Annotated in this window: 47 protein-coding genes, 4 tRNA genes and 2 pseudogenes; 39 read left to right on the top strand and 14 right to left on the bottom strand. The window is 68.7% G+C overall.

Going from position 1 to position 52,242, the window contains the following annotated elements:
• The 13 genes and pseudogenes from AOK03_RS43400 to AOK03_RS08290 form a co-directional block, all read left to right on the top strand.
• Nucleotides 1-213: pseudogene (locus AOK03_RS43400) on the top strand (hypothetical protein); the annotation flags it as partial.
• Nucleotides 210-1,178, top strand: coding sequence for a complex I subunit 1/NuoH family protein (locus tag AOK03_RS08235; RefSeq protein ID WP_055564515.1), 969 nt, complete (start codon nt 210-212; stop codon nt 1,176-1,178). The pseudogene AOK03_RS43400 and the gene AOK03_RS08235, both read left to right, overlap by 4 nt.
• Nucleotides 1,178-1,759, top strand: a complete 582-nt coding sequence (locus AOK03_RS08240) for a NuoI/complex I 23 kDa subunit family protein (protein WP_055564516.1) — start codon at nt 1,178-1,180, stop codon at nt 1,757-1,759. Before AOK03_RS08235 ends, AOK03_RS08240 begins: the two co-directional genes overlap by 1 nt.
• Complete coding sequence (locus AOK03_RS08245) at nt 1,756-2,316, top strand: NADH-quinone oxidoreductase subunit J family protein (protein WP_055564517.1); 561 nt, start codon at nt 1,756-1,758, stop codon at nt 2,314-2,316. Before AOK03_RS08240 ends, AOK03_RS08245 begins: the two co-directional genes overlap by 4 nt.
• Complete coding sequence (gene nuoK / locus AOK03_RS08250; RefSeq protein ID WP_055564518.1) at nt 2,316-2,732, top strand: NADH-quinone oxidoreductase subunit NuoK; 417 nt, start codon at nt 2,316-2,318, stop codon at nt 2,730-2,732. The genes AOK03_RS08245 and nuoK overlap by 1 nt, the downstream gene beginning before the upstream one ends.
• Nucleotides 2,729-4,738 (top strand): NADH-quinone oxidoreductase subunit 5 family protein, encoded by a 2,010-nt coding sequence (locus AOK03_RS08255; RefSeq protein WP_055564519.1) that lies wholly within the window; start codon nt 2,729-2,731, stop codon nt 4,736-4,738. The genes nuoK and AOK03_RS08255 overlap by 4 nt, the downstream gene beginning before the upstream one ends.
• A gap of 6 nt (nt 4,739-4,744) precedes the next feature.
• A complete protein-coding gene (locus AOK03_RS08260) occupies nt 4,745-6,364 on the top strand; it encodes an NADH-quinone oxidoreductase subunit M (RefSeq protein ID WP_055564520.1) in 1,620 nt (539 codons plus the stop codon).
• A gap of 2 nt (nt 6,365-6,366) precedes the next feature.
• Nucleotides 6,367-7,902 carry an NADH-quinone oxidoreductase subunit N gene (locus AOK03_RS08265; RefSeq protein WP_055564554.1) on the top strand — a complete coding sequence of 512 codons (1,536 nt, stop codon included), beginning with the start codon at nt 6,367-6,369 and terminating at the stop codon, nt 7,900-7,902.
• A gap of 184 nt (nt 7,903-8,086) precedes the next feature.
• The gene (gene htpX, locus AOK03_RS08270; protein WP_055564521.1) at nt 8,087-8,950 is read left to right on the top strand and encodes a zinc metalloprotease HtpX; all 864 of its coding nucleotides are present in this window, start codon (nt 8,087-8,089) and stop codon (nt 8,948-8,950) included.
• Nucleotides 8,947-9,342 (top strand): YccF domain-containing protein, encoded by a 396-nt coding sequence (locus tag AOK03_RS08275; RefSeq protein ID WP_055564522.1) that lies wholly within the window; start codon nt 8,947-8,949, stop codon nt 9,340-9,342. The genes htpX and AOK03_RS08275 overlap by 4 nt, the downstream gene beginning before the upstream one ends.
• 16 nt (nt 9,343-9,358) lie before the next feature.
• Nucleotides 9,359-10,207 carry a barstar family protein gene (locus AOK03_RS08280; RefSeq protein WP_055564523.1) on the top strand — a complete coding sequence of 283 codons (849 nt, stop codon included), beginning with the start codon at nt 9,359-9,361 and terminating at the stop codon, nt 10,205-10,207.
• 125 nt (nt 10,208-10,332) lie between these two features.
• Entirely contained in the window at nt 10,333-10,869 is a 537-nt protein-coding gene (locus AOK03_RS08285) for an SMI1/KNR4 family protein (protein WP_055564524.1), read from the top strand.
• Between the two features lie 158 nt (nt 10,870-11,027).
• Nucleotides 11,028-11,294: a GlsB/YeaQ/YmgE family stress response membrane protein gene (locus AOK03_RS08290; protein ID WP_055564525.1), complete on the top strand. Its 267-nt coding sequence runs from the start codon at nt 11,028-11,030 to the stop codon at nt 11,292-11,294.
• Nucleotides 11,295-11,396: 102 nt separating this feature from the next.
• Here the strand turns inward: AOK03_RS08290 and AOK03_RS08295 are convergent, their stop codons facing one another.
• Entirely contained in the window at nt 11,397-11,885 is a 489-nt protein-coding gene (locus AOK03_RS08295; protein WP_055564526.1) for a YajQ family cyclic di-GMP-binding protein, read from the bottom strand.
• 195 nt (nt 11,886-12,080) lie between these two features.
• Here AOK03_RS08295 and AOK03_RS08300 point away from each other — a divergent pair.
• Nucleotides 12,081-12,162 (top strand) — tRNA-Tyr (locus tag AOK03_RS08300).
• Nucleotides 12,163-12,249: 87 nt separating this feature from the next.
• Here the strand turns inward: AOK03_RS08300 and AOK03_RS08305 are convergent.
• Nucleotides 12,250-14,958: an NACHT domain-containing protein gene (locus tag AOK03_RS08305; protein WP_244177526.1), complete on the bottom strand. Its 2,709-nt coding sequence runs from the start codon at nt 14,956-14,958 to the stop codon at nt 12,250-12,252.
• A gap of 243 nt (nt 14,959-15,201) precedes the next feature.
• Here AOK03_RS08305 and AOK03_RS08310 point away from each other — a divergent pair, with 243 nt between their 5' ends.
• Complete coding sequence (locus AOK03_RS08310; RefSeq protein WP_055564527.1) at nt 15,202-15,414, top strand: hypothetical protein; 213 nt, start codon at nt 15,202-15,204, stop codon at nt 15,412-15,414.
• Nucleotides 15,415-15,462: 48 nt separating this feature from the next.
• Here AOK03_RS08310 and AOK03_RS08315 read toward each other — a convergent pair whose 3' ends face one another.
• Nucleotides 15,463-16,119, bottom strand: coding sequence for an SDR family oxidoreductase (locus AOK03_RS08315; protein WP_055564528.1), 657 nt, complete (start codon nt 16,117-16,119; stop codon nt 15,463-15,465).
• Between the two features lie 228 nt (nt 16,120-16,347).
• Nucleotides 16,348-17,643: an amidohydrolase family protein gene (locus tag AOK03_RS08320; protein WP_055564529.1), complete on the bottom strand. Its 1,296-nt coding sequence runs from the start codon at nt 17,641-17,643 to the stop codon at nt 16,348-16,350.
• A 241-nt stretch (nt 17,644-17,884) separates the two neighbouring features.
• Here AOK03_RS08320 and AOK03_RS08325 point away from each other — a divergent pair.
• The 8 genes and pseudogenes from AOK03_RS08325 to AOK03_RS08360 all read left to right on the top strand — a co-directional run.
• Nucleotides 17,885-17,957, top strand: a tRNA-Thr gene (locus tag AOK03_RS08325).
• 47 nt (nt 17,958-18,004) lie between these two features.
• Nucleotides 18,005-18,077 (top strand) — tRNA-Met (locus AOK03_RS08330).
• Between the two features lie 88 nt (nt 18,078-18,165).
• Nucleotides 18,166-18,330, top strand: a complete 165-nt coding sequence (gene rpmG / locus AOK03_RS08335; RefSeq protein WP_004571794.1) for a 50S ribosomal protein L33 — start codon at nt 18,166-18,168, stop codon at nt 18,328-18,330.
• A 104-nt stretch (nt 18,331-18,434) separates the two neighbouring features.
• Complete coding sequence (locus tag AOK03_RS08340) at nt 18,435-18,899, top strand: MaoC family dehydratase N-terminal domain-containing protein (protein ID WP_055564530.1); 465 nt, start codon at nt 18,435-18,437, stop codon at nt 18,897-18,899.
• A 4-nt stretch (nt 18,900-18,903) separates the two neighbouring features.
• Nucleotides 18,904-19,332 carry a MaoC family dehydratase gene (locus AOK03_RS08345; protein ID WP_055564556.1) on the top strand — a complete coding sequence of 143 codons (429 nt, stop codon included), beginning with the start codon at nt 18,904-18,906 and terminating at the stop codon, nt 19,330-19,332.
• 141 nt (nt 19,333-19,473) lie between these two features.
• Entirely contained in the window at nt 19,474-20,031 is a 558-nt protein-coding gene (locus tag AOK03_RS08350; protein ID WP_107097952.1) for a TetR/AcrR family transcriptional regulator, read from the top strand.
• A 73-nt stretch (nt 20,032-20,104) separates the two neighbouring features.
• Nucleotides 20,105-21,571, top strand: coding sequence for an MFS transporter (locus AOK03_RS08355; RefSeq protein WP_055564531.1), 1,467 nt, complete (start codon nt 20,105-20,107; stop codon nt 21,569-21,571).
• 42 nt (nt 21,572-21,613) lie between these two features.
• Nucleotides 21,614-22,687: pseudogene (locus AOK03_RS08360) on the top strand (UDP-N-acetylmuramate dehydrogenase); the annotation flags it as partial.
• Nucleotides 22,688-22,712: 25 nt separating this feature from the next.
• Here AOK03_RS08360 and AOK03_RS08365 read toward each other — a convergent pair.
• Complete coding sequence (locus AOK03_RS08365) at nt 22,713-23,351, bottom strand: NAD(P)-dependent oxidoreductase (RefSeq protein ID WP_055564533.1); 639 nt, start codon at nt 23,349-23,351, stop codon at nt 22,713-22,715.
• An 87-nt stretch (nt 23,352-23,438) separates the two neighbouring features.
• On the opposite strand from AOK03_RS08365, the gene AOK03_RS08370 reads away from it, so the two are divergent.
• Nucleotides 23,439-24,035 carry a TetR/AcrR family transcriptional regulator gene (locus AOK03_RS08370; RefSeq protein WP_055564534.1) on the top strand — a complete coding sequence of 199 codons (597 nt, stop codon included), beginning with the start codon at nt 23,439-23,441 and terminating at the stop codon, nt 24,033-24,035.
• Here AOK03_RS08370 and AOK03_RS08375 read toward each other — a convergent pair.
• Both AOK03_RS08375 and AOK03_RS08380 read right to left on the bottom strand, forming a co-directional pair.
• A complete protein-coding gene (locus AOK03_RS08375) occupies nt 24,028-25,062 on the bottom strand; it encodes an adenosine deaminase (protein ID WP_055564535.1) in 1,035 nt (344 codons plus the stop codon). The genes AOK03_RS08370 and AOK03_RS08375 overlap by 8 nt on opposite strands.
• A 131-nt stretch (nt 25,063-25,193) precedes the next feature.
• Nucleotides 25,194-26,420 carry a pyridoxal phosphate-dependent aminotransferase gene (locus AOK03_RS08380; protein WP_055564536.1) on the bottom strand — a complete coding sequence of 409 codons (1,227 nt, stop codon included), beginning with the start codon at nt 26,418-26,420 and terminating at the stop codon, nt 25,194-25,196.
• 181 nt (nt 26,421-26,601) lie between these two features.
• Between AOK03_RS08380 and AOK03_RS08385 the strand changes: the two genes are divergently transcribed.
• The 11 genes from AOK03_RS08385 to AOK03_RS08435 all read left to right on the top strand — a co-directional run bounded on the left by AOK03_RS08385 (nt 26,602) and on the right by AOK03_RS08435 (nt 40,959).
• Nucleotides 26,602-26,674 (top strand) — tRNA-Trp (locus tag AOK03_RS08385).
• A 107-nt stretch (nt 26,675-26,781) separates the two neighbouring features.
• A complete protein-coding gene (gene secE, locus AOK03_RS08390; protein ID WP_055564537.1) occupies nt 26,782-27,069 on the top strand; it encodes a preprotein translocase subunit SecE in 288 nt (95 codons plus the stop codon).
• Nucleotides 27,070-27,146: 77 nt separating this feature from the next.
• A complete protein-coding gene (gene nusG / locus AOK03_RS08395; protein ID WP_055564538.1) occupies nt 27,147-28,043 on the top strand; it encodes a transcription termination/antitermination protein NusG in 897 nt (298 codons plus the stop codon).
• A gap of 167 nt (nt 28,044-28,210) precedes the next feature.
• The gene (rplK, locus tag AOK03_RS08400; protein ID WP_030782612.1) at nt 28,211-28,645 is read left to right on the top strand and encodes a 50S ribosomal protein L11; all 435 of its coding nucleotides are present in this window, start codon (nt 28,211-28,213) and stop codon (nt 28,643-28,645) included.
• Between the two features lie 88 nt (nt 28,646-28,733).
• A complete protein-coding gene (gene rplA / locus AOK03_RS08405) occupies nt 28,734-29,456 on the top strand; it encodes a 50S ribosomal protein L1 (protein ID WP_055564539.1) in 723 nt (240 codons plus the stop codon).
• A gap of 157 nt (nt 29,457-29,613) precedes the next feature.
• The gene (locus tag AOK03_RS08410) at nt 29,614-30,510 is read left to right on the top strand and encodes an SCO4651 family lipoprotein (RefSeq protein WP_055564540.1); all 897 of its coding nucleotides are present in this window, start codon (nt 29,614-29,616) and stop codon (nt 30,508-30,510) included.
• A gap of 97 nt (nt 30,511-30,607) precedes the next feature.
• The gene (locus AOK03_RS08415) at nt 30,608-31,597 is read left to right on the top strand and encodes an SCO4651 family lipoprotein (RefSeq protein WP_107097953.1); all 990 of its coding nucleotides are present in this window, start codon (nt 30,608-30,610) and stop codon (nt 31,595-31,597) included.
• Nucleotides 31,598-31,858: 261 nt separating this feature from the next.
• Nucleotides 31,859-32,389, top strand: coding sequence for a 50S ribosomal protein L10 (rplJ, locus tag AOK03_RS08420; protein WP_055564542.1), 531 nt, complete (start codon nt 31,859-31,861; stop codon nt 32,387-32,389).
• Nucleotides 32,390-32,500: 111 nt separating this feature from the next.
• Nucleotides 32,501-32,887, top strand: a complete 387-nt coding sequence (gene rplL, locus AOK03_RS08425) for a 50S ribosomal protein L7/L12 (protein ID WP_055564543.1) — start codon at nt 32,501-32,503, stop codon at nt 32,885-32,887.
• A gap of 575 nt (nt 32,888-33,462) precedes the next feature.
• The gene (gene rpoB, locus AOK03_RS08430) at nt 33,463-36,948 is read left to right on the top strand and encodes a DNA-directed RNA polymerase subunit beta (protein ID WP_055564544.1); all 3,486 of its coding nucleotides are present in this window, start codon (nt 33,463-33,465) and stop codon (nt 36,946-36,948) included.
• Between the two features lie 96 nt (nt 36,949-37,044).
• Nucleotides 37,045-40,959, top strand: a complete 3,915-nt coding sequence (locus AOK03_RS08435) for a DNA-directed RNA polymerase subunit beta' (protein ID WP_055564545.1) — start codon at nt 37,045-37,047, stop codon at nt 40,957-40,959.
• Between the two features lie 59 nt (nt 40,960-41,018).
• Here the strand turns inward: AOK03_RS08435 and AOK03_RS40625 are convergent, their stop codons facing one another.
• The 6 genes from AOK03_RS40625 to AOK03_RS08465 form a co-directional block, all read right to left on the bottom strand.
• Nucleotides 41,019-41,642, bottom strand: coding sequence for a M48 family metalloprotease (locus AOK03_RS40625; RefSeq protein ID WP_079074557.1), 624 nt, complete (start codon nt 41,640-41,642; stop codon nt 41,019-41,021).
• A gap of 24 nt (nt 41,643-41,666) precedes the next feature.
• Nucleotides 41,667-41,906 (bottom strand): hypothetical protein, encoded by a 240-nt coding sequence (locus tag AOK03_RS40630; RefSeq protein WP_055564547.1) that lies wholly within the window; start codon nt 41,904-41,906, stop codon nt 41,667-41,669.
• 173 nt (nt 41,907-42,079) lie between these two features.
• Nucleotides 42,080-43,108 carry a hypothetical protein gene (locus AOK03_RS08450; RefSeq protein WP_055564548.1) on the bottom strand — a complete coding sequence of 343 codons (1,029 nt, stop codon included), beginning with the start codon at nt 43,106-43,108 and terminating at the stop codon, nt 42,080-42,082.
• 13 nt (nt 43,109-43,121) lie between these two features.
• A complete protein-coding gene (locus AOK03_RS08455) occupies nt 43,122-45,257 on the bottom strand; it encodes a hypothetical protein (RefSeq protein ID WP_055564549.1) in 2,136 nt (711 codons plus the stop codon).
• Nucleotides 45,254-45,997, bottom strand: a complete 744-nt coding sequence (locus tag AOK03_RS08460; protein ID WP_055564550.1) for a hypothetical protein — start codon at nt 45,995-45,997, stop codon at nt 45,254-45,256. Before AOK03_RS08460 ends, AOK03_RS08455 begins: the two co-directional genes overlap by 4 nt.
• 116 nt (nt 45,998-46,113) lie before the next feature.
• Nucleotides 46,114-46,830, bottom strand: coding sequence for a Crp/Fnr family transcriptional regulator (locus AOK03_RS08465; protein ID WP_055564551.1), 717 nt, complete (start codon nt 46,828-46,830; stop codon nt 46,114-46,116).
• 386 nt (nt 46,831-47,216) lie between these two features.
• On the opposite strand from AOK03_RS08465, the gene rpsL reads away from it, so the two are divergent.
• From rpsL to tuf, 4 genes are all read left to right on the top strand, one after another.
• Nucleotides 47,217-47,588: a 30S ribosomal protein S12 gene (gene rpsL / locus AOK03_RS08470; protein WP_003948652.1), complete on the top strand. Its 372-nt coding sequence runs from the start codon at nt 47,217-47,219 to the stop codon at nt 47,586-47,588.
• A gap of 2 nt (nt 47,589-47,590) precedes the next feature.
• Nucleotides 47,591-48,061, top strand: coding sequence for a 30S ribosomal protein S7 (gene rpsG / locus AOK03_RS08475; protein ID WP_003974303.1), 471 nt, complete (start codon nt 47,591-47,593; stop codon nt 48,059-48,061).
• 39 nt (nt 48,062-48,100) lie between these two features.
• Nucleotides 48,101-50,227, top strand: coding sequence for an elongation factor G (gene fusA / locus AOK03_RS08480; RefSeq protein WP_055564552.1), 2,127 nt, complete (start codon nt 48,101-48,103; stop codon nt 50,225-50,227).
• 144 nt (nt 50,228-50,371) lie between these two features.
• Nucleotides 50,372-51,565 (top strand): elongation factor Tu, encoded by a 1,194-nt coding sequence (gene tuf, locus AOK03_RS08485; RefSeq protein WP_055564553.1) that lies wholly within the window; start codon nt 50,372-50,374, stop codon nt 51,563-51,565.
• Between the two features lie 129 nt (nt 51,566-51,694).
• Here the strand turns inward: tuf and AOK03_RS08490 are convergent.
• Nucleotides 51,695-52,242 (bottom strand): ADP-ribosylglycohydrolase family protein (locus AOK03_RS08490; RefSeq protein ID WP_208609516.1); only part of this gene is annotated, 548 nt, incomplete at its 5' end.

Consider the following 52,242-nt stretch of genomic DNA (forward strand, 5'->3'; position numbering starts at 1 on the left):
GAGTCCTCGCCCCCGGAGTCCGCGACCCCGGAGTCCGCGACCCCGAAGGCCGCGCCCGAGGTGAAGTCCGACGCCCCCTGGCACCACGCCCGCCCGGCGTTCGAGCCCACTGAGCCGTCCGAGCCCACTGAGCCCACCGACCCCACTGAGCACACCGAGCCCACCAAGCCCACCGAAAACGAAAACGGCGACCGCACCGGAGGCACCGAGTGAACGACGCCCTCGACGTCGCCCTGCGCCTCGTCATCGTCTTCGCGGTGTTCCTGGTCCTCCCCCTCGTCATCGGCCAGACCGAGCACAAGGTGATGGCCCACATGCAGGGCCGCCTCGGCCCCATGCACGCGGGCGGCTTCCACGGCTGGGCGCAACTCGTCGCCGACGGCGTGAAGTTCGCCCAGAAGGAAGACGTCGTCCCGGCCGACGCCGACCGCCGCGTCTTCCAACTTGCGCCCGCCATCGCCCTGCTGCCCTACCTCCTCGTCCTCATCGCGATCCCGATCGGCCCCGACGAGGGCGCGGTCGGCGAGGTCGTCGACGCGGGCATCTTCTTCGTGCTCGCCGTGATGGGCGTCGGCGTGCTCGGCTCGCTCATGGCGGGCTGGGCCAGCGCCAACAAGTTCTCCCTCCTCGGCGGCCTGCGCACCGCCGCCCAGCTCCTCGCGTACGAACTTCCGATGCTGCTCGCCGCCGCCTCGGTCGCGATGGCCTCGGGCACGGTCTCGCTGCCCGGCATCGTCGACGCCTTCGAGTGGTGGTGGCTGCCCTGGCAGATCGTCGGCGCGCTGGTGTTCTTCATCGCGGGCCTCGCCGAACTGCAGCGCCCGCCCTTCGACATGCCGGTCGCCGACTCCGAGATCATCTTCGGCGCCTACACCGAGTACACCGGTCTGCGCTTCGCCCTCTTCCTCCTCGCTGAGTACGCCGGAATCGTCGTCCTGTGCGGACTGACCACCGTCCTCTTCCTGGGCGGCTGGCACGGCCCGTGGGGCGCCGACGGCCTCGGCTGGGTCTGGACGCTCCTGAAGACGGCCGTCCTCGCCTTCGTCGTGATCTGGCTGCGCGTCAGTTACCCCCGTCTCCGCGAGGACCAGCTCCAGAAGCTCTCCTGGACCCTCCTCGTCCCGCTCGCCCTCGCGCAGATCGCGCTCACCGGAATCGTGAAGGTGGCGATCAACTGATGCCCCCGATCCCAGGCGCAGGCCTCGCCAAGGGCCTCGCCGTCACCCTGCGCACGATGACGAAGAAGACCGTCACCGAGCAGTACCCCGAGCACCAGCCCGAACTGCCGCCCCGCACTCGCGGCGTCATCGGCCTGTTCGAGGAGAACTGCACGGTCTGCATGCTCTGCGCCCGTGAATGCCCCGACTGGTGCATCTACATCGACTCCCACAAGGAGACGGTGCCGCCCGCCGCCCCCGGCGGACGCGAGCGCAGCCGCAACGTCCTCGACCGCTTCGCCATCGACTTCGCCCTCTGCATGTACTGCGGCATCTGCATCGAGGTCTGCCCCTTCGACGCGCTCTTCTGGTCACCGGAGTTCGAGTACGCCGAGACCGACATCCACGAACTCACCCACGAGCGCGACAAGCTTCGCGAGTGGATGTGGACCGTCCCGGCCCCGCCCGCCCTGGACCCCGCCGCCGAGGAGCCCAAGGAACTCGCCGCCGCCCGCAAGTCCGCGGAGAAACTGGCGGCGGTCGAGACGCCCGCGCCCGCACCACCGGCCACCGGGTCCGAGGCGAAGGGCGGACAGTCGTGAACATCGCCGCCGAAACACAGGGCTTCCTGTCCCCGACGGGCGTCGAGATCGCCTTCCTCCTGGTCGGCCTCGTCACCCTCGGCGCGGCGGTCGTCACGGTCACGACCAAGCAGCTGGTGCACGCCGCACTGTGGCTGGTGGTCGCGCTCGGCGGCCTCGCCGTCGAGTACCTCCTGCTGACCGCCGAGTTCATCGCCTGGGTGCAGGTCCTCATCTACGTCGGCTCCGTCGTCGTGCTCCTCCTCTTCGGACTGATGCTCACCAGGGCGCCCATCGGCCGCTCCCCGGAAGCCGATTCGGGCAACCGCCCGGTCGCGCTCGCGGTGGCCGTCGCCGCTGCCGCCGCCCTGGTCTGGGTCGTCGTGGACGCGTTCCGCACCACGGTGATCGATCTGGACGGCGGCGCCCAGGGCTCCACCGACGTGACCGGATCGATCCTCTTCCGGCACTGGGTGCTCCCCTTCGAGGCCCTCTCGGTCCTCCTCCTCGCCGCCCTCGTCGGCGCGATCGTCCTGTCCCGCAAGAACGCCGCCCAGGACCAGGAGGAGAACAGCTGATGCACCTCCACCTCGCCTATCCCGCCGTCCTCGCCGCCCTCCTCTTCTGCGTCGGCCTGTACGGCGTGCTCGCCCGGCGCAACGCGATCCTGGTCCTGATGTCCGTCGAGCTGATGCTCAACGCCGTCAACCTCAACCTGGTCGCCTTCGACGTCTGGCTCCGCGACTCCCTCCACGCGGGACAGGCCCTGACCCTGTTCACCATCGCGATCGCCGCCGCCGAGATCGGCATCGGCCTCGCGATCGTCCTCGCCGTCTACCGCAACCGCGGCAGCTCCGCCGTCGACGACCTCCGCGACACCGCCGAGGGCCCCGACGACGATCCCGACGACAGCGAAGCCGCCGCCGACACCGAGGGCGCCGACGAAACCGACGCAGAGGCCGCACCGGCGCAGAAGGCTGAGGCCACCGCGTGACCACGACCACCCTCGCCGTCCTCGTCCCCCTCCTCCCGTTCCTCGGCGCGGCCGCGGGCTTGTTGCTCGGCCGCCGGATCCCCGGCCTCGTACGTCCCCTCGCGGTGCTGCCCACGCTCACGGCGCTGCTGCTCGCCGTCCTCGTGGCGGTCCGTCAGGGCGGTGGCACCGGCGGCGGGAAGTCCCCGGTCGACGCCGCCACCGAGCTCACCCCGACCGGCTCGGTCCCCATCGAGCTCGCCCTGCACATCGACGGCTTCGCCGCCCTCGTCGCCGTCCTGGTCGGCGTCGTCGCCTCGTGCGTGCAGATCTACTCGACGGGCTACCTCCGCGAGGACCCGCGCTACCCCTCGTACGCCGCTCTCGTCTCCCTCTTCACCTCCGCGATGCTGCTCGTCGTCTACTCCGGCGACCTGATGGTGCTCCTGGTCGGCTGGGAGATCATGGGCATCTGCTCGTACTTCCTGGTCGGCCACTACTGGGAGACCCCCGAGGCGCGCGCCGCCTCCCTGAAGGCCTTCCTCGTCACCAAGCTCGGCGACGTCCCCTTCCTGATCGGTCTGTTCGCCCTCGCCGCCGACACCGGCTCCTTCCGCATCACGACGATCCTCGCGACGGTCGCGGACAGCGGCCTGGACCACCCGACGCTGATCGCCCTGCTGCTCCTCGCGGGTGTGGCGGGCAAGTCGGCGCAGTTCCCGCTGCACACCTGGCTGCCCGACGCGATGGCGGGCCCCACGCCCGTCTCCGCGCTGATCCACGCCGCGACGATGGTCGCCGCCGGTGTCTACTTCGTGGCCCGGCTCCTGCCCGTCTTCGCCGCCTCCGCGGCCGCCCTGGTCGTCCTCGCCGTCATGGCCGCCGTCACCATGGCCGGCTCGGCCCTCTCCGCGCTCGCCCAGGACGACATCAAGCGCGTCCTCGCGTACTCGACGATCGGCCAGCTCGGCTACATGACCGGCGCCCTCGCCGTCGGCGACCGCGGCGCCGCCGTCTTCCACCTCCTGTCGCACGGCGCCTTCAAGGCGCTCCTGTTCCTCGCGGCGGGCGTGATCATCCACGCCGCCGGCACCAACTCGCTTGCCGCCATGTCCCGGATGAAGGGCCTGCGCGACCGCATCCCCGACGCGTACTGGACGATGACCGTGGCGCTCCTCGCGCTCGCCGCGATCCCGCCGTTCAGCGGCTTCTTCTCCAAGGAGGCGGTGCTCGGTGCCGCCGAGCACACGGCCACGGGCCACGCCGAGTCCGTGCCCACCGCGGCGGGCTGGATCGTCCTCGTCGCCGGTCTGCTCACCGCCCTCCTCACCGCCGCCTACGCGACGCGCCTGTGGCTGCTCGCCTTCCACGGCCGGGGAGCGCAGGCCCCCGATCACGGGCGGCAGCCCATCGCCATGACCGCCGTGCTCTGGGTGCTCGCCGTCCCCTCCCTCGTCTTCGGTCTCGCCGTCGACGTCCTGCCGGACTGGTTCGACGGCCACTCGCTCACCCCGACGCTCACCACGTCCGTCCTGGGCACGGGCCTCGCGCTCGTCGGCGGCCTGGTCACCTACGGCGCCTGGCGGCACACCACGGCGCTCGCCGCCCGTGTCCCGATGGGCGCGGTCGCCGCGGACCCCGACGGCGACGGAGGCCAGGTCGAGGCGGAGGCCATCGCCACCCACGCGCCCGCGTACGGGAACGTCGCCTCGGCACCGGACCCGGCCGACCCCGGCCGCCTGCTGCTCGGACCGCTGCACCGGCACGCGGCCGTCGGCTTCCACCTCGACGCCGTCTACACCGCCCTGTTCGTACGCCCCGTCCGCGCCGCGGCGAGCCTGGTCCGCTTCCTGGACCGCGAGGTCGTCGAGACGTACGTGCGCGGCGCGGGCGCCGCACCCCGCTGGCTCGGCGCGGCCGTCCGCCGCGCGCAGACCGGCAATGTGCAGACCTACCTGAGCGCGCTGCTCGCAGGCACGGTCGTCCTGGCCGTCGCCGCCGTCCTCGTCGCCACCGCCGGAGCGTGAGCAGCCGTGATCGGTATCAGTGAGTCCGTGATGCAGTTTCTTCTGGCGTTGATCGTCGTCGGCCCGCTCATCGGCGCGGTGGCCGCTCTCCTGCCCGCCCCGCCCGGGCTGAAGGGGAAGTCGCCCGACCAGGCCGTGCTGCGCCACGGGGTGAGCGTGACCGGCGTGATCCTGCTCGCGGCGATCGTCCTCGCGCTCGGCTTCGACCACGACCAGCCGTCGAAGATGCAGGCCACGACCGATATCAGCTGGATCCCCGCACTCGACGTGCGCATCCATCTCGGCATCGACGGCATCTCGCTCCCCCTTCTGGTCCTGACCGCGCTGCTGACCTTCCTCTGCGCGCTCTACAGCTACTTCAAAATGCCGTCGGGCCCGTCTCCCAAGGCATTCGTGGCACTGATCCTCGTGCTCGAGTCCGGCACCCTCGCGACCTTCGCCGTCCTCGATCTGCTGCTGTTCTTCCTGGCGTTCGAGATGGTGCTCATCCCGATGTACTTCCTCATCGCACGCTGGGGCGGTGAGCAACGGACCCGGGCCGCTTGGAAGTTCATCCTCTACACACTGCTCGGCTCCGTCGTCATGCTGCTGGGCCTGCTCCTCATCGGGCTCAAGTCCGGCACATTCGACATGGTGGCACTCGCCACTGACAACGGCCGGGGCATGACCACATCCGTGCAGGTCATCGCGGTTCTGGCGATCGGTGTCGGGCTCGCGGTCAAGACGCCGATGTGGCCGCTGCACAGCTGGCTGCCCGACGCCCACACCGCCGCGCCCACCGTCGGATCGGTCCTGCTGGCCGGCGTCATGCTGAAGATGGGCACATACGGGTTCGTCCGGATCGTTCTGCCCATCGCCCCGGACGGAATGCGGGAGTTCGCGCCGTACCTCGCCGCGTTCGCGGTCGTCGGCATCATCTACGGATCCCTGGCCTGCCTCGCGCTCGCCAAGCAGGGCGCGAAGGGCGACCTCAAGCGCCTCATCGCGTACTCGTCCGTCGGCCACATGGGCTTCGTCCTGCTCGGCATCTCGACGATGAGCCCCACCGGTGTGAACGGCGCCCTGTTCGCCAACATCGCCCACGGCCTCATCACCGGCCTGCTCTTCTTCCTCGTCGGCGCCCTCAAGGACCGCACCGGCACGACCGACCTCGACACCCTCGCGCAGGGGTCCGGCGCCGCGCTCTACGGCAAGGCGCCGCGCCTCGGCGGACTCCTCGCGTTCGGCGCCGTCGCCTCGCTCGGCCTGCCGGGACTCGCCGGGTTCTGGGGCGAGATGCTGGCGCTGTTCGGCGCGTTCGAGCCCGCTGCCGACCTGAGCCGCCCCGCCTTCCTCACCTTCATGGCGATCGCCGCGTTCGGCACCCTGCTCACCGCCGCGTACATGCTCATCGTCGTACGCCGCGTCTGCATGGGCCCGATGCCGCAGACCACGGCCGACGAACCCGCGGCCGAGGCACTCGCCGACGACCCCGCGCCCAAGGCGCTCGCCGACGTCCACGGCTACGAGTTCGCCGCCTGGACCCCGCTCGTCGCCCTCACCGTCCTCGCCGGACTCTGGCCCGCGGCTCTCCTCGGCCTGACCGACCCGGCCGTGCAGAAGCTCCTCACTGGAGGCAAGTCGTGACCGTGGCCGCCGCAAGCGCCGAGAGCGCCACAAGCCTGGTCCAGTCCGTCGACTGGCTCGCGGTCGCGCCGCCGACCATCGCGGCGGTCGTCGGCCTCGTCGTGCTCGTCGCCGACCTCTTCGTGAAGGACGGCAGGAAGGCGCTCCTCGGCTGGATCTCCGTGGCGGGCCTGGCCGCCGCCGCGCTCGCCCTGCTGCCGCTCCTGAACGACGACCGCTCGACCTTCTGCCTGACCGGCGGCGGTACGCAGGCGTGCAGCTACAGCGCCGACCGCTTCACCCTCGTCATCCAGCTCCTCGTCCTCGGCGGCGCGCTGCTCGCCGCCCTGCTCTCGATGAGCACCCTCAAGGACTCCGGCGACGAACTGCCCGCGGGGGAGTTCTGGTTCCTGCTGCTCTCGTCCGCGGCGGGCGCCGCCCTGCTGCCCGCCTCGCGTGACCTCGCGACGCTCATCGTCGCCCTCGAAGTCGCCTCCCTCCCGGCGTTCGCCCTCGTCGGCCTCAAGCGCGGCGACAAGCGCTCCTCGGAAGCGGCCCTGAAGTTCTTCCTCTCCTCGGTCACCGCGACCGCCGTGAGCCTCATGGGCGTCAGCTTCGTGTACGCCGCCACGGGCACCCTGCACCTCACGGAGATCGCCACCGAACTCCAGAAGGTCGACGGGCAGCTCCACACCCTGGCCCAGACCGGCGTCGCCCTCACCCTCGTCGGCTTCGCCTTCAAGGTGGCGGCGGTGCCCTTCCACTTCTGGGTGCCCGACACCTACGTAGGCGCGCCGCTGCCCGTCGCCGCCTATCTCTCCGTCGTCGGCAAGGCCGTCGGCTTCACCGGTCTCATCCTCGTCACCGTCGTCGCCTTCCCGTCGTACGCGGACGTCTGGGGTCCGGCACTCGCCGTCCTGGCCGCGCTCACCATGACCGCGGGCAACGTGGCGGCCCTGCGCCAGCAGGCCACGCGCGCGTACAGCGCGGTGCGCCTGCTCGCCTGGTCGTCAGTCGGCCAGGCGGGCTACCTCCTCGTGCCGATCGCCGCCGCCGGATACGCCGACGACACCGCCGGAGCCGAGAAGGCCATCGGTTCCACCGTCGCCTACGCCCTGATGTACGCGGCCGTGAACCTCGGCGCCTTCGCCGTGGCGGCCCTCGTCGGCCGTACGCGGCGCCTGAACCGCGTCAGCGACTACCGCGGCCTGTACGCGCGCAGCCCCCTGGCCGCCCTCGTCCTCGGCTTCTTCCTGCTCTGCCTGGCCGGTCTGCCGCCCGGCATCATCGGCCTCTTCGCGAAGGTCACGGTCTTCTCGTCCGCCGTCGACGCAGGTCTCGGCTGGCTCGCCGTGGTGATGGCCGTGAACGTGGTGATCGCGCTCTTCTACTACCTCCAGTGGACCGCGCTCCTGTTCCGCGCCCCCGAGGGCGAACCGGTCAAGCACCGCGTCCCCGCCCCGCTCACCGCGGCCATCGCGCTGACGGCGGTCCTCGGGATCGCCCTCTCCGGAGCGCCCCAGCTGATCCTGAGGTTCTCGGACACCGGTCTGTTCTGAGGCCCGCCCGGTGACGGTCCCCGCGAGCCGCGCGCGACCGTCACCCGCGCGGCCTACATCGCTCCTGCGTGCACAAGGGAACTAGTGCTCCCCGCCTGGCGTTGACCAGTACGGGAGGGTCCACTGAACAGTGGAAGCACCAGTCAGCAGAGGGTTCCCCCACGCACCACCAGGAGGGCGTACCGTGCACCGCCGGCACAACGGATTGAAGACCGCCGTACTCCTCGGGGGACTGTCCGCGCTCATCCTTGTCATCGGCAGTTTCTTCGGGCGTACGGGCCTGATCGTCGCGCTCTTCGTGGCGCTCGGCACCAATGCGTACGCGTACTGGAACAGCGACAAGCTCGCCCTGCGCGCCATGCGTGCCCGCCCGGTGAGCGAATTCGAGGCCCCCGAGCTGTACCGCATGGTCCGCGAGCTCTCCACCCAGGCCCGCCAGCCCATGCCCCGCCTGTACATCTCGCCCACCGAGGCGCCGAACGCGTTCGCGACGGGCCGCAACCCCCGCAACGCGGCGGTGTGCTGCACGGACGGCATCCTGCGACTCCTCGACGAGCGCGAGCTGCGCGGAGTCATCGGCCACGAGCTCAGCCACGTCTACAACCGGGACATCCTGATCTCCTCGGTCGCGGGCGCCCTCGCCTCCGTGATCATGTTCCTGGTGAACTTCGCCTGGCTGATCCCCGTCGGCCGCTCGAACGACAACGACGGCCCCGGCATCTTCGGCATGCTCCTGATCATGCTGCTCGGCCCGCTGGCGGCATCCATCATCCAGCTCGCGATCAGCCGCTCCAGGGAGTACGAGGCCGACGCGTCCGGCGCCCAGCTCACCGGCGACCCCCTGGCCCTGGCCAGCGCTCTGCGTAAACTCGACGCAGGGACGAAGCAGTTGCCGCTGCCGCCCGAGCCCCGCCTGGAGACCGCCAGTCACATGATGATCGCGAACCCCTTCCGTCCGGGGCAGGGCATGTCCAAGATGTTCTCCACGCACCCGCCGATGGCGGATCGCATCGCCCGACTCGAGCAGATGGCAGGTCGTCAGCAGTGAAGACAATTCTCAACGTCATATGGCTGGTCCTCTGCGGCTTCTGGATGTTCCTGGGCTATCTGCTGGCGGGCGTGCTGCTCTGCATCACGATCATCGGCATCCCGTTCGGCCTGGCCAGCTTCCGCATCGGCCGCTATGCCCTGTGGCCCTTCGGCTACACGACGGTCGAGCGCCGCGACGCGGGCGCGCCGTCCTGCCTGGGCAACGTCCTGTGGCTGGTCCTCGCGGGCTGGTGGCTCGCCATCGGCCACATCGTCACGGGCTTCCTGCTCTGCGTCACGATCATCGGCATCCCCCTGGGCATCGCCAACTTCAAGCTGATCCCCGTCTCGCTGCTGCCGCTCGGCCGCGAGATCGTCCGCACCGACCAGCCGTTCGCCGCACGCTACTGAAGCGGGGCGCACTCCGGTGCAGCGGCCCACGTGCGCTCAGCCCAAGTACGCCCTCGCCGCGTACGACCCCGAGGCCGCTCCCTACGACGAGATCTGGGCGCTCTGCGCGGACGCGCAGCACCTGTTCGCCGACCAACTGCCGGACCGACCGGGCGTCCCCGAAGAGCGTGACGCCCCGTCGGACGCGCTGACCGAGCCTCCCGTGCGGCTGCTGGGCTGCTCCCCGCGCGGGGCCCTGAAGGACGGTCTCGAGTCCGGCAGAAGCGACCTCGGCCACGGCAGGGTCCTGCGCCTCGGCAGGCTGGGGCGGCCCCTGCAGCACGCCGTGGAGGGCGAGATCGTCGCCTGGATCCCCTCCGCGCGCGGGCCGGGCCTGGTCGACCTCGCCCTGGACCCGTGGACCGTACGGCCGCCGCGCGCCGCCGAGCAGGTCTGGGACGCCTGGTGGTCCGGTAGGCCCACGGAGCCCAACCTCTGGGCGCGCGACGGCACGGGCGCCGACGGCCGTGCCCACTGGCTGGCCGTCGCCCGCAAACACGCGGGCCGGTCAGGTGCGGTGGGCCCCGCCCCCGGCACCACGTACCACCTCGACGGCCGCCACATCACCGATGAACCCGCCTTCTACTGCGCACTCGGCGAGGCGGTGAACGGCCCCGGAGGGTACGCCGGACGGAGCGCGGACACGCTCCGGGACCACCTCCGCGGAGAGGCGGACGCACCGCCGCCCGTCACCCTCGTCTGGCACGCCGCACACACCGCCCGGACCTGCCTCGGCGTCACACCCCGCACGGACGCCCGGCCACCGTCCTTCGAGGAACTCCTCGACCTGCTCAGGGAGATGGGCGTCGAGGTGGTCCTGGCCTGAGGGACCGCACCCGACGACCGGGCCGGGCCCGGGACGGACTCGGGACCGACCGGGCCGGGTCCGGTCCGGGACTGACCGGGACGGGCTCGGGGCTGATTGTCAGTGCCGTGGTCCACCATGAACTCATGACCGACAGCGAGCAGTTGCTGGCCCGTGTCGCCGCCGAGGCGCGCGCCACCCGCCCCTGGGGCTGGGACTCCCTGCCCGCCCCCGTGGACACGGCCACGCTGGCCCGGGCGGAGGCGTCCCTGGGCTTCACCCTGCCGCCGCTGCTCGCCGCGCTGTACACCCGCATAGGAGACGGCGGATTCGGCCCGGAGTACGGCTTGTTGTCGCTGCTCGAAGGCAAGTCCTCCGGAGGCGAGCCGGCCGTCGTCGAGAAGTACCTCGCGATGCGCGACTCCGACTGGGGCTGGCCCGAAGGCGTGGTGCCGATATCGCACTGGGGCTGCGCCATGTACGCGTGCGTGGACTGCCGCTCGGACGACGCCCAGGTCCTGCTCTTCGAGCCCAACGGCGGTGACCCGCGGCACGCCTGGTTCATCGACTCCCCGAGTCTCACGGCCTGGCTCACCGCGTGGCTCGACGGCACGGGGTGGTACGAGGAGGACAGCGACGGCATGGATCTGCCGCCGTGGCAGGACCCCCGCACGGGCCCGTGAGACGAGCCGCAAGGCGACCTCTTCCCGCAGCTCACGGCGGCGCAGCGCTGTGTCATACACCGCACCTGAGTGATCACCGCAACCGCGCGTCTCCGTGGACACGTCCTACAGGACAACAGCGCACACAAGCTCACCGCGCGGGAAGGCCGGGTCATCACATGGGCATCATCAGCTGGGTTCTGCTGGGACTGCTGGCAGGAGCCGTCGCCAAACTGCTGCTGCCCGGCCGCGACCCGGGCGGATTCATCGGCACGACCGTCATCGGCATCGCGGGCGCCTTCATCGGCGGCTGGATCTCCGCCCGCTACCTGGACCGCCCGATCGCCAACGACTTCTACGACGGCGCCACCTGGGTGGCGGCGATCGGCGGCTCGCTCGTCCTGCTCGTCGCCTACCGCATCCTCTTCGGCCACTCACGGCGCTGAGGCGCCGTCCCACGAACTGCGGCCAGCAGCAAGGGCGGGCTCCCCGACCGGGGTGCCCGCCCTCCGTGGTTCGTACGGACAGCGGACTGCCCGGCGAACCGACTACCGGTAGTTCACGAACTGCACCGCGAAGTCGAAGTCCTGCCCCTTGAGCAGCGCCTGCACGGCCTGCAGGTCGTCCCGGCTCTTCGAGCTGACCCGCAGCTCGTCACCCTGGACCTGCGCCTTGACGCCCTTGGGGCCCTCGTCGCGGATGATCTTGGCGACCTTCTTCGCGTTCTCCTGGGAGATGCCCTCTTCGATCGAGGCGAAGATCTTGTACTCCTTGCCGGACAGCTGCGGCTCACCCGCGTCCAGCGACTTCAGCGAGATGCCGCGCTTGATCAGCTTGGACTGGAAGATGTCGAGGATCGCCTTGACCCGCTCCTCGCCGTTCGCCTCCATCAGGATCTTCTCGCCGGACCAGGCGATCGAGGCGCCCGTGCCCTTGAAGTCGTAACGCTGCGAGATCTCCTTGGCGGCCTGGTTGAGGGCGTTGTCGACCTCCTGCCGCTCGACCTTCGAGACGATGTCGAAACTGGAGTCGGCCATGTCCTGTGGCTCCTTGTATCGGGGTATGCGTACTCAGCGGATACACGGCCGACTGACGCGGGCCGCGTCCGCAAAGCCTAGCCACCGCCCCCGCATCGGGTGCCGATCAATCGGGTGGCGAAGCACCCCCACGCATCAGGTATCGTTTACGTCGTTGCCACGGAGCGCCGCGCAAGCGGAGCGGGCAGCAAACCCGGCGGTGTGCCCGAGCGGCCAAAGGGAGCAGACTGTAAATCTGCCGGCTCAGCCTTCCCAGGTTCGAATCCTGGCGCCGCCACATGAAGGTAAACCCCCTCCGATCTGCGGAAACGTAGATCGGAGGGGGTTTCTTCGTATGCGGGCCGGACGGGTTCGGGCCTCGGCGTCAGAGCGGGCCCAGACGCCCCCGTACGACCGCCGTGGACTCCGGAAGCAGGTGGGAGCCGACCAGGACGGCCTCTTCGGGGACACGGAGAGTGAGCAGGCTGCGGATCCGCTCCAGGGTGCTGAGGTCGATGCGCGGGTGGAGCGTCTCGATGGTCAGCTCGCACAGCTTGGGGAAGAGGGCCAGCCAGTCCCACGTGGCTCCCATGTCGGCGTCGACCCACAGGTGGGTGAGGCGCTGCCCCGGGCACGTGGCGACGAACTCGTCCACCGTGACCTCGCCCGTGATCTTGATGCGGGAGCGCCCTCCGTAGCTGCGCAGTGCGCGCAGTTCACTCAGGTTCGACACGGGAAAGTAGAGGCCGTCCTCGATGAGGTGTGCGACCACTTCCTGGCCGTACAGGTCCGTCTCGTACCGGCCCCACGCGCGGGCGAGTTCGTTGCGGACCCGCAGGTCCGGATGGTTGCGGTACTTGGCGAGCACCTCGATCGCGGCGTCCGTCGCGATCGGCGTGGCGGTCAGCACGGTGAAGTACGCCTCGTCGGCCACCGCCCGGTAGGCCGCCTCCTCCGCCTCGGCCTTCGCCTTCTGCACGTCGGTGTCGAACGGGTCCGGGGCGTTCGGGCGCTGCGGCAGCTCCCGGGGGCCGGGCAGCAGTTCGAGTACGACGGGACCGATCGCCGCCAGTGCACGCGCCTGGTCCGGCGAGCGCGGGGGGATGAGGGCGGCCGCCCTCTCCTGCACCTCCGCCCGCACCGAAGGGGCGAGCTCGGTCGCGTGCTCCAGGCAGGCCGCCGCCAGGAGGTGGAGACGGTCCCTGCCCTGGCGCGAGGTGTCCTCGCGCCTGATCAGGCCGGTGAGCAGATACGTGCGCTCGGTGGGCCGCGCGTGGGCCACGGCCATCCTGATGACGTCCTCCCACTGGTCCAGATGCGCATTGGCGATCAGGAAGTCGAAGTCGAGCCCTTCGACGGCCGCTTTCGCCCCGAGGTAGTCCTGGAAGGTGCGGTGGACGAAGTCCATGGAGTCCGCACTCGGTTCACGGAGCAGGCCGCTACGGATGAGCAGATGCCTGTAGACCGTCTCCGGAGAGCCCTGTTCGGCGACCTTGGGCATCGCGGGCAGGGCCTGGCCCAAGAGCTCCACCGCGTCGGTGCGGGTCATCTCCGAGCGGCCGTTGCGGATCATCCAGTAGGCCAGCTTCTGGATCAGCTGGATGTGCTCGGCCTCGCTGACGTGGATGGGTCCGGTCTTGTAGACGCCGCGCTCGCGGTCGCGCCGGAACAGCAGCATCGACAGGGCCGCGTCGTAGATCTCCTTGCGGCCTTCCGGGAGGTACCCGCGGCGGTCCTGGTGCAGGGCGCAGATCAGCCCGCACATCAGCGGGTTGATGGCGAGTCGGCTCAGGTCCTGCTGGGCCCGCACGGCACGGAGCAGCTCCTTGGCGTACTGGTCGCTGATGCCCGCCGCCTTGTGCCACCGCTGGATGAACTCGGCGATGTCGTCGCGCTTCATGGGGGCGAGGTCGAGCTCGGCGAAGTCGTCGTCGTTCAGCCAGCGTTCCCGCACGGCCGACGGCCGCGAGGTGACGAGCCAGCGGTTGTCGGGGTAGGCGCTGAGCAGCTCCCGGAGCCAGCGGCGGGCGTCGTTGCGGTCGTCCTCCGGGATCTCGTCGATCCCGTCGATCAGGATCAGCCCGCGCCCCGCCTGCAGCACCCTGTCGATCCACCCGTGCGGCTGACTGCCGGCGATCGGGCAGTCCACGGCCGCCAGGAACCCGTCCGGCGCCGGGAGAGGGGCACCGCTGCGCGTCAGCGTGCGCAGCGGGAGGACGAACGGCACGAGTCCGTAGAGGTAGAGCAGCTCGTCGTCCAGGGACTTCTTCGCCGTGGACACCGCGAGCCACTGGATGAGCGTCGTCTTCCCGGATCCGGCAAGTCCGCGCAGGAGCACGCGATTGCGGCCCGCGAGGACATGATCGGCCGGGACCACGGAGGGGGCGGCGCTCAACACGTCGGCGGCCGCGTTCAGCCGGAGATAGGCCACGTCGAGCCGCCAGCTCTCCGGCGCGCCCGACAGGTCGAGGCCGAAGATGCTCAGCTTGCCGTGCTTGGTCGCGATGTAGTGCGCGTACCGCTCCTCGAAGGGGCTGTCCGCCGGGGACGGCGACCGGGTGATCAGGGAGTCGATCTTCCGGGTCAACTCCTCGATGTCGCGGCTCTGCTCGAGCAGGGTGCGCGGCACGAACGTCGACCGCTGGGTGAAGAAGTTCAGGATGTGCAGGCAGGCGGTGTCCAGGACACCGGCGTGCAGCGTGACCGCGTCGTGGGACAGGCCGAGCGTCGCGGTCCTGTTCTGCGCGCGCAGGTGCTGGGAGAGCGCGAGATGGCCGAGGCGCACGGCCTGTACGTCGTCCATCTCGAGCATCCCGAGGGACCGCAGGGAGTCGGTGACGGCGTGGATGACGGCCTGCTTCTCGAAGGACGGAAGCAGCTCCTCCACGCCGGTCGAGTGCGCGGCGCGCTGGACGAGCTCTTCCGAGATCTTGCGCAGATCCTTGTCGGAGAGCGTGCGCTTCTCGCCCCGGAACGAGACGAGACGGGACACGCGGATGGGCTTGTCGACGAGGCCCGCCCCGGCGCCCTCGGGCAGGAACAGCTTTTTGATCAGCGGCCCCACGACGCTCGACGCGAGTCGGGCTCCGATCACGGCGGGTTCCATCTGCCCTCCGGGCATCCATGCGGCGTGACCAGCCAGCCGTCCTGGAGGCCAGGATAGGGTCGCGCCCGCGGAGGATTTGCCCAACTGCGGCAATTCGCCGCACAGTTGGGCTGTACGTCAGTGAGCTGCGGAAACCGCGGACGCCGAGCCCGGAATTCTTTTCGTACGTGCATCCGGGGCGTTCCGCGGGGGTGATGAGCCCAGGACGCCCCGGATGGGCACACTGATCACATGTCGTCCCGTCGCAGAAACTGCCCGGAGTGCCGCCGCGAGATCGCCGTCGTCGGCGGACGCTTCGCCCGCCACGACCCGCCCGGCCCGCGCGGCGCGGGTGACCTGATCTCCTGCCCCGGATCCCGCAGGCAGGCCCACCTGGGCGCCGCACAGCCCGCTCTGGACGGCTATGCGGTCCCGGACTGCCCCGGACAGCTCCCGCTGTTCTGAGGGGCCCTCAGGGGCCTTCCCGGGCGCCCCTCGGCAGCCCGTCGGACCTCAGTTGCCCGCAACCGACTTGGCGGCCACCGACACCGGCACGGACCCGCTGACCAGCTCCAGCGTCAGCCCGGCCGTCGCCGGCGTCTCCAGGAGCTCCGCCAGCACCGCAGCCACGTCGTCCCGCGGGATCGGCCCGCGACCGGTCGACGCCTCCAGACGTACGAGACCGGTGCCCGCGTCGTCCGTGAGCATCCCGGGACGCAGGATCGTCCAGTCCAGGGCGGCACGCGCGCGTACGGACGCGTCGGCCTCGCCCTTGGCCCGCAGATAGGCGTCGAAGATCTCGTCGCCCTGGTGCGCGGGATCGGCGCCCATGGACGACACGACGATGTAGCGCCGCACTCCTGCCCGCTCCGCCGCGTCCGCGAAGAGGACGGCCGCGCCCCGGTCCACGGAGTTCTTCCGGTCGGCGCCGCTGCCGGGCCCGGCGCCCGCCGCGAAGACGGCCGCGTCGGCGCCGCGCAGATGCCCGGCGACCTCGTCCACGGAGGCCGACTCCAGGTCGCACAGCACCGGTTCGGCACCGGCCTCGCGCAGATCGGATTCCTGCCCGGCGCTGCGGATCAGCCCGGCGACCTCATCACCACGCGCGGAGAGCAGACGCTCCAGCCGCAGCGCGATCTGACCATGACCTCCAGCGATGACAATGCGCATACTCCCGACCGTACGACAGGGCGGACGCGAGCGCTCAACGCGCGCGTGGGGACCCGGCGATCCGCCGACCGCGACCGCACCACCGAGTGGCCGCGCAACACCCCACCGCGCTGCCGTGCAGCACCCCACCGAAGCGCCGTACCGCCGTGCAACACCCTCCACGGGACCGCCGTGCAGCACCCCCACCGAACCGCCGCACAACCGCGTCCGTCACACGACCGCACACACTCAAGAGGACGGTTCGTCACCCGTCGGACGTCCGGGCGCCGCCCCCGTCGACCGCCCCTGGCGCGGCAGGTCCAACGCCACCGCCGCGGCCGAGTCGCAGTACTCGCGCACCGCGCTGGTCCGCGCCACGACCCGCCCGCGGTGCACCACGATCCGGCTGTACGCGAGCGACAGCGCACCCGCGAGCCGGTCGCCGCGCACGGCGAGCAACTCGGCGGGGAATCCCGCCTCCACCCGCACCTCCGGCAGCCCCATGGCCGCCCGAGCGGCGCCGCTCACCGCGCCGTAGGCGTCCTCGGGCCGCATCCTGCACCGCGAGGCCAGCAGGTACGCCGCCTCCAGCGGATCCCCGCGCCCCACCGGGTTCGACAGGTCCCGCATCGCCCCGCTGCCCGCGGCGACCCGCACTCCCGCCGACCGCAGCAACCGCACGGGAGCCACCCCGTGCCGCTCCGCGCTCCCGCAGCCGCCCTGCGGCAGACAGACCACCGTCACCGCGGCCGCCGCGAGCTGCTCGGCGGTGCGCGAGGCCACGTCCGCGGGCAGCCGTCCGAGTCCGGCGCACGGGCCGATCGTCACCCCGGCCCGCAGGCCGCCCGCCATCGCGGCGAGTCGCCCGAGGCGCGCCGGATCGTTACCGTCCGTGTGCAGGTCGACGGGGCAGCCGTGCTCCGCGGCGATCTCCAGGACCGCCTCCGCGTACCCCGCCGGATCGGGGTCGAGATCAGGACAACCGCCCACTACGGAGGCGCCCATTTTCACCGCGTCCCGCAGCATCGCGAGCCCGTCCGCGCCCGCGACGCCGGTCAGCAGCCGCGGCACGGCGACGGCCGTCAGGTCGACCAGGCCACGGAGCGAGCGCCGCGCCTGCAGCACCGCCTCCATCGGGCCGAGCCCCTGGACGTCCCCGATCCGCACGTGCGACCGCAGCGCCGTGGCGCCGTGCCCGAGCTGCAGCAGCGCAGCTTCGGTGGCCCGGCGCTGGACGTCCGGGACGTCGTACGGGACCGGGCCCGGCGCGTCCGCCGACAGCGCCGTGTCGCCGTGCGTGTGCGGCTCCGCGGCCGCGGGCAGCAGGAGGTAGCCGCCGAGGTCCACGCGCGCGGCATGGGCGCTCAGGCTGCCGGCCGTGCCGACCGCCTCGATGCGTCCGTTGCCGAGCCGGACGTCCACGGTCCGGCCGTCGGTGAGCCGGGCGCCGCAGAGCAGCAGGGCCCCGGCGTCCGCGGCGGGGCCGGAGCCGGAGGGGCCTGAGGCGCCGGAGGAGTGGGGCTGCTGCGGCTGGCTGTCGGGCATCGCGCTCCTGGGGCTCGGGGCGGCTGCAGTCGTCGAGGCGTCAAGATCACGCAGCGCGCGTCGAGCCTAGGACGGTGAAAGGCCCGCTTCGAGGAGGAGCGGAATAGTCGTACCGGTGTGGTGCGAGTACACGGATGGGGTGCTCACGGACGCCTGAGGCGGGCGGTCCGATGCCCTCCGACGGCCCCGCCGAAACGGATTTGGGCGATCGGCGACCAACCGTGTAATGTCTTCATCGCTCGCCCCAATAGCTCAGTCGGTAGAGCGTCTCCATGGTAAGGAGAAGGTCTGCGGTTCGATTCCGCATTGGGGCTCTGATGTCGAGTGATCCTCGCCTTCGGGCGGGGAGATCCGGCATCGCAGCGGTGTAGCTCAGTCGGTAGAGCAAGCGGCTCATAATCGCTGTGTCACCGGTTCAAGTCCGGTCACCGCTACTCCTGGTAGCCGATTGTGGGGTCGGTCCTTCGATCGGCTACTCTTTTTTGCGTTCATCCGTCCATCCGTCCGTCAAGGAGCACTCACGTGGCTGCCACCGACGTCCGCCCGAAGATCACGCTGGCCTGCGTGGAGTGCAAGGAGCGGAACTACATCACCAAGAAGAACCGGCGTAACGACCCGGACCGTCTTGAGATGAAGAAGCACTGCCCGCGCTGCAACGCGCACACTGCGCACCGCGAAACGCGCTAAACACAGGCTCGTACACGAGGCCGTCCCCGATTGTTGGGGGCGGCCTCGCGTCGTGTTTTCCGAAACCAACCGCAGTGAAACCAACCGCAGGAGGTGCCGAGTCCATGGCGCTCGACCAGTCCTTCGTGGGGCGTTCCTATCCCCCCACTGATCCTTATGAGGTCGGCCGGGAGAAGATCCGCGAGTTCGCCGAGGCCGTGGGGGACGCCAATCCCGCGTACATCGACACGGAAGCCGCCAAGGCGCTCGGTCACCCCGATGTGATCGCCCCGCCGACTTTTGTGTTTGCGATCACTTTCAAGGCCGCGGGCCAGGTCATCGAGGACCCGCAGCTGGGCCTCGACTACAGCCGTGTGGTGCACGGCGACCAGAAGTTCGCCTACACGCGCCCGGTGCGCGCGGGCGACCGGCTCACGGTGACCTCGACCATCGAGGCCATCAAGTCGATGGCGGGCAACGACATCCTGGACATCCGCGGAGAGGTCCACGACGAGGCAGGCGAGCACGTCGTGACCGCCTGGACGAAGCTCGTCGCGCGTGCGGCGGAGCCTGCGGCAGAAGGGGCCTGAGGCGATGACGGCGAAGATTGCGTACGGCGACGTCGAGGTCGGCACCGAGCTGCCGGCCCAGACCTTTCCGGTGACGCGCGCCACTCTCGTGCAGTACGCGGGCGCTTCCGGGGACTTCAACCCGATCCACTGGAACGAGAAGTTCGCCCTTGAGGTCGGCCTTCCCGACGTCATCGCGCACGGCATGTTCACCATGGCCGAGGCGATCCGCGTCGTGACCGACTGGGTGGGCGACCCGGGGGCCGTCGTCGAGTACGGCGTCCGCTTCACGAAGCCCGTCATCGTCCCGAACGACGACGAGGGCGCCACCATCGAGGTCAGCGCGAAGGTCGCGGCCGTGCTCGACGACAACCGCGTGCGGGTCGACCTGCTCGCGAAGAGCAGGGACCAGAAGGTCCTCGGCATGTCGCGGGCGGTCGTGCAGCTGGCCTGACGGCCGTCGGCGGTTCACGTAAGTACGTGTAAGTGCAGGTAAGGGGCGTCCTCCATGGAAGGGCGCCCCTTACGCGTACCCGAAGGCGAGTCCTCACCCCGACCGCTTGACTGCTTAGTGATTGGCCACTAACTTTCTCGTATGGTCAGGATGAGCGCAGAAGAGCGGCGCGAAAGCGTCATCCGCGCGGCGATGGTCGAGTTCGCCCGCGGTGGCTACAACGGCACTTCCACCGAGGTGATCGCCAAGCGGGTGGGTGTCTCGCAGCCGTATCTCTTCCGCCTCTTCCCGGGCAAGCGGGCCATCTTCCTTGCCGCCTCGGAGCGGTGCTGTCAGGAGGTCACGGAGGTCTTCCGCCAGGCGTCCGAGGGGCTGGACGGGCAGGAGGCCCTGCAGGCCATGGGTGCCGCCTATCAGGCCCTCATCGCCGACGACCCGGACATGCTCCTCATGCAGATGCAGATGTACGTCGCCGTGGCGTCCGCGGAGGCGTCCGGGGACCGGGAGTTCGGCGACGCACTGCGGGCCGGCTGGATGGAGATGTACGACACGGTCCGCCTGGCGCTGGGGGCGGACGTCGACGAGACGACGCAGTTCCTGGCCTACGGGATGTTGGTCAACGTCCTGGTGTCGATGGGGTTCCAGCCCGAACACCGGGTGTGGTCGGGCTTCTATGAGGCGGTTCAGCCCAAGGCCTGAGCCGTGCGGGGGCGGGGGGTCTCCTTCTGTGCCCACGAAAGTTAGTCATCAATAACTAACCACAGGGGAAGCAATGTCGGAGCAGAAAGCGCGGACAGCAGCGCAGCCGGAACAGGCGGCGTCGCGCGGGGGCATGGTCTGGGCCCTCGTCATCACCAGCGTCGCCGGGTTCATGGCGGCACTGGACAACCTCGTCGTCACCACCGCCCTGCCCTCCATCCGCGAGGACCTCGGGGGAGCCCTGCACGACCTCGAATGGACGGTGAGCGCCTACACCCTCACCTTCGCCGTGCTGCTGATGTTCGGCGCGGCCCTGGGAGACCGGTTCGGCCGCCGCAGGCTCTTCGTCGTCGGCCTCTCGATCTTCACCGCCGCCTCCGCCGGAGCGGCACTCGCACCCGGCCTGGAGGCGCTGATCGCCGCCCGCGCGGTGCAGGGCGTCGGCGCCGCGATCATGATGCCGCTCACCCTGACCCTGCTGACGGCCGCCGTGCCGCAGGCCAAGCGCGGCATGGCGTACGGCATATGGGGCGCCGTCAACGGCCTCGCGGTCGCCAGCGGCCCGCTGATCGGCGGAAGCCTCACCGAGCACGTCTCCTGGCAGTGGATCTTCTGGCTGAACGTCCCGCTCGGCCTCGCCCTGCTGCCGCTCGCCCGCCTCCGCCTCGCCGAGTCGTACGCCCCCGGCGCGCGCCTGGACATGGTCGGCACCCTGCTCGCCAGCGGTGGTCTCTTCGGAATCGTGTACGCCCTGGTCCGCGGCCCCATCGACGGCTGGTCCAGCGCCACCGTCCTCGTCAGCCTGAGCGCGGGCGTCGTCCTGCTCGCCGGCTTCGTCCGGCACGGGATGCGCCACAAGGCGCCGATGCTGCCGATGCGCCTCTTCCGTAGCCGAGCGTTCGCGGGAATCAACGCCGCGAGCCTGCTGATGTTCCTCGGGATGTTCGGCTCGATCTTCCTGCTCAGCCAGTACATGCAGGGCGTCCTCGGCTACTCGCCCACCGAGGCCGGGCTGCGCATGCTCCCCTGGACCGGCATGCCGATGCTCGTCTCCCCGCTGGCCGGCTACCTCTCCGACCGGATCGGCGGCCGCCCGGTCGTCGCCGCCGGACTCTTCCTGCAGGCCGTCGGCCTGGCCTGGTACGCCGCCGTGGTGGCGGTCGACGTCTCGTACACCACCCAGCTGCCCGCCCTGATCATCAGCGGCGTCGGAATGTCCCTGTACTTCGCCCCGGCCTCCAACCTGGTCATGTCCAGCGTGCGGCCGCAGGAGCAGGGCATCGCGTCCGGCGCGAACAACGCGCTGCGCGAGGTCGGCGGCGCCCTCGGCATCGCCGTGATGTCCTCGATCTTCTCGGCGCAGGGCGGCTACGACTCCGGGTGGGACTTCGTGAACGGCCTGGAGCCCGCGCTGTGGGTGGGCTCCGCGGTGGTGGCCCTCGCCTCGGTGGCGGCACTGTGCATCCCGTCACGGAGGTCGACGCCCGGGGAGCCCGGTACGACCGCTCCGCAGCAGGAGGAGACGCTGGTCGCCGTCTGAGCGACCGCAGGAGAACGGCCCCGCCCTGACCGGCGGGGCCGTTCTCGTACTCTTGAGCACGTGCAGGAACTCCACGATGCCCCGCTCGCCCCGCTGACCACCTTCCGGCTCGGCGGCCCCGCGACCCGTCTGATCACCGCGACGACCGATGCCGAGGTGGTCGCCGCCGTCCGGGAGGCCGACGACTCCGGAACGCCGCTGCTGCTCATCGGCGGCGGATCGAACCTGGTCATCGGCGACAAGGGCTTCGACGGCACGGCCCTGCGCATCGCCACCCGGGGCTTCGAACTCGACGGCACCGAGCTGGAGCTCGCGGCCGGCGAGATCTGGACCGACGCGGTCGCCCGGACCGTCGAGGCGGGTCTGGCGGGCATCGAATGCCTCGCCGGGATCCCCGGCTCCGCGGGCGCGACACCGATCCAGAACGTCGGGGCGTACGGCCAGGAGGTCTCCTCGACCATCACCGAGGTGACCGCGTACGACCGGAAGACGCACGAGACGGTCGTGATTCCGAACGCCGAGTGCGACTTCTCGTACCGCCACAGCCGCTTCAAGGCCGATCCCGACCGTTTCGTGGTGCTGCGGGTCCGCTTCGCGCTCGAGGACGCGCAGGGCATGAGCGCGCCCCTCAAGTACCCGGAGACGGCCCGCACCCTCGGCGTCGAGGCGGGCGACCGGGTCCCGGCCGCGGTCGCCAGGGAGACCGTCCTCAAGCTCCGTGCGGGCAAGGGCATGGTGCTCGACCCCGAGGACCACGACAGCTGGTCCGCCGGGTCGTTCTTCACCAACCCGATCCTCACCGAGGAGGAGTTCGCCGCCTTCCACGCGCGCGTGACGGAACGCCTCGGCGCGGACATCGCCCCGCCCGCCTTCCCGACCGGCGACGGCCGCGTGAAGACCTCCGCCGCCTGGCTCATCGACAAGGCGGGCTTCACCAAGGGCTACGGAGAGGGCCGGGCCCGCATCTCCACCAAGCACACGCTCGCGCTCACCAACCGCGGCGGCGCGACCACCGAGGACCTGCTGGCGCTGGCCCGCGAGGTCGTCGCAGGGGTGCGGGACGCCTTCGGGGTCACCCTGGTCAACGAGCCGGTGACGGTGGGCGTCAGCCTGTAGGGCGCCTTCTGGGGGTGTGGACGGGTCAGTAGGCCACGCCTACGCCCTGCCGCACGGTCCCGCGGTCGTCGATCATGCCGAGCATCGCGTGCGCCACGTCCGCGCGCGCGATCGTCCGCCCCGAGCGCGGAAAGCCGCCCACGACCGTGCGGTAGCTGCCGGTGAGGGGCTTGTCCGTCAGTCTCGGCGGACGGACCGAGGTCCAGTCCGTCGCGCTCGCGGCCAGCTCCGCCTCCATGGCCGTCAGGTCCGTGTAGACGTCCCTGAGGACCCTGTCGACCACGCCCAGCATGGCCCGGTCGAGGAGCGGCGAGTCCGCGGGCTGCGGTCCGACCGGGGCCGCGCTCACGACCAGCAGCCGCCGCGTGCCCTCCGCGTCCATCGCCCGCAGCACGCCGCGCGTGAGCTCCGTCGCGACGCCCCGGGCCGCGTCCGCCCGATTGCGGGCACCGAGCCCCGAAAGGACCGCGTCCCGGCCCGCGACCGCGGGGCGCACCGCCTCCGGATCCAGGGCGTCCGCGCGGAACACCTCCAGCCCCTCGCCGGTCACCGTGAGGCGCGCCGGATCGCGCACCACCGCCGTGACCTTGTGTCCTGCCGTGAGCGCCTGCCGGACGATCTCCTGACCGATGCCACCGGTCGCACCGAACACCGTGAGCCTCATCGCGCACCCTCCCAAGGTGGGTAAGTATTCACTCACCTCTAGAGTGAGTAAACACTCACCCCTTCGTCAAGCCAGGTTGGACGGCCCATGCAGCAGAAGCCCACCCGGGCCCGCATCCTCGACGCGGCCCACGACCTCATGTTCACCCGCGGTCTGGCCCGCGCCACCACCAAGGAGATCGCCAAGGCGGCGGGCTGCTCCGAAGCCGCGCTCTACAAGCACTTCGCGAGCAAGGAAGAGCTGTTCGTGAGCGTGCTCCGGGAGAGGCTGCCCAGGCTGAACCCGCTCCTGAGCGAGCTCGTGGAGAAGCCGGGGGAGCGCAGCGTCCTGGAGAACCTCACCGAGATCGCCCGGCTGGCCGGTGACTTCTATGCGCAGAGCTTCCCGATCGCCGCCTCCTTGTACGCGGAGACCAAGCTGAAGCGCCGCCACGAGGACTCCATGCGCGAGATGGGCACGGGTCCCCACATGCCCATCGAGGCCCTGGACGCCTATCTGCGGACCGAGCGCGAAGCCGGCCGGATCGCACCCGACGCCGACACCTTCGCGGCCGCCTCGCTCCTCATGGGCGCCTGCGCGCAGCGGGCCTTCGCCTACGACGCCACGGTCGGCAAGGAGCCCCCGCAGCCCGTCGAGGAGTTCGCGGCCGCCATCGCCCGCACGCTCCTGAAGGGCATCAGCTGACCAGCCACTCGTCCACCCCGGCCAGCATCTTGTTCTGTACGTCGACGGGCGCGGCCGAACCGCGGACCGACTGCCGGGCCAGCTCCGCCAGCTCGGCGTCGGTGAAGCCGTGGTGCACGCGCGCGATGTCGTACTGGGCGGCGAGCCGCGACCCGAAGAGGAGCGGGTCGTCGGCGCCGAGTGCTATCGGCACCCCCGCGTCGAACAGCGTGCGCAGGGGGACGTCCGCCGGCTTCTCGTAGACCCCCAGGGCGACGTTGGACGCCGGGCACACCTCGCACGTGACGCCCCGGTCCGCGAGCCGCTTCAGGAGCCGCGGATCCTCGGCGGCCCGCACCCCGTGCCCGATGCGCGCCGCGTCCAGGTCGTCCAGGCAGTCCCGCACCGACGCGGGCCCGGTGAGCTCACCGCCGTGCGGCGCCGCCAGCAGACCGCCGTCGCGCGCGATGGCGAAGGCCCGGTCGAAGTCCCGCGCCATGCCGCGCCGTTCGTCGTTGGAGAGCCCGAAGCCGACGATGCCCCGGTCCGCGTACCGCACCGCGAGCCGCGCCAGCGTGCGGGCGTCCAGCGGGTGCTTCATGCGGTTCGCGGCGACCAGGACGCGCATGCCGAGGCCGGTCTCCCGCGAGGCGCTCTCGACCGCGTCCAGGATGATTTCCAGGGCCGGGATCAGACCGCCGAGCCGTGGCGCGTACGAGGTGGGGTCGACCTGGATCTCCAGCCACCCCGACCCGTCCCGCAGGTCCTCCTCGGCGGCCTCGCGCACCAGGCGCCGGATGTCCTCCGGCTCGCGAAGGCAGGAGCGCGCGGCGTCGTAGAGCCGCTGGAAGCGGAACCAGCCGCGCTCGTCCGTCGCGCGCAGCTTCGGTGGCTCGGCACCGGTCAGCGCCTCGGGGAGCCGCACTCCGTACTTGTCGGCCAGCTCCAGCAGGGTGCTGGACCGCATCGACCCGGTGAAGTGCAGATGGAGATGGGCCTTCGGCAGTTCTCGTACGTCTCGTACACGCTCGTCTCGTACACGCTCCATTCGAGGATCTTGCCGTATGCACCTGGCCTCCCGGTAGCGCCTTTCCCCCTTCGGGTCCCCCTCCGAACGAAGAAACGGGCCGCCTCTCCGAAGGAGAGACGGCCCGCACGTTCCTGCCGGACTGCCGGGATTCAGTCGCGGGCCTCGGCGAGCAGCTTCTGGATCCGCGAGACGCCCTCGACGAGGTCCTCGTCGCCGAGCGCGTACGAAAGGCGCAGGTAGCCCGGCGTCCCGAAGGCCTCACCAGGAACGACCGCGACCTCGGCCTCCTCCAGGATGAGAGCGGCCAGCTCCACGGAGTCCTGCGGGCGCTTGCCGCGGATCTCCTTGCCGAGCAGACCCTTCACCGAGGGGTACGCGTAGAAGGCGCCCTCGGGCTCGGGGCAGACCACGCCCGCGATCTCGTTGAGCATCCGCACGATCGTCTTGCGGCGCCGGTCGAAGGCCTCGCGCATCTTCTCGACGGCGACCAGGTCACCGGAGACGGCCGCGAGCGCGGCGGCCTGCGCGACGTTCGAGACGTTGGACGTGGCGTGCGACTGCAGGTTCGTCGCGGCCTTGACGACGTCCTTCGGGCCGATGATCCAGCCCACCCGCCAGCCGGTCATCGCGTACGTCTTGGCGACGCCGTTGACCACGATGCACTTGTCGCGCAGCTCGGGCAGGAGCGCGGGGAGCGAGGTGAACTTCGCGTCTCCGTAGACGAGGTGTTCGTAGATCTCGTCGGTCATGACCCACAGGCCGTGCTCGACGGCCCAGCGGCCGATCGCCTCGGCGTCGGCCTGGCTGTAGACGGCGCCCGTCGGGTTGGACGGCGACACGAAGAGCACGACCTTCGTGCGCTCCGTGCGCGCGGCCTCGAGCTGCTCGACCGAGACGCGGTACTCGGTGGTCTCGTCGGCGACGACCGGGACCGGGACGCCGCCCGCGAGGCGGATCGACTCCGGGTACGTCGTCCAGTACGGCGCGGGGACGATGACCTCGTCGCCCGGGTCCAGGATCGCGGCGAACGCTTCGTAGATGGCCTGCTTGCCGCCGTTGGTCACCAGGATCTGCGACGCGTCGACCTCGTAGCCCGAGTCGCGCAGGGTCTTCGCGGCGATCGCCGCCTTGAGCTCGGGGAGGCCCCCGGCCGGCGTGTAGCGGTGGAACTTCGGGTTCTTGCAGGCCTCGATGGCCGCTTCGACGATGTAGTCCGGAGTCGGGAAGTCGGGCTCGCCCGCCCCGAAGCCGATCACCGGGCGACCGGCGGCCTTGAGGGCCTTGGCCTTGGCGTCGACGGCGAGGGTCGCGGACTCGGAGATCGCGCCGATGCGCGCGGACACCCGGCGCTCGGTCGGAGAAGTTGCAGCGCTCATGGCCCCATCGTTCCAGACCCGAAACGCCCCCGGCGGGCGGGTTTCCAAGACCGTCGGAACCCATTCTGTTCGACGGGGGGCCGCGGAGCACGTACACTCACTGCTCGTTGGCCTTCACCGGCCGCTTCCTCTCTACGCACTCCGTGCACATGGGCGGATGCGGTAGGTTGGGGGAAATCAAAGGGTCGTAGCTCAATTGGTAGAGCACTGGTCTCCAAAACCAGCGGTTGGGGGTTCAAGTCCCTCCGGCCCTGCTACACGCTCCTTCGCCAGGAAGTGTGCGCATGTACGTACTGCAATGCACCGCCGTGCGGCTCAACCGGGCGCGGCACGGCCACGACCCGGAATCAGGTGAGGACGAGTGACGGACGCCGTGGGCTCCATCGACATGCCTGATGCCCAGGACGAGGCGCCGGAGTCCAAGAAGAAGGCCCGCAAGGGCGGCAAGCGCGGCAAGAAGGGCCCCTTCGGCCGTCTCGCGCTCTTCTACCGCCAGATTGTCGCGGAGCTCCGTAAGGTCGTCTGGCCGACTCGCAGTCAGCTCACGACCTACACCACAGTGGTGATTGTCTTCGTCGTCATCATGATCGGTCTCGTGACCGTGATTGACTATGGCTTCAGCCACGCTGTCAAGTACATCTTCGGCTGAGCCGAGAGCGAAGGGCGCCGTTCCCGGCGCCCCTTTCGCGCGTTCCACCCCTCTGTATCCAGGAAGAAGCAGCCACCGTGTCTGACCCGAACCTGAACGACGCCGTCGAGCCTCGCGAAGAGAGCGCGGAGTCCGTGGAGGACCAGCTCGACATCGTCGAGGCGGCGGACGCCGAGGAGCCGGACCAGGCCGAAGCTGCCGACGCCGCCGCGGGCGAGCCCGCCGAAGAGGCCGCCATCCACCTGGAGGGCGACGCCGAGGCCGTTGCGGAGTCCGAGGAGGACGAGACCGCCGTCGCCGAGGTCGCCGACGAGGAGCCTGCCGACGAGGCCGAGCCCGAGGAGGAGGCCGAGCCGGTCGACCCGATCGTGGCCCTCCGCGAGGAGCTCCGCACCCTCCCCGGCGAGTGGTACGTCATCCACACCTACGCCGGTTACGAGAACCGCGTGAAGACCAACCTCGAGCAGCGCGCCGTCTCGCTCAACGTCGAGGACTTCATCTTCCAGGCCGAGGTGCCGCAGGAAGAGGTCGCGCAGATCAAGAACGGCGAGCGCAAGACGATCCGCCAGAACAAGCTCCCCGGCTACGTGCTGGTGCGCATGGACCTGACGAACGAGTCCTGGGGCGTCGTCCGCAACACGCCGGGCGTCACCGGCTTCGTCGGCAACGCCTACGACCCGTACCCGCTGACCCTGGACGAGATCGTCAAGATGCTCGCCCCGGAGGCCGAGGAGAAGGCCGCCCGCGAGGCCGCCGAGGCCGAGGGCAAGCCGGCTCCGGCCCGCAAGGTCGAGGTCCAGGTGCTCGACTTCGAGGTGGGCGACTCGGTCACCGTCACCGACGGTCCGTTCGCGACGCTGCAGGCGACGATCAACGAGATCAACGCCGACTCGAAGAAGGTCAAGGGTCTCGTCGAGATCTTCGGCCGCGAGACCCCGGTCGAGCTGAGCTTCGACCAGATCCAGAAGAACTGACGTTCCCTGGAACACACGCCTCCGAACAGGTCAGACGGGCTGTCAAAGCCGGTCTGACCTGCTCGGTTTTTAGCCGCGCGACTATACCCGTTATCGTTGTGCGGTATGCCTCCATCCGGATGACTGGATGGTCGGCTGAAAACTCTCACTAGGACCCGGAGAGAGCAATGCCTCCCAAGAAGAAGAAGGTCACGGGGCTGATCAAGCTCCAGATCCAGGCTGGTGCCGCCAACCCGGCCCCGCCGGTCGGTCCCGCCCTGGGCCAGCACGGCGTCAACATCATGGAGTTCTGCAAGGCCTACAACGCCGCGACCGAGTCGCAGCGTGGCTGGGTGATCCCGGTGGAGATCACGGTCTACGAAGACCGTTCCTTCACCTTCATCACCAAGACGCCGCCGGCCGCCAAGATGATCCTCAAGGCCGCTGGTGTCGAGAAGGGCTCCGGCGAGCCCCACAAGACCAAGGTCGCCAAGGTCACCGAGGCGCAGATCCGTGAGATCGCGCAGACCAAGATGGAAGACCTCAACGCCAACGACCTGGACGCCGCGTCGAAGATCATCGCCGGCACCGCCCGTTCCATGGGCATCACGGTCGAGGGCTGAGCCTCCTCCCCGTCTGACCTTTCTCAGTGGTAGGGCCAAGCGCTGGTCCGAACCACGACTCCATACCTGAACCAACACAGGAGCAGAAGTGAAGCGCAGCAAGACTCTCCGCGCTGCGGACGCCAAGATCGACCGGGAGAAGCTGTACGCCCCGCTCGAGGCCGTCCGTCTCGCCAAGGAGACCTCCTCGACCAAGTTCGACGGCACCGTCGAGGTCGCCATGCGTCTGGGTGTCGACCCGCGCAAGGCCGACCAGATGGTCCGTGGCACCGTGAACCTCCCGCACGGCACCGGCAAGACCGCCCGGGTCCTGGTCTTCGCGACCGGTGACCGTGCTGCGGCCGCGGAAGCCGCTGGGGCCGACATCGTCGGCGCCGACGAGCTCATCGACGAGGTCGCGAAGGGCCGCCTGGACTTCGACGCCGTCGTCGCCACCCCGGACCTCATGGGCAAGGTCGGCCGCCTCGGCCGCGTGCTCGGTCCGCGTGGTCTGATGCCGAACCCGAAGACCGGCACCGTGACCCCCGACGTCGTGAAGGCTGTCAACGACATCAAGGGCGGCAAGATCGAGTTCCGCGTCGACAAGCACTCGAACCTGCACTTCATCATCGGCAAGGTGTCCTTCGACGACACCAAGCTGGTGGAGAACTACGCCGCGGCCCTGGAGGAGATCCTCCGTCTGAAGCCGTCGGCCGCCAAGGGTCGCTACATCAAGAAGGCCGCCATCACCACCACGATGGGCCCCGGCATTCCGCTGGACTCGAACCGCACCCGCAACCTCCTCACCGAGGAGGACCCGGCCGCCGTCTGAATCTGACGGCAGCCGCGTCGCGTACGCGTTCTGTGGACGGGCCCCGCAACCTTTCGAGGTGCGGGGCCCGTCCTGTTTGTGTACAAGCCTTTCGGATAGGTGTGTCAGTGGCCTGCGCTAGCGTGCAGGCTCCATGAATGCCAAGGGGTGGGACAACATGAACAGCACGACCATGCGCCGTGCCGGTCTCTCGATCGCGGTGGTCGCCGCGCTGACGGGCCTCACGGCCTGCGGTTCGGGTGACTCCTCCGACAAGGCGGACGGGAGCGGCAAGGACAAGGGCGGCATGAACATGAGCCCGATAGCCGCCCTGCGTACGGTCGAGAAGTCGACCGACAAGGCCGACACCGCCCGGATCGAGAGCTCCACCACCCTGGGCACGGTGTCCTCCATGGACGCGAAGGGCGTCATGGGCTGGTCCGACGGCATCACCGGCAATGTGACGGTGACCTTCACCGGCGGCTCCCAGGCCCAGCAGATGGCGCAGCTCGGCAAGTCGAAGCTCGACTACCGCTATCTGAAGAACGGCTTCTACGCGAACATGGGCGACAAGTTCGCGGAGCAGGCGGGCGGGGGCAAGCACTGGCTGGAGTACGACTACGCCACGCTGGCCGAGCTGAGCGGCGCCGCGGGCGAGGCCTTCCAGGACCAGATGCAGAACACCACCCCGAACCAGTCGGTGAAGATGCTGCTGGCCTCCGGTGACGTGAAGCGCGTCGGCGAGGAGGAGGTCCGCGGCACGAAGGCGACGCACTACTCCGGCAAGGTCGACATCGCCGACTTCACCGCCAAGAGCGCGGACCTGGACGAGGACAAGCTCGCCGAGCTGAAGAAGCAGTTCGAGCAGGCCGGTCTCAGCACCGAGACGATCGACATCTGGGTCGACGACGAGGACCTGCTGGTCAAGAAGACCGAGAAGGGCGACACGAAGAACGGCACCTTCTCGCAGACGGCCTACTACAGCGACTACGGCACCGAGCTCTCCGTGGAGAAGCCCCCGGCCTCGGACACCATGAGCTTCAAGGACCTGCTGAACAAGCAGCCCGCGGTATAACTCCTGCGCTGCGCGTCCCACCCCTCAGGTACGCTCGGCGAACAAAGATGTGTCGATCATGTGTTCTTTGTTCGGTTCAGTTCCTAGGGGTGGGGTCATGACTGTAGGTGTCGTACGTGGACGCAGGGGACGTCAGCGGGCGGCGGGCGCCGTGCTCAGCACCGCGCTGCTCTGTGTCGGCGCGGTGGCCTGTGGAGGCTCGGACGACAAGTCCGACAACGCGGGGGAGTCGGGGAAGACCCAGTCCCGCTCGCAGGTCACCGAGGTCATCACGGCCGCGTACAAGAAGACGTCGGCCGCCAAGTCGGCCAAGGTCAAGATGACGATGTCCACGCCGCCCGGTGAGATGGGCAAGGCAATGGGCGGGGCCGGCGAGATGAAGATGACCGGCGTCATGGGCTGGGACCCGACCGTCATGGACGTGACGGTCTCGGGCTCCGCGCTCACGGAGGGTGACCCGGAGGCTCCGGAGAAGATCCGGATGCTCTGGAGCGACAACGTGATGTACATGGACATGGGCGCCAAGGCGGCCAAGGACATGGACGGCAAGCGCTGGGTCAAGATGGACCTCAACTCCATCGCGAAGCAGGCCGGTGACGACAAGCTCGCCAAGCAGATGACCGGCGGCCTGGACAGCATGAACCAGGACCCGGCGCAGCAGCTCGCGATGCTCCTGGACTCGCCGAACCTCAAGCACCTGGGCTCCGCGAAGGTCGACGGCGCGCAGACCCAGCGCTACAAGGGCCGGCTCACCGTCAAGGAAATGATGGAGTCCAACGACGGCCTGAAGGACGTGCTCAGCAAGAGCGAGCGCGACCAGCTCTTCAAGAACATCGAGAAGTCGGGCATCAAGGGCTACGACACCGAGGTCTGGGTCAACGAGGACGACTACCCCGTCCGCATGGACATCGACATCAAGACCCCCGAAGGCACGGTGAAGACCTCCCAGACCTTCTCCGACTACGGCTCCGCCACCAAGGTGACGCCGCCGCCGGCCGGGCAGACCTTCGACATGATGAAGATGTTCGAGGAGCTCGGGAAGCTCGGCAAGGGCGGCTCGGGCGCCGGTTCGGACAGCGCCTTCTGACCGGATTTGCTTGCCGCGGACCCGTTCGCGTACTCTTCCACAGAAGCCAAAGACCGCTGGTCGTTGCTGTGCTCTCGCAAGAGGGTGCGGCGGCCGAAGGATCCGCTGAAACGGCGGACGACCCGCGCAGGTGACTGTGGATGTGCTCCTGGATCGCATGCGATTCGGTTGAGCTCACGCCCCGTGCGCCTGCGCCGGGGCGTTTCGTTTTGTCGGCCCCTTCTGAGCGGTCCTCATCACCCGGAAGGAGGCCGACGCTCTATGCCGACGCCCGACAAGGCTGCCGCGGTAGCCGAGCTCACGGACAAGTTCCGCAGCTCGAACGCCGCCGTGCTGACCGAGTACCGGGGTCTCACCGTGGCCCAGCTCAAGCAGCTGCGCCGTTCCCTCGGTGCGAACTCCGAGTACGCCGTGGTGAAGAACACGCTGACCAAGATCGCGGCCAACGAGGCCGGGATCGACACGCTGGACGACCTCTTCACGGGTCCGACGGCGGTTGCCTTCGTCACCGGTGACCCGGTGGAGTCGGCCAAGGGTCTTCGTGACTTCGCCAAGGACAACCCGAACCTCGTCATCAAGGGCGGTGTCCTTGACGGCAAGGCGCTGTCCGCCGACGAGTTCAAGAAGCTTGCGGACCTCGAGTCCCGCGAGGTTCTGCTCAGCAAGCTGGCCGGTGCCATGAAGGGCAAGCAGTCGCAGGCTGCCTCTGTCTTCCAGGCGCTGCCCTCGAAGTTCGTCCGCACCGCGGAGGCGCTTCGTGCCAAGCAGGCCGAGCAGGGCGGTGCCGAGTAATTCGGCTCGCGCATTGATCGACGCCCACTAGGGCGACGGTCGCAGCGGGCCCAACGTACGCCCGCCTCCATATACACCCGGCACCAGCCGAATTAGTGGAAGGACGCCATCATGGCGAAGCTGTCCCAGGACGACCTGCTCGCGCAGTTCGAAGAGATGACCCTCATCGAGCTCTCCGAGTTCGTGAAGGCCTTCGAGGAGAAGTTCGACGTCACCGCCGCCGCTGCCGCGCCGGTCGTCGTCGCCGGTGGTGCCGCTGGTGGCGCCGCCGAGGCCGCCGAGGAGCAGGACGAGTTCGACGTCATCCTCACGGGTGCCGGCGACAAGAAGATCCAGGTCATCAAGGTCGTGCGTGAGCTCACCTCGCTGGGCCTGAAGGAGGCCAAGGACCTCGTCGACGGCACCCCGAAGCCGGTCCTCGAGAAGGTCGCCAAGGACGCCGCGGACAAGGCCAAGGAGGCCCTCGAGGGCGCCGGCGCCTCCGTCGAGGTCAAGTGACCTCACGAGTCGTCTGACTCTCTTTCCCGTACGTACGGCGTAACGCTGTAACGCACGGGCCGCCAAAGGCGATCACCCAAGTGGGTGGTCGCCTTTCGGCGTTCTCGGGCGCTCCCGCGAAGGGTGCCTTGCGATGTCGGTCCCGACGAGTATGGTGATCTTCGTTGTGCCTCCGGACGGCCCGTGACGGTGACGAGCTCGGAGTGATGTCGGGGCAGGGGGGCCTTGACGAACCGCACGCAGCGCGCAATTCTCAGGACGCGTCGTGACAACGATCCGGATCCGAGGCATGGATCGGCGGCGAAGAGGGCAGTATCGATGTGCATCGAGGGCGTGGCTTGCAGCAGGGGTTGAGAACAACGAGGGTCTTCAAAAACCCGCACTGGACATCAGTGGGCCGAGTGGCTACACTGACCCTTTGCGCTGCCTGTTAGCTGCCTCCTGCCCGTCACCAGGGGCATGCCCATGCTTGAGCACTGTGGACCGGACTCTCCCTGACCTGGGATGTCTGTCTCTGTGTCCAGCCTGGGACCGGTACGCGCGTAGTGAGTCCGAGCCCTCGGAAGGACCCCCTCTTGGCCGCCTCGCGCACTGCCTCGACCGCGAATACGAACAACGGCGCCAGCACCGCCCCGCTGCGCATCTCCTTTGCAAAGATCAAGGAGCCCCTCGAGGTTCCGAACCTTCTTGCGCTGCAGACCGAGAGCTTTGACTGGCTGCTCGGCAATGACGCGTGGAAGGCTCGTGTCGAGGCGGCTCTGGACAGCGGACAGGACGTCCCCACCAAGTCCGGTCTGGAGGAGATCTTCGAGGAGATCTCCCCGATCGAGGACTTCTCCGGGTCGATGTCCCTGACGTTCCGCGACCACCGTTTTGAGCCTCCGAAGAACTCGATCGACGAGTGCAAGGAGCGCGACTTCACGTTCGCTGCCCCGCTCTTCGTCACCGCCGAGTTCACCAACAACGAGACCGGCGAGATCAAGTCGCAGACGGTCTTCATGGGCGACTTCCCGCTCATGACGAACAAGGGCACCTTCGTCATCAACGGCACCGAGCGTGTCGTGGTGTCGCAGCTGGTCCGTTCGCCCGGTGTGTACTTCGATTCCTCGATCGACAAGACGTCCGACAAGGACATCTTCTCCGCCAAGATCATCCCGTCCCGGGGTGCCTGGCTGGAGATGGAGATCGACAAGCGCGACATGGTCGGTGTCCGCATCGACCGCAAGCGCAAGCAGTCGGTCACCGTTCTGCTCAAGGCTCTCGGTTGGACGACCGAGCAGATCCTCGAGGAGTTCGGCGAGTACGAGTCCATGCGCGCCACCCTGGAGAAGGACCACACCCAGGGCCAGGACGACGCGCTGCTCGACATCTACCGCAAGCTCCGTCCGGGCGAGCCGCCGACCCGTGAGGCCGCTCAGACGCTGCTCGAGAACCTCTACTTCAACCCGAAGCGCTACGACCTCGCGAAGGTCGGCCGCTACAAGGTGAACAAGAAGCTGGGTGCGGACGCTCCGCTCGACGCGGGCATCCTCACGGTCGAGGACATCATCGCCTCGATCAAGTACCTGGTGAAGCTGCACGCCGGTGAGGTCGAGACCGTTGGCGACAGCGGCACGTCGATCGTCGTCGAGACCGACGACATCGACCACTTCGGCAACCGTCGTCTGCGCAACGTCGGCGAGCTCATCCAGAACCAGGTCCGCACGGGTCTGGCTCGTATGGAGCGCGTCGTCCGCGAGCGCATGACGACCCAGGACGTCGAGGCGATCACGCCGCAGACCCTGATCAACATCCGCCCGGTCGTGGCGTCGATCAAGGAATTCTTCGGCACCTCGCAGCTGTCGCAGTTCATGGACCAGAACAACCCGCTGTCGGGTCTGACGCACAAGCGTCGTCTCTCGGCGCTGGGTCCCGGCGGTCTCTCGCGTGAGCGGGCAGGCTTCGAGGTCCGTGACGTGCACCCGTCTCACTACGGCCGCATGTGCCCGATCGAGACCCCTGAAGGCCCGAACATCGGTCTGATCGGTTCGCTCGCCTCGTACGGCCGCGTCAACGCGTTCGGCTTCGTCGAGACGCCGTACCGCAAGGTTGTCGAGGGCCAGGTCACCGACGACGTCGACTACCTGACGGCCGACGAGGAGGACCGCTTCGTCATCGCGCAGGCCAACGCCCCGCTGACGGACGACCTCCACTTCGCCGAGGCCCGCGTCCTGATCCGCCGCCGTGGCGGAGAGATCGACTACGTGCCCGGCACGGACGTCGACTACATGGACGTCTCGCCGCGCCAGATGGTGTCCGTCGCGACCGCGATGATCCCCTTCCTCGAGCACGACGACGCCAACCGTGCCCTCATGGGCGCGAACATGATGCGTCAGGCCGTGCCGCTGATCACCGCCGAGGCCCCCCTCGTCGGCACCGGCATGGAGTACCGCTGTGCGGTCGACGCCGGTGACGTGATCAAGGCCGAGAAGGCGGGTGTGGTCCAGGAGGTCTCCGCGGACTACGTCACGGTCACGAACGACGACGGCACGTACACCACGTACCGCATCGCCAAGTTCTCCCGGTCGAACCAGGGCACCTCCGTCAACCAGAAGGTTGTCGTCGACGAGGGCGCCCGCGTGATCGAGGGCCAGGTCCTGGCCGACGGTCCCGCGACCGAAGAGGGCGAGATGGCCCTCGGCAAGAACCTGCTCGTGGCGTTCATGCCGTGGGAGGGTCACAACTACGAGGACGCGATCATCCTGTCGCAGCGCCTCGTGCAGGACGACGTCCTCTCCTCGATCCACATCGAGGAGCACGAGGTCGACGCCCGTGACACCAAGCTCGGCCCGGAGGAGATCACCCGGGACATCCCGAACGTCTCCGAAGAGGTCCTCGCCGACCTCGACGAGCGCGGCATCATCCGTATCGGTGCCGAGGTCGTCGCCGGCGACATCCTCGTCGGCAAGGTCACGCCCAAGGGTGAGACCGAGCTGACGCCGGAGGAGCGCCTGCTCCGCGCGATCTTCGGTGAGAAGGCGCGCGAGGTCCGTGACACCTCCCTGAAGGTGCCGCACGGCGAGATCGGCAAGGTCATCGGCGTCCGCGTCTTCGACCGTGAAGAGGGCGACGAGCTGCCGCCGGGCGTGAACCAGCTGGTTCGTGTCTACGTGGCGCAGAAGCGCAAGATCACGGACGGTGACAAGCTCGCCGGCCGCCACGGCAACAAGGGTGTTATCTCGAAGATCCTTCCGATCGAGGACATGCCGTTCCTCGAGGACGGAACTCCGGTCGACATCATCCTGAACCCGCTGGGCGTGCCGTCCCGAATGAACCCGGGACAGGTCCTGGAGATCCACCTCGGCTGGCTCGCCAGCCGCGGCTGGGACGTCTCCGGCCTCGCGGACGAGTGGGCGCAGCGCCTGCAGGCCATCGGCGCCGACCAGGTCGACCCCGGCACGAACGTCGCCACCCCCGTCTTCGACGGTGCGCGTGAGGACGAGCTCGCCGGTCTGCTGCAGCACACCATCCCGAACCGCGACGGCGAGCGCATGGTGCTCCCGTCCGGCAAGGCGCAGCTGTTCGACGGCCGCTCCGGTGAGCCGTTCCCGGACCCGATCTCGGTCGGGTACATGTACATCCTCAAGCTGCACCACCTGGTCGACGACAAGCTCCACGCGCGTTCGACCGGCCCGTACTCGATGATCACCCAGCAGCCGCTGGGTGGTAAGGCACAGTTCGGTGGCCAGCGCTTCGGTGAGATGGAGGTGTGGGCGCTGGAGGCATACGGCGCCGCGTACGCCCTCCAGGAGCTGCTGACGATCAAGTCCGACGACGTGACCGGCCGCGTGAAGGTCTACGAGGCCATCGTCAAGGGCGAGAACATCCCCGAGCCCGGCATTCCCGAGTCCTTCAAGGTGCTCATCAAGGAAATGCAGTCCCTGTGCCTCAACGTGGAGGTGCTGTCCTCGGACGGCATGTCCATCGAGATGCGCGACACCGACGAGGACGTCTTCCGCGCGGCGGAGGAGCTCGGCATCGACCTGTCCCGGCGCGAGCCGAGCAGCGTCGAAGAGGTCTGACGGGTTGGCCGGCCGGATCCCGTATCCGGCCGGCTCTCCCCGGACCCGTTCAGACCATGATTGAGACTCGACCCCGAAAGAGGGATTGACGACAAAGTGCTCGACGTCAACTTCTTCGACGAGCTGCGGATCGGCCTTGCCACCGCGGACGACATCCGACAGTGGTCCCACGGCGAGGTCAAGAAGCCGGAGACCATCAACTACCGCACGCTCAAGCCCGAGAAGGACGGACTCTTCTGCGAGAAGATCTTCGGTCCGACCCGGGACTGGGAGTGCTACTGCGGCAAGTACAAGCGTGTCCGCTTCAAGGGCATCATCTGTGAGCGCTGCGGCGTCGAGGTCACTCGCGCCAAGGTGCGTCGTGAGCGGATGGGTCACATCGAGCTGGCCGCGCCCGTCACGCACATCTGGTACTTCAAGGGCGTCCCGTCGCGCCTGGGCTACCTCCTCGACCTCGCCCCGAAGGACCTCGAGAAGGTCATCTACTTCGCGGCGTACATGATCACGTTCGTGGACGAGGAGCGCCGCACCCGCGACCTGCCCTCCCTGGAGGCGCATGTCTCCGTGGAGCGCCAGCAGATCGAGAACCGTCGCGACTCCGACCTGGAGGCCCGCGCCAAGAAGCTCGAGACCGACCTGGCCGAGCTCGAGGCCGAGGGCGCCAAGGCCGACGTGCGCCGCAAGGTGCGCGAAGGTGCCGAGCGCGAGATGAAGCAGCTGCGTGACCGTGCGCAGCGCGAGATCGACCGTCTCGACGAGGTGTGGAACCGCTTCAAGAACCTCAAGGTCCAGGACCTCGAGGGCGACGAGCTGCTCTACCGCGAGCTGCGTGACCGCTTCGGCACGTACTTCGACGGCTCGATGGGTGCCGCGGCGCTGCAGAAGCGCCTGGAGTCCTTCGACCTCGACGAGGAGGCCGAGCGCCTCCGCGAGATCATCCGTACCGGCAAGGGCCAGAAGAAGACCCGTGCGCTCAAGCGCCTCAAGGTCGTCTCCGCGTTCCTGCAGACCTCGAACAGCCCCAAGGGCATGGTTCTGGACTGCGTGCCGGTCATCCCGCCGGACCTGCGTCCGATGGTGCAGCTGGACGGTGGCCGCTTCGCGACCTCCGACCTGAACGACCTGTACCGCCGCGTGATCAACCGCAACAACCGCCTGAAGCGCCTTCTCGACCTCGGTGCGCCCGAGATCATCGTGAACAACGAGAAGCGCATGCTCCAGGAGGCCGTCGACGCGCTCTTCGACAACGGCCGTCGTGGCCGCCCGGTGACGGGCCCCGGCAACCGTCCGCTGAAGTCGCTGTCCGACATGCTCAAGGGCAAGCAGGGTCGATTCCGTCAGAACCTGCTCGGTAAGCGTGTGGACTACTCCGCGCGTTCCGTGATCGTCGTCGGTCCGCAGCTGAAGCTGCACCAGTGTGGTCTGCCGAAGGCCATGGCGCTGGAGCTCTTCAAGCCGTTCGTGATGAAGCGCCTGGTCGACCTGAACCACGCGCAGAACATCAAGAGCGCCAAGCGGATGGTCGAGCGCGGCCGCACGGTCGTGTACGACGTCCTCGAAGAGGTCATCGCCGAGCACCCGGTTCTGCTGAACCGTGCGCCCACGCTGCACCGCCTCGGCATCCAGGCCTTCGAGCCGCAGCTGGTCGAGGGCAAGGCCATTCAGATCCACCCGCTCGTCTGCACCGCGTTCAACGCGGACTTCGACGGTGACCAGATGGCCGTGCACCTGCCGCTCTCCGCGGAGGCGCAGGCCGAGGCCCGCATCCTGATGCTGTCCTCGAACAACATCCTCAAGCCGGCCGACGGCCGTCCGGTCACGATGCCGACCCAGGACATGGTCCTCGGTCTGTTCTTCCTGACCACCGACGGTGAGCTCCGTGACGTCAAGGGCGAGGGCCGCGCGTTCGGCTCCACGGCCGAGGCGATCATGGCGTTCGACGCCGGCGAGCTCGCGCTGCAGTCGTCCATCGACATCCGCTTCCCGGTGGGCACCATCCCGCCGCGCGGCTGGACCCCGCCGGTCTCCGAGGCCGGGGACGAGGGCGTCGAGGAGCGGCCGTACCAGCAGGGCGACAGCTTCCGGCTGCGTACGTCGCTGGGCCGCGCGCTCTTCAACGAGCTGCTGCCCGAGGACTACCCCTTCGTCGACTACTCGGTCGGCAAGAAGCAGCTCTCCGAGATCGTCAACGACCTCGCCGAGCGCTACCCCAAGGTCATCGTGGCGGCGACGCTCGACAACCTGAAGGCGGCGGGCTTCTACTGGGCGACCCGTTCCGGCGTCACCGTGGCCATCTCCGACGTCGTGGTCCCCGCGGCCAAGAAGGAGATCGTCGCGGGCTACGAGGCCCAGGACGAGAAGGTCCAGAAGCAGTACGAGCGCGGTCTGATCACCAAGGACGAGCGCACGCAGGAGCTCATCGCGATCTGGACCAAGGCGACCAACGAGGTTGCCGAGGCGATGAACGCGAACTTCCCCAAGACGAACCCCATCTTCATGATGGTTGACTCGGGTGCCCGAGGAAACATGATGCAGATGCGTCAGATCGCCGGTATGCGTGGTCTGGTGTCGAACGCGAAGAACGAGACCATCCCGCGTCCGATCAAGGCCTCCTTCCGTGAGGGCCTGACCGTTCTTGAGTACTTCATCTCCACGCACGGTGCCCGTAAGGGTCTGGCGGACACGGCTCTCCGTACCGCCGACTCCGGTTACCTCACCCGTCGTCTGGTCGACGTCTCGCAGGACGTCATCATTCGCGAGGAGGACTGTGGCACCGAGCGCGGTCTGAAGCTGAAGATCGCGGTCAAGGGCGAGGACGGTGTCCTCCGCAAGACGGAGAACGTCGAGACCTCGGTCTACGCCCGCATGCTGGCCGAGGACGTCGTCATCGACGGCAAGGTCATCGCGCCGGCCAACGTGGACCTCGGTGACGTCCTCATCGACGCCCTGGTCGCCAACGGCGTCGAGGAGGTCAAGACCCGCTCGGTCCTGACCTGTGAGTCCGCGGTCGGCACCTGTGCCTTCTGCTACGGCCGTTCGCTCGCCACCGGCAAGCTGGTCGACATCGGTGAGGCGGTCGGCATCATCGCCGCCCAGTCCATCGGTGAGCCCGGTACGCAGCTGACGATGCGTACCTTCCACACCGGTGGTGTGGCCGGTGACGACATCACCCAGGGTCTGCCCCGTGTCGTCGAGCTCTTCGAGGCTCGTACGCCGAAGGGTGTCGCCCCGATCTCCGAGGCCGCGGGCCGTGTCCGCATCGAGGAGACCGAGAAGACGAAGAAGCTCGTCGTGACCCCGGACGACGGCAGCGACGAGACGGCGTTCCCGATCTCGAAGCGTGCCAAGGTCCTGGTGCGCGAGGGCGACCACGTCGAGGTGGGCCAGAAGCTCACCTTCGGTGCCACCAACCCGCACGACGTGCTGCGGATCCTCGGTCAGCGCGCGGTCCAGGTCCACCTGGTCGGCGAAGTCCAGAAGGTCTACAACAGCCAGGGCGTGTCGATCCACGACAAGCACATCGAGATCATCATCCGGCAGATGCTGCGCCGCGTGACGATCATCGAGTCCGGCGACGCGGAGCTGCTGCCGGGCGAGCTCGTCGAGCGCTCGAAGTTCGAGACCGAGAACCGTCGCGTCGTGACGGAAGGCGGCCACCCGGCCTCCGGCCGTCCGCAGCTGATGGGTATCACCAAGGCCTCGCTGGCGACGGAATCCTGGCTGTCGGCCGCCTCCTTCCAGGAGACGACCCGAGTCCTGACGGATGCGGCGATCAACGCCAAGTCCGACAGCCTCATCGGCCTCAAGGAGAACGTCATCATCGGTAAGCTCATCCCGGCCGGTACGGGTCTTTCCCGCTACCGCAACATCCGGGTGGAGCCGACCGAGGAGGCCAAGGCCGCGATGTACTCGGCCGTCGGCTACGACGACATCGACTACTCGCCGTTCGGCACGGGCTCCGGTCAGGCCGTGCCGCTGGAGGACTACGACTACGGTCCGTACAACCAGTAAGGCCTGAGTTTGTTGAAGGGCGCTTATCCCGTACGCGGGATGGGCGCCCTTCGGCGTTTTCAATGCCGGTGTGCCTCGAGGTAGCGCTGAAGGCTCTGCAGCCGGGTGTGCAGGTCCGGCTGCGCGGAGAGCAGCGAGACCGCGGGGCGGAACCTGTCGGCCTCGAGCTGCGCGGAGGGCTTTGCGCCTGCTTCGTCGGTGATGAACTTCTCGAGTACGTGAGCGAGTTGGGGCCCGAAGCCGCGGGCCGCGGCAGAGCGGTCGGCACGCAGTTCGGCACGCCGCTTGACCGCGGCGAGCAGCATGGGGATCAGCGCCAGCAGAAGCAGCCAGGGGAACAGGTATACCGCCACCAGCGAGAGAAGGATCGCGATCAAGAGGAGCTGGTTCCTGGCCTTCTTGTCCTTCCTGGTCATGGTGCGGCGCGAAGGCGATGTCATTCGGTGCAGAGCTCGCACGGCCCGCCAGATGAGCCGGGCGGGCAGGGCGTACCAAAAGGTCAGGAGCGCCGTCCAGGAGTGTCCTGCTACATGGTGGCCGAGTTCATGGGCGAGCACGGCGGAGAGCTGGCCCGGTGGCAGTCGGAGCGCGGCCGAGGTCACGGCGACGATGTGGCCCGCCGCGGCCTCCGCGCTGAGGTCTGCGCTTTCGTGGATCCAGAGCTGGTACGCCGTGCTGTCCAGCCCGAACCGAGCTGTGACGTCGTGTCAGGACGGCGCGAGCTGGTCCTGCTCGGCGAGCGACGGCGGCCTGTAGCCCAGCACATGGCGGGCGATGAAGGCCTCGGTGGACCGGTGGAGGATCAGCGCGCCGCTGAGAAGCCAGCCCACGGCCGTTGCCCAGGCGGGAAGGCCGGTCCAGCTCTCCACGAGGAATCCCAGAAGGGTCACGGCCCCGAGCCCGACGACTGTGTGCGGCAGATGGAGCGCGAGAACGCTGATGGCCATGGCATCGGCTCGCCGGCGAGGGGCCGCGATGTGGACGCGGCCTGAGGCGGGGTCGGTCTTCGAGGGCGAGGGCGAGGGTGCGGTGGGCGACCGGGGGTCCAGAGGTGCTGTTGCAGGTATGTGCTCGGGGTACTCCGGTTCGTACGGTTGGGACACGGTGTCCCCTCCCTGGGTTAGAGGCGCTCGGCCGGGCGGAGTGCTGCGGCTGACTTGAGCGGCGGATCCTCTTGCGGGGTCGGTCCGGGCTTCACCTGCCTCAGTGCGGACCTGAAGAGGGCGAGTACCAACTGCTGGGGCTCTTCGAGCTGGTACTTCTCCAAGGGGCCGTCCGGAAGTACGCGGTCTATGAGCTGGAGCTGGTGCTCGACCTTCTTGAGATCCTCGGTACGCAGGCTGTCCACCACCAGACCGGTGTCCTGCGGGTGTTCGGACAGGTGGAGAAGCAGGGAGCTGAGTCCGCCTCGATCGAGATGGTGGCGGTAGAACGCGATCTTCTTGGCCCTGAGCTCCTGTTCCTGTTCGAGACGGCGCAGCGTCGCGTCCCGCTCCAGCCGTGCGGTGCCCTCTATCCGGAGGCCCTGGCGCACCGCGATGCCCGTGGATGTGTCGAGCAGCTTCTGTACGGCAAGTTCGGCCGCAGCGCTGGAGGAGACGGGGAACTGCCGCGTTGTCGGGCGCATCAGCCGTTGGAGTACCCGGTTCAGCAGTGCCGGGACATCACGTTCGTGGCTGATGACGAACTGTTCCGGGCCGACCACCTGCCACGTGAGGTCAAAGGTCGCCTCGAACTCGAAGTTGTCGATCGCGCTCGGTAGTCGGGTGCGGAGGCACAGCGGATGAACCCCCATGTCCACCTCGTACACAGCGGTATGGCCACGGAGGCCGACGGGACGCCGCGGGGGTATGTAGGTCTCGTACGCGTCACCGGCCCCGGCCAGGACCAGCGCGCAGTCCGCACGCCCCAGGTAACGCCTCCCCGGCAGCTCGTATCGAGACAGATGACGCACGGCCAGGACGGGGTCGATGAGCCCGATGGGGCGGTCGAGGAGGCTCGGGCGATCCCGCTGCTCGAGCCGGGCGAGCTGCTCGTGCTGTTCGGATGGTTCGTGCTGTCCTGGCTGTGTGGGCTGGCCGGGCTGTTCGGCGAGGGCGGGGGAGAGCTGGAAAGCCAGTGGGTCCGGCCGGTCATGCCTGTTTGCCATGGTGCTCCTAGGGTCATGAAAGAGCGGAAACGGCTGCCTGCAAGCGGTTGGTGACGCCAAGAGGGCTGCCGTCGGCCTCCCGAGCGGTGCGCAGGAGGTAGCTGATCCGGTGATGGTCGATGGCGGGGGCAGCGAGGTCGGACAACAGCAGGGCCAAGGAATCCTCGACGTGCCGGTCGTGTTCCGCGGCGCGAAGCCACTCCTGGAGGGTTTCCAGAGTGCCGTCGGTATGGGCGCGATCGCCCAGGGCGGCACGCCAGAGGGCGACGAGCATTTCGTCCTCGTCGCTGCCCGGGGCGGCGTGGGCGGTGGCGTACCACTGCAGGACGAGAGGGCGATCGGTGCCCTCCACCGTCTCCTGGCAGGCGAGCCCGAAGGCCAGCAGGATGTGGTCGTGTACTGCGGGGTCCTCATGGAGCAGCGGCACGAGTGCTCTGAGCACCGGCTCGCGGGCCGCGAGGAGCAACAGCTGGGTGGCTTCGGCGAGTTGGCTGACCTCTTCCTCGCCCTCGTTCTCCTGGCGCACGGCGTCGAGCAGCGCCTCGAGCGCTTCCGCGGGATGCCTTGGGCCGAGGAGTCCGTAGACACGGATGGCGGTCCAGCGGCGACTGGGGTGGTCCCCGGTGCACCAGGTGTGCAGGATGCGGTGCACGCCCGCGACTTTGAGCAGGCCCGCGAGACTGAGTGCGTTGGCGGCGGTCAGCCAACCGTTGTACGACCGACCGCTGGCCCAGGGCTCGATCAGATGTGCCATGGCGGACGACAGGTCTGCCTTGGCCAGGAGCGCGGTGGCCGCCGCGGCGCGGGTGCGGACCAGAGGGCGGCCGTCGGCCGCCAGTTGCCGGAGCCAACGGACCAGTGGCGGCCGGGTCGAGGGATGCACGGTCCACACTTCGTGCAGCAGCACGCGTGCGGTGTCGACATCCTCGAACTCGACGGAGTACTGGGACACCGGACCCCATTCCGTGGCCTCGTCCCGCGTGGAGCCGAGCGCGTGGGCCAGCTCCAGCCGCGAGGGGATGGAGCTGCCGAAGATCGGGATGCGCGGGGCCTCGTACGGATTGGCCGTCTCCTGGAGCTGGACGAAGAGGCTGTCGCCGAGCTCTGCCGCGGTGGCGTAAGGAGCACGGTCGAAGACGGCGAGGGAGATGAGGAACGCCTTGTCGCGCAGCTCATCGCCGTCTGGCCTCTCCGGTGCGGTGAGCCACCGGCTGACGCGATCCGCCAGCGCCGACCGGGCGAAGTTGATCAGCTTCTCCTCATCGAGCTCGCCACGGTGATGAGCGGCGAGCTGTACGGCGAACCCGGCAGTTTCGCCGGGCTGGTGCGTGCGTGCGACGAACTCCTCGACGGGTTCGGTCCGACGCAGTTGTTGCCAGGCTTCTGCCCCGGCCAGATGTGTCACATGAGCGGCGAGGATGTCCTCGACCGGTGGTGGCTCCCAGTCGACGCAGGGGACGTCGAGCAGCACGGACGCCGTCTCCACCGTGATCACACACAGACCCCCGTGCCGCGTCAGCTGATCCCGCATGCCGAGTACGTGGGGTTCCAGCAGCGGCCTGCTGCGGCTGGTGGTCAGTTCGTGCAGGAGATAGCCCGGCGCCCCGTCGAGAGCATCCGGTAGGGCCGCGGGGGCGGTGTCCGGCTCGAGCAGCCGGATCGGGCGGGCACCGAGACGGTCCAGCAGCATCAGTGCGGCGGCCCCCCGGCCGCTGGCACGGCTGCCCCGAAGGACGACGATGTGGTCGTCACGGAGCCGTTTCAGGGCTTCGTCGAAGCTCGGGCAGCTCCGGTAGACGGGAGCCAGTTCCTCCAGGCGGTGCTGCGGGATGTGACCGGATGCTGCGCGGAGGGATCCGCCGAACCCGGTTGCCCCGAGCTGAAATATGACGTCCCCGGAGACATGGCCGCCCACCACGCCGAATTGATCGCGGGTGATCAGAGTGTCGGGTGTGTGGTCGATGAGGTCACGGCGGGCAGCCCAGGCCGGTTGCCGTTCCCCGGGATCCTGCGTCGCCTCGTCGTGTTCCTGCCCTTCGGGGGCGGAGTCGGCGTTCGCCTGGGCGGCAGCCTTGCCGGGCTTCTCTGCCTTGTCTGGGTGCTCGCCTTTCGACGGCCTTCCCGCGGCGGGCCGCCCGTCCTGGCTCACTGCCTCCCGCCCTGCTCTTGGCCGCGGAAGTCGAAGGAGAGGTTGCCGTTGACCTCGCCGCCGGCCACCCCGTATTGCGAGCCCATGATCTGTGTGCTGCCGGAAGGGGAGCCGGACGGACTGTCCTGGCCGGGGGAGCCGGGCCCGGCCGCGCTCGCGTCGTTCCGCGCGGCCGACGGGACCCGATGCAGCCAGGCGCTCGTGGCACCCTCCTTGGCCTGCACGTCGACCTGATGGAACTCCTCGGGGCGCACTCCGTGGTGGCCGTGGCGCACCACGCCCTGGTACACGCTGTCGGAGACGCAGAGAACGCTGCTGCCGTCGGTGGACTTCAGTGCCTCTCGCAGCGGGTCCGCGTCGAGGAGCCGGAAGGCGTGATTGAGGTCCGATCCGACCCAGCCGTTCTCGTCCAGGGCGACGTACCCGGCAGCGAGCACGATGCGCAGCCGGATCTGGGTGCTGCTGGCCATCAGCCGGTTCTTCGCGTGCAGCAGCATCGGGGTCTCGGTGAGCAGCGCCTTGACCAGGGTGGATACCGGAACATTGGCGTCGATGAGTTCGATGACGGCGTCGCCTCGGTCGGTGCGAAGTCGCGCGGTCTCGCTGACACCGACGGCGTTGAGCGTGCCGTCCGCGACGTCGTACAGGAGCCGTCGGAGAATCGCCTGCTCGACGTCGTCCCGGGTGCCGAACTTCTCGATGTCGAAGAGCAGGATGGTGCGGTTCACGGGCTCGGACATGTCTGCCTCTCGTCGGTCGGATTGCTCCGTCGACCAGCAGAATGGCGGGCTGGGGGCGGTCCTCAGAGGGCTGATGACGCGTACGAACTGTGACCGTGTGCACAGAGGACGACGGGCTACGTGGGTTCGCTTCCGGCGATGCGACGCAGAACGTCCGGCCGGACGACGATGATCCGGCGGCGGCTTGTGACGACGATCCGCCGGTCTCGCAGCTCCTTCAGGAGCCGGGCCACAGCCTCGCGAGAGGATCCGACCGAACCCGCGAACTCCTGTTGGCTGAGCGGGATGGTCAGAGCGATGCCCTCGTCCGTCCGCGTGCCGTGGGTGCGCAGGAGGTCGAGGAGCAGGACAGCAAGCCGCTCACGCACCGTGAGCGCCGCCCACTCCAGTCGGCGGCGGTCGGTCGAACGCTGTCGGTCGGTGGCGAGCCCCAGGAGCTTGAGGGCGACCTCGGGCCTCCCCGCGAGGAACCCGGTGAAGCGGCCCTGCTCGATGGCGACCGCTTCGGCCTGCTCCAGCGCGGTCACCGTGGCGGAGCGGCCGCGGCCGCTCAGGGCGGCGCCCTCTCCGATGATGTCGCCCGGGCCGCGCAGGGCGAGTAGGGCCTCGTAGCCGTTGGCCGCGGTGGCGGTGACCTTGGTCCAGCCCTGGAGGAGCAGCAGCACGTGAGTGGAGGGCTCGTCCTGGCGCATGATGACCTCACGGGCGGGATAGCGCAGGGGGCGGCCGATGGCCAGCAGCGCGGTGCGGTCGTCCCTCTCCAGTCGGGCGAGGAAGGGCACCCGATCATCGAGGCCGTCGTCGCTCCATGCGTGCCCCAGCCCGCCGGTCATCCCGCTGCCCCCGTGTTCACGTGCGCCGATGCCATTGATCTCGCAACCAGTCAACGTACTTGAGGTGGCCGATCGGGGAACCGGCGACAATCGGCCGCCCTGGCCTGGGGTGCTCGCGCACGAATCGAAAAGCCCGGCGTGTCGCCCCCCATCGCATTTGTTTTGACCGAACCCGATGAGGTAGGTACGCTCAGACCTTGTGCCTGGGGTGTGCCTGGGCTCGCGCGCGTGTCCTCAACCGCTGCGGGAGTCCTGGAACGGCCACCGTAATCTGCGCTCCTCTCCGCCTTGCGGCGGGAGTCTGCAGCATTCGACACACCCGACCGCGTGGGTCGGCGAAGTTCCGGGTTAGCTTTACTATTCGGCACACAGAAACCGGAGAAGTAGTGCCTACGATCCAGCAGCTGGTCCGTAAGGGCCGGCAGGACAAGGTCGAGAAGAACAAGACGCCCGCACTCGAGGGTTCGCCCCAGCGCCGTGGCGTCTGCACGCGTGTGTTCACGACCACCCCGAAGAAGCCGAACTCGGCCCTGCGTAAGGTCGCGCGTGTGCGTCTGACCAGCGGGATCGAGGTCACCGCTTACATTCCGGGTGAGGGGCACAACCTGCAGGAGCACTCCATCGTGCTCGTGCGTGGTGGCCGTGTGAAGGACCTGCCTGGTGTTCGCTACAAGATCATCCGCGGTTCCCTCGACACCCAGGGTGTCAAGAACCGCAAGCAGGCCCGCAGCCGCTACGGCGCCAAGAAGGAGAAGTAAGAATGCCTCGTAAGGGCCCCGCCCCGAAGCGCCCGGTCATCATCGACCCGGTCTACGGTTCTCCTCTGGTGACCTCCCTCATCAACAAGGTGCTGCTGAACGGCAAGCGCTCCACCGCCGAGCGCATCGTGTACGGCGCCATGGAGGGCCTGCGCGAGAAGACCGGCAACGACCCGGTCATCACGCTGAAGCGCGCGCTGGAAAACATCAAGCCGACCCTCGAGGTCAAGTCCCGCCGTGTCGGTGGCGCGACCTACCAGGTCCCGATCGAGGTCAAGCCGGGCCGTGCGAACACGCTCGCCCTGCGCTGGCTCGTCGGTTACTCCCGCGCCCGTCGCGAGAAGACCATGACCGAGCGTCTGCTCAACGAGCTCCTCGACGCCTCCAACGGCCTCGGTGCCGCTGTGAAGAAGCGCGAGGACACCCACAAGATGGCCGAGTCCAACAAGGCCTTCGCGCACTACCGCTGGTAGTCGCTACCCCCATCGAGACCGAGAGAAGACTGAGCCGACATGGCTACCACTTCACTTGACCTGGCCAAGGTGCGCAACATCGGCATCATGGCCCACATCGACGCGGGCAAGACGACGACCACCGAGCGGATCCTGTTCTACACCGGTGTGTCGTACAAGATCGGCGAGGTCCACGACGGCGCCGCGACGATGGACTGGATGGAGCAGGAGCAGGAGCGTGGCATCACGATCACCTCTGCTGCCACCACCTGTCACTGGCCGCTGAACGACGTCGACCACACCATCAACATCATCGACACCCCGGGCCACGTCGACTTCACCGTCGAGGTGGAGCGTTCGCTCCGCGTGCTCGACGGTGCCGTGACGGTGTTCGACGGCGTCGCCGGTGTTGAGCCCCAGTCCGAGACCGTGTGGCGTCAGGCGGACCGCTACGGCGTCCCGCGCATCTGCTTCGTCAACAAGCTCGACCGCACCGGTGCCGAGTTCCACCGCTGCGTCGACATGATCGTCGACCGCCTCGGTGCGACCCCGATCGTCATGCAGCTGCCCATCGGCGCAGAGGCTGACTTCAAGGGCGTCGTCGACCTCGTCACGATGAAGGCCTTCGTCTGGTCCGCCGAGACCAAGATGGGCGAGGCCTACGACATCGTCGACATCCCCGACACGCACACCGAGGCTGCCGACGAGTACCGCGGCAAGCTCCTCGAGGCTGTCGCCGAGAACGACGAGCAGATGATGGAGCTGTACCTCGAGGGCCAGGAGCCCACCGAGGAGCAGCTGTACGCGGCGATCCGTCGCATCACCATCGCCTCCGGCAAGGGCGGCGACACCACCGTCACCCCCGTGTTCTGCGGCACCGCGTTCAAGAACAAGGGCGTTCAGCCCCTGCTCGACGCGGTCGTGCGCTACCTTCCGTCCCCCCTGGACGTCGAGGCCATCGAGGGCCACGACGTCAAGGACCCGGAGACGGTCGTCAAGCGCAAGCCGTCCGACGAGGAGCCGCTGTCGGCCCTCGCGTTCAAGATCGCGAGCGACCCGCACCTCGGCAAGCTCACCTTCGTCCGGATCTACTCCGGTCGCCTGGACTCCGGCACCGCGGTGCTGAACTCCGTCAAGGGCAAGAAGGAGCGCATCGGCAAGATCTACCGCATGCACGCGAACAAGCGTGAGGAGATCGAGTCGGTGGGCGCCGGTGACATCGTCGCCGTCATGGGTCTGAAGCAGACCACCACGGGTGAGACGCTCTGTGACGACAAGCAGCCGGTGATCCTGGAGTCCATGGACTTCCCGGCGCCGGTCATCCAGGTCGCCATCGAGCCGAAGTCCAAGGGCGACCAGGAGAAGCTGGGTGTCGCCATCCAGCGCCTCTCGGAGGAGGACCCCTCCTTCCAGGTCCACTCGGACGAGGAGACCGGCCAGACCATCATCGGTGGTATGGGCGAGCTTCACCTCGAGGTGCTCGTCGACCGCATGAAGCGCGAGTTCCGCGTCGAGGCGAACGTCGGCAAGCCGCAGGTCGCGTACCGCGAGACGATCCGCAAGACCGTCGAGCGCGTGGACTACACCCACAAGAAGCAGACCGGTGGTACCGGTCAGTTCGCCAAGGTGCAGATCGCGATCGAGCCGATCACGGACGGCGACGCGTCGTACGAGTTCGTGAACAAGGTCACCGGTGGCCGCATCCCGCGGGAGTACATCCCGTCGGTGGACGCCGGTGCGCAGGAGGCCATGCAGTTCGGCATCCTCGCCGGTTACGAGATGACGGGCGTCCGCGTCACGCTTCTCGACGGTGCCTACCACGAGGTCGACTCCTCCGAGCTGGCCTTCAAGATCGCCGGTTCGCAGGCCTTCAAGGAGGCCGCGCGCAAGGCGTCCCCCGTGCTGCTCGAGCCGATGATGGCCGTCGAGGTCACCACGCCCGAGGACTACATGGGCGATGTCATCGGTGACATCAACTCCCGCCGTGGCCAGATCCAGGCCATGGAGGAGCGCAGCGGCGCTCGCGTCGTGAAGGGCCTCGTGCCCCTCTCGGAGATGTTCGGCTACGTCGGAGACCTCCGCAGCAAGACGTCGGGTCGCGCAAGCTACTCAATGCAGTTCGACTCCTACGCCGAGGTTCCGCGGAACGTCGCCGAGGAGATCATCGCGAAGGCCAAGGGCGAGTAACTCACCCGAGTTCACGCTTTAGGCTTGACACCATCCGCCGGGGTTCGACCCCGCAGGGCAAGAACCCCGGCGGCTGGCTTCCCAGCAAAGATCACCTGGCGCCGATGAAGCAAGGCGTACAGAACCACTCCACAGGAGGACCCAGTGGCGAAGGCGAAGTTCGAGCGGACTAAGCCGCACGTCAACATCGGCACCATCGGTCACATTGACCACGGTAAGACGACCCTCACGGCCGCCATTACCAAGGTGCTGCACGACGCGTACCCCGACCTGAACGAGGCCTCGGCCTTCGACCAGATCGACAAGGCTCCCGAGGAGCGCCAGCGCGGTATCACGATCTCGATCGCGCACGTCGAGTACCAGACCGAGGCGCGTCACTACGCCCACGTCGACTGCCCCGGTCACGCGGACTACATCAAGAACATGATCACGGGTGCCGCGCAGATGGACGGCGCGATCCTCGTGGTTGCCGCCACCGACGGCCCGATGCCGCAGACCAAGGAGCACGTGCTCCTGGCCCGCCAGGTCGGCGTTCCGTACATCGTTGTCGCCCTGAACAAGGCCGACATGGTGGACGACGAGGAGATCCTGGAGCTCGTCGAGCTCGAGGTCCGTGAGCTCCTCTCCGAGTACGAGTTCCCGGGCGACGACGTTCCGGTCGTCAAGGTCTCGGCGCTCAAGGCGCTCGAGGGCGACAAGGAGTGGGGCAACTCCGTCCTCGAGCTCATGAACGCCGTCGACTCCGCCATCCCGGAGCCCGAGCGTGACGTCGACAAGCCGTTCCTGATGCCGATCGAGGACGTCTTCACGATCACCGGTCGTGGCACCGTCGTCACCGGTCGTATCGAGCGTGGTGTCCTCAAGGTCAACGAGACCGTCGACATCATCGGCATCAAGACCGAGAAGACCACCACCACGGTCACCGGCATCGAGATGTTCCGCAAGCTGCTCGACGAGGGCCAGGCCGGTGAGAACGTCGGTCTGCTCCTCCGTGGCATCAAGCGCGAGGACGTCGAGCGCGGCCAGGTCATCATCAAGCCCGGTTCGGTCACGCCGCACACCGAGTTCGAGGCCCAGGCGTACATCCTGTCGAAGGACGAGGGTGGCCGTCACACCCCGTTCTTCAACAACTACCGCCCGCAGTTCTACTTCCGCACCACCGACGTGACCGGCGTCGTGACCCTCCCCGAGGGCACCGAGATGGTCATGCCGGGCGACAACACTGAGATGACCGTTGAGCTCATCCAGCCCGTCGCGATGGAAGAGGGCCTGAAGTTCGCCATCCGTGAGGGTGGCCGGACCGTCGGCGCCGGCCAGGTCACCAAGATCAACAAGTAAGCATTCGCTTGCCTGTGGATCGGGGAGACCCGGTTGCTCTGAACTGAGCGCATCGCAGTAACGGAAGGGCCCGTACGACTCCGGTCGTACGGGCCCTTCTGCTTGCCCGCCGGATCTTCCGCCTCGCGCTCAGGCCCGGTCCCACGCCCCGCCCAGAGCCCCCAGACGCTCCCCGTACTCCACCGCCTCCACCCACTCCGGCGGCCAGCCCGACGGTCCGCGGCAGGCTCCGGCGAGCGCGCCGGTCAGCGCTGCCGTCGCCGCGGAGGCGCCCGACGTGTGGGCCGCGCGGCGGAGGGCGTTGCGGGGGTGGCGGTCCGTGGCGAGGAAGGCGTACAGGGCGCCGGCGAGGACGGCGTCGGCCGTCCAGGCGGCGCCCACCGCCCGGCCGGGCTCGTGGTGCGGGTCGCCTGCCCGTACCGCGCTCTCCACGGCCGACAGGGCGGCCAGGCACTCGTCCCAGCCCGCCGCGATGAACTCCGCGGGGTTCGGGGCCCCGGCCCGCGCCGCCAGGTCGCCCAGCCAGTCCGTGCGGTACGTGGAGCGGGACGTCTCCGCGTGGGCGCGCAGGAGGGGCAGCAGGTCGGAGGGGGCGCAGCGGTGGCCCAGGAGGTCGACCGCGTGGGCGGCCAGGTCGCTCGCGGCCAGCGCCGTGGGGTGGCCGTGGGTGAGGGCGG

Source organism: Streptomyces atriruber (genome assembly GCF_001418325.1).
Classification (GTDB): Bacteria; Actinomycetota; Actinomycetes; order Streptomycetales; family Streptomycetaceae; genus Streptomyces; species Streptomyces atriruber.

Bases quoted from the DNA above. Each gene is read 5' to 3' on its own strand.
- AOK03_RS08290 (WP_055564525.1), top strand. From the start codon at position 11,028: ATGGGCATCATCAGCTGGGTTCTGCTGGGACTGCTGGCAGGAGCCGTC.
- rplL (WP_055564543.1), top strand. From the start codon at position 32,501: ATGGCGAAGCTGTCCCAGGACGACCTGCTCGCGCAGTTCGAAGAGATG.
- AOK03_RS08350 (WP_107097952.1), top strand. From the start codon at position 19,474: ATGGTCAGGATGAGCGCAGAAGAGCGGCGCGAAAGCGTCATCCGCGCG.
- AOK03_RS08410 (WP_055564540.1), top strand. From the start codon at position 29,614: ATGAACAGCACGACCATGCGCCGTGCCGGTCTCTCGATCGCGGTGGTC.
- AOK03_RS08240 (WP_055564516.1), top strand. From the start codon at position 1,178: ATGCCCCCGATCCCAGGCGCAGGCCTCGCCAAGGGCCTCGCCGTCACC.
- AOK03_RS08465 (WP_055564551.1), bottom strand. From the start codon at position 46,830: ATGACCGGCGGGCTGGGGCACGCATGGAGCGACGACGGCCTCGATGAT.
- AOK03_RS08365 (WP_055564533.1), bottom strand. From the start codon at position 23,351: ATGAGGCTCACGGTGTTCGGTGCGACCGGTGGCATCGGTCAGGAGATC.
- AOK03_RS08370 (WP_055564534.1), top strand. From the start codon at position 23,439: ATGCAGCAGAAGCCCACCCGGGCCCGCATCCTCGACGCGGCCCACGAC.
- AOK03_RS08320 (WP_055564529.1), bottom strand. From the start codon at position 17,643: ATGCCCGACAGCCAGCCGCAGCAGCCCCACTCCTCCGGCGCCTCAGGC.
- AOK03_RS08295 (WP_055564526.1), bottom strand. From the start codon at position 11,885: ATGGCCGACTCCAGTTTCGACATCGTCTCGAAGGTCGAGCGGCAGGAG.
- AOK03_RS40630 (WP_055564547.1), bottom strand. From the start codon at position 41,906: ATGGCCATCAGCGTTCTCGCGCTCCATCTGCCGCACACAGTCGTCGGG.
- rplJ (WP_055564542.1), top strand. From the start codon at position 31,859: ATGCCGACGCCCGACAAGGCTGCCGCGGTAGCCGAGCTCACGGACAAG.
- rplK (WP_030782612.1), top strand. From the start codon at position 28,211: ATGCCTCCCAAGAAGAAGAAGGTCACGGGGCTGATCAAGCTCCAGATC.
- rpsG (WP_003974303.1), top strand. From the start codon at position 47,591: ATGCCTCGTAAGGGCCCCGCCCCGAAGCGCCCGGTCATCATCGACCCG.
- AOK03_RS08415 (WP_107097953.1), top strand. From the start codon at position 30,608: ATGACTGTAGGTGTCGTACGTGGACGCAGGGGACGTCAGCGGGCGGCG.
- AOK03_RS08315 (WP_055564528.1), bottom strand. From the start codon at position 16,119: ATGCGCATTGTCATCGCTGGAGGTCATGGTCAGATCGCGCTGCGGCTG.
- AOK03_RS08450 (WP_055564548.1), bottom strand. From the start codon at position 43,108: ATGGCAAACAGGCATGACCGGCCGGACCCACTGGCTTTCCAGCTCTCC.
- AOK03_RS08460 (WP_055564550.1), bottom strand. From the start codon at position 45,997: ATGTCCGAGCCCGTGAACCGCACCATCCTGCTCTTCGACATCGAGAAG.
- fusA (WP_055564552.1), top strand. From the start codon at position 48,101: ATGGCTACCACTTCACTTGACCTGGCCAAGGTGCGCAACATCGGCATC.
- AOK03_RS08285 (WP_055564524.1), top strand. From the start codon at position 10,333: ATGACCGACAGCGAGCAGTTGCTGGCCCGTGTCGCCGCCGAGGCGCGC.
- AOK03_RS08380 (WP_055564536.1), bottom strand. From the start codon at position 26,420: ATGAGCGCTGCAACTTCTCCGACCGAGCGCCGGGTGTCCGCGCGCATC.
- AOK03_RS08345 (WP_055564556.1), top strand. From the start codon at position 18,904: ATGACGGCGAAGATTGCGTACGGCGACGTCGAGGTCGGCACCGAGCTG.
- nuoK (WP_055564518.1), top strand. From the start codon at position 2,316: ATGCACCTCCACCTCGCCTATCCCGCCGTCCTCGCCGCCCTCCTCTTC.
- AOK03_RS08375 (WP_055564535.1), bottom strand. From the start codon at position 25,062: ATGGAGCGTGTACGAGACGAGCGTGTACGAGACGTACGAGAACTGCCG.
- AOK03_RS08340 (WP_055564530.1), top strand. From the start codon at position 18,435: ATGGCGCTCGACCAGTCCTTCGTGGGGCGTTCCTATCCCCCCACTGAT.
- AOK03_RS08355 (WP_055564531.1), top strand. From the start codon at position 20,105: ATGTCGGAGCAGAAAGCGCGGACAGCAGCGCAGCCGGAACAGGCGGCG.
- AOK03_RS08310 (WP_055564527.1), top strand. From the start codon at position 15,202: ATGTCGTCCCGTCGCAGAAACTGCCCGGAGTGCCGCCGCGAGATCGCC.